Here is a 57,094-nt window from a genome sequence, read left to right on the forward strand (position 1 = left end):
CCGGCCGCCGGGTCCCAGTAACCGCGGAAGACCTGACCGCCGGCCAGCAGGATCTCCCCGTCGGCGGCGATCCGCACGCGCGTGCCCGGCAGCGGCCAGCCGACCGTGCCCAGGCGGGGTTTGAGCGGCGGGGTGACGGTCGCCGCGCCGGTCGTCTCGGTCAGGCCGTAGCCCTCGTACACGGCGATGCCCGCGCCCGCGAAGAACGCGGCGAGGTCGCGGCCCAGCGGTGAGCCGCCGCAGATGACATGCCGGACCCGCCCGCCGAGGGCGCCCCGCACCCGCCGGTAGACCAGCGGGTCGTACAGCGCCCGGGACGCCTTCAGGGCCGCACCGGGACCGGACCCGGTGCCGTGTCGGGCGGCCTCGACCGCCTCGGCGTAGCGGCGCGCGGTGCCGGCGGCACGCTCGAACGCGGCGCTCTTGCCGCCGCGTTCGGCGGTGGCGCGGGCGTTGTTGTACACCTTCTCCAGCATGTACGGGATGGCCAGCAGGAAGGTCGGCTTGAAGGCGGCCAGGTCGGCCAGCAGGTCCTCGGCCTTCAGGCTGGGCGCGTGCCCGAGCCGCACCCGGGCGCGGACGCAGGCGACGGCCACCATCCGGCCGAAGACGTGCGACAGCGGCAGGAACAGCAGCGTGGCCGGCTCGCCGCCGATCTTCTCCTTGAAGACGGGGTAGAGCAGTTCGACGGCGTTGTCGACCTCGGCGAGGAAGTTGCCGTGGGTGAGGGCGCAGCCCTTGGGGCGGCCGGTGGTGCCGGAGGTGTAGACGAGCGTGGCGAGCGTGTCCGGGCCCAGCACCCCACGCCGTACGGCCACTTCCTGGTCGGGCACGTGCGCGCCCACCTCCACCAGCCGCTGGACGTGTCCCTGATCGATGGCCCACAGATGGCGCAGGTCGGGCAGATGCCCGAGCTCCGGTCCGAGCGTGCCGGCCTGTGCGGCCGTCTCGGTGATCAGGGCGACCGTGCCGGAGTCCTGGAGGATCTGCCGGGCCTGGAAGGCGGAGGAGGTCGGGTAGACCGGCACGGTGACCAGTCCGGCGGCCCACGCGGCGAAGTCCAGCAGCGTCCACTCGTAGCAGGTGCGCGCCATCACGGCGAGCCGGTCGCCGGGCACGAGCCCCTCCGCGATCAGCCCCTTGGCCACGGCGAGCACCTGCCCGGCGAACGCGGCCGCCGTCACGTCCTGCCAAGTGCCGTCCGCCATACGGCGGCTGAGGACGCGGTGCCCGGGGTCGGCCCCGGCGTTCTCGAACGGCAGGTCGGCCAGCGAGCCGTGCGACACGGGCGGCACCAGCGGCGGTACGGCCGCCTCGCGCACCTCTCCGTCCAGCCGGCGCAGCTCGGGCCGCACGAGCACGGGGCCACCGTCCGGGTCGTACTCCAGGGACGACTCGGCCGTCGGCTCGGGCACGGAGGGGGACGAGTACGAGATCGGCATGTCGGCTCCTGAGGCCTGCAGCTGCGTCCTTGCGGTGCTGCATGAGGTACGCGGGTCCCGCACCGCGGCGTTCAGCGCAGGGGGTCACCAGCGGTCAGATGCGTGATCGTACGGCGCCCTCGTGGGGAGTCGGTGCGGGTTCCGGGGGGTTCCGGAGGTGGTCCGGGGCCGGGCCTGTGCAGCCCCGAGCCCTTGCGCGCCTTTGGTTTACCTACGGTAACCTTACTCCGCAGTAAGAAGGAAGAGCCGTGCACACCGAACGCGCCCGGGAGCAGCCGACCATGCCCGAGGTCACCCTCGCCGCACCACCCGCTCTGGCCCCTCTCCTCGTCCGCGGCGCGGTCCGCTCCCCCTTCAGGCGACCGCACCCCGACGCCGCATTCCCCCGCGACCGGCTCGTGCTGCCCGGGGTGTGCGTGGACGCCGCCCGCCTCGCCCGCTACGAGCGCGTGTGCGGGTTCCCGACGGGGGCGGAGGCGCTGCCGGTGACGTACCCGCATGTGCTGGCCTTTCCGCTGGCCATGCGGTTGATGAGCGCGCGGGCGTTTCCGTTGCCGTTGCTGGGGTTGGTGCACACGTCGATCTCTCTTGTCCGGCATCGGCCGCTGCCGGTGGGGGGCGAGTACGAACTCGCCGTGGAGGTCGCGGGGTTGGCGCCCCATCGCCGGGGGACGGAGGCGACGGTCGTCACCGAGGCGCGGTTGGGTGGGGCGGTCGTGTGGGAGTCGGCCAGTACGTATCTGGCGCGGCATGGTGAGGGTTCCCCTGCGGGGAGGGGCGCCGAGCCTGGTGATCCGCTGCCGGTTCGGGAGGAGTGGCGGCTGTCCTCGGACGTGGGGCGGAGGTATGCGGGGGTTTCCGGAGACCGGAACCCGATTCATCTGTCCTCGGTGACTGCCCGGTTGTTCGGGTTTCGGCGGACGGTTGCCCATGGCATGTGGACCGCCGCGAGGTGTCTTGCCGCGTTTGGGGAGGTTGAGCGGGTTCGGGTGGGGTTTCGCGCGCCTGTGTTGTTGCCAGGTGCGGTGGAGTTCGCTGTCGGCGAGGGGGCTTTCGAGCTGAGGTGCGGAGAGAGGGTGCACCTTACGGGGACCGTGGGAGTGTGATCGCCATGCGTTGCCGGGTGCGGGTGATTCGTGGTTGCTCGCGCAGTTCCCCGCGCCCCTAAAGACAGCTACCTCCAGCGGTGGCCTTCCATCAGCGTGCCCAGGCCCGACCAGGAGAAGTTCATCAGCGTCGAGGCCGCTTGTTGGGCGGTGACTCCCTCCGTGGCGTTGGCCCAGGTCGCCAAGGACTCGGCTGCGCCCACCAGGGCCTCTGCCAGGCCGGCGACCTCGTGGTCGGGGAGGTCGGGGTTGTGGTGGGCCTCGCGGGCGGCGACGGCGAGGAGCTGGGTGACGAAGGTGACGATCTCCTTGCGCAGCGCGGCGACCTCGGCGGCGAAGCGGTCGCCGTGGGTGCGGGCGTGCAGGTGGAGGACGGACCAGGCGTCCGGGTGCTGCGCGGTGTGGGTGAAGAAGGCCAGCAGGCCGTCCCAGAGGCGGCGGTCGGCGGGCTCCTCCAGACGCACGGCCGCGCGCACGGCCTCGGTGAGCGCGGCGGCCTCGCGGCGGATGACCGCGGAGAACAGGTCGTCCTTGGAGTTCAGGTACAGATACACCAATGGCTTGGACACACCCGCGAGTTCCGCGATGTCGTCCATCGAGGCGGCCATGTACCCGCGCTGCCCGAAGATCCGTACGGCGGCGTCCAGCATCTGCTGCTCACGGACGGCACGCGGCATCCGCTTGGTCTTCACAGCTCCCATGGGAGCAAGGGTAGTTAGGACGCGCTGCGCGTACGCGCGGCCTCGTCGACCGCGGCGTCCTCCTGGCTGCGGTTGGCCTCGAAGTTCGCCTTGGCCCGCTCGACCCGCTCGACGACCTGCGCCGAGGCCCGGTCCCGCTCGCCGCGCAGCACGACGAAGCTGATGGGCGCCGAGATCACCAGGGCGAGCAGCACGACCCACATGCCGTTCGAGCCGCCGAGGCCGCGCGGGACGATGCCGGAGTAGACGAGACCCCAGACGACCACCAAGCAGGCCACGAAGATCCCGAGGCGCATCAGCGTGTACCGGAGCATCTCAATCCACTCTTCCGAATCCAAAAGGGGGCACCGTCCAGTGAAGCACGCCGGGCCCCCGATCTTGTACGGGGGTCAGGCCCGGCTCAGCCGAGCGGCAGCAGCATGATCACGTCGTCGCGGTCGTCGCCCGGAGCCACGCGGATCGCGCCGGGGATGCGGCCGACCTCCTTGTAGCCGCAGGAGCCGTAGAACCGCTCCAGGCCGAGGCCGCCGCGGCAGGTGAGGCGGATCGCCTCGATGCCGTCCAGGCCGCGGGCCGCGTCCTCGGCGGCCGCCAGCAGGTCACGGCCGTAGCCCTTGCCCTGGTGGCGCGGGTGCACCATCACCGTGTACAGCCACAGCCAGTGCGTCATCAGCCGGTGGGTGTTGAAGCTGAGGAACGCGGTGGCGGCGACGCGGCCGTCCTCGTCGTGTCCGACCAGCAGCCGGACGCGCCCCTCCGCCATCGCCGCGAAGTGCTTCACCAGCTCCGGGCGTATCGTCTCCCGCTCCACCGGCGGCACGAAGCCGACGGCTCCGCCCGCGTTGGAGACATCGGTCCACAGGTCGAGGAGGCCGTCGCGCAGCTCGGGGGTGACGGCCGGGTCAAGAGTGAAAGTAAGGGCCACGCAGGCATCGTAGCCATTACGCCAGCGCGCGTGCCGCGGTTTCCAGATCGTGGACGAGCCCCTCGTACGCCGTCTTGCGGTCGTCCGCCCGCAGCACGGACGAGGGGTGCACGGTCGGTACGAGCCGCTCCTGGCGTCCGTGGATCTCCCGCTCCAGCACGGTGCCGCGCACCTCGGTGACCTTGAACGAGCTGCCCAGCAGCGCCTTGCCCGCGGTCGCGCCGAGCACCACGATCAGCTCCGGCTCGACGATCGCCAGCTCCGCGGCCAGCCAGGGGCCGCACGCCGTCATCTCGCGCAGGTTCGGAGACTTGTGGATACGCCGTTTCTTCGGCTCGGCCTGGGTGAACTTGAAGTGCTTGACCGCGTTGGTGACGTACGCCTCGCCCGGGTCGATGCCGGCCTCGGCGAGGGCACGGTCCAGCAGCTTCCCCGCGGGGCCTACGAAGGGCTTGCCCTGGCGGTCCTCCTGGTCGCCGGGCTGCTCTCCTACGAGCATGACGCGGGCGGTCGTCTTTCCCTCGCCGAAGACGGTTTGCGTCGCGTCGCGGTGGAGGGGGCAGCCTCGGCAACCGGCTGCGGCCTTGCGGAGGGCCCCGAGGGAGGCACCCTCAGGAACGAAGGGGGCTGCGGTGTAGGCGTCTTCGGGGGCGGTCACGCTCGCCGGGTACCCCCGGGGGAGGTTCCCAAGGGGCGCGGGGCTGTATCAATGTGCGGCTCCGCCGCGTGGGCGCGACCGGCCACAGACCACCCGCACCCGGAAGACGGTCTCAGAACCTCATCGACTGGGGCTCTTCCCGACGGCCGACGGCCGGGCCCTCGAACTCGCGGATGATCTCGTAGCGCGTGTTCCGCTCGACCGGGCGGAACCCGGCGTCACGGATCAGGTCCAGCAGATCGTCACGGGTCAGCTTGTTCGGCGTGCCGTAATTGTCGGCGTCGTGGGTGATCTTGTACTCGACGACCGAGCCGTCCATGTCGTCCGCGCCGTGCTGGAGGGCGAGCTGGGCGGTCTGGACGCCGTGCATCACCCAGAAGACCTTGACGTGCGGGACGTTGTCGAAGAGGAGCCGGGAGACCGCGAAGGTCTTCAGGGCCTCCGCCGGGGTCGCCATGGTGGTGCGCGCCTGGAGGCGGTTGCGGATCTTGCCGTCCTGCATGTCGACGAAGTCGTGCTGGTAGCGCAGCGGGATGAAGACCTGGAAGCCGCCGGTCTCGTCCTGCAGCTCGCGCAGCCGCAGCACGTGGTCGACGCGGTGGCGGGGCTCCTCGATGTGGCCGTAGAGCATCGTGGAGGGCGTCTTCAGGCCCTTCTCGTGCGCGAGGCGGTGGATGCGGGACCAGTCCTCCCAGTGGGTCCTGTGGTCCACGATGTGCTGCCGGACCTCCCAGTCGAAGATCTCGGCGCCGCCGCCGGTGAGGGACTCCAGGCCGGCGTCGATCAGCTCGTCGAGGATCTCGGAGGCGGAGAGTCCGGAGATCGTCTCGAAGTGGTGGATCTCGGTCGCCGTGAAGGCCTTCAGGGAGACGTTCGGGAGGGCGGCCTTCAGCTCGCGCAGCGAACGCGGGTAGTACCGCCAGGGCAGGCTGGGGTGCAGGCCGTTGACGATGTGCAGCTCGGTGAGGTTCTCCGACTCCATCGCCTTGGCGAGCTTGACGGCCTCCTCGATGCGCATCGTGTACGCGTCCTTCTCCCCCGGCTTGCGCTGGAAGGAGCAGTACGCGCAGGAGGCCGTGCACACGTTGGTCATGTTGAGGTGCCGGTTGACGTTGAAGTGCACCACGTCGCCGTTCTTGCGGGTGCGCACCTCGTGGGCGAGCCCGCCGAGCCAGGCCAGGTCGTCCGACTCGTACAGCGCGATGCCGTCCTCGCGAGTCAGCCGCTCACCGGAGCGGACCTTCTCTTCAAGCTCGCGCTTGAGCCCGACGTCCATGCGTTTTGCCCCTCTCTAAGACAGCTCGCCCAACCGTACTCCCCCACCCTTCGGGCGGGGGGACCCCCATACGGCGCTCCGCGCCTACACCTCTTCGGGAAGTTCCCCGACCCGGTTCTCCCACTTGGTGGAGAGCACGATGGTGGTACGGGTCCGGGAGACGCCCCGGGTGCCGCTGAGCCGCCGGATGATCTTCTCCAGGCCGTCCACGTCGTTGGCGCGCACCTTGAGCATGAAGGAGTCGTCACCGGCGATGAACCAGCAGTCCTCGATCTCGGTGAAGTCCTTCAGCCTGCGCGCCACGTCCTCGTGGTCGGCGGCGTCGGAGAGGGAGATGCCGATGAGGGCGGTGACGCCGAGGCCGAGGGAGGCGGAGTCCACCGTCGCCCGGTAGCCGGTGATCACCCCGGCCGCCTCCAGCCGGTTGATGCGGTCGGTGACGCTGGGTCCCGACAGGCCGACGAGGCGTCCCAGCTCCGCGTAGGAGGCCCGGCCGTTCTCCCTCAGGGCCTGGATGAGCTGCCTGTCCACCGCGTCCATGCGATCGAAGCCTTCCGAGATCAAGGGTGATGTGGTCTGAGTGTTCCGGGTGCCGGTCAGGAAGGGCGGGCCCCGCCGAGGTCGCCCTTCCACCGGCGGTAGAGGTCGTGCGCGACGCCCGCCGCGTCCAGGACGCGTCCGGCCACGAAGTCCACCAGGTCCTGGATGTGCGTGGCGCCGGCGTAGAAGGCGGGCGAGGCGGGGACGACACAGGCGCCCGCGTCGTCGAGCGCGACGAGGTGGCGCAGGGTCTGGCCGTTCAGCGGGGTCTCGCGTACGGCCACGACCAGGGTGCGGCGTTCCTTGAGGGTGACGCTCGCCGTGCGCTGGAGCAGGTCCTTGGACAGGCCGAGCGCGACACCGGCGACACAGGCCGTGGAGGCGGGCACGATCAGCATGCCCTTGGCCGGGTACGAGCCCGAGGAGGGTCCGGCGGCGAGGTCACCGGCGTTCCAGTACCGCACTCCGGTCAGGTCCACGTCGAAGCGGTCCGGCTTCCCGTCGGCCCCTCGGGCCAGCCATTCGCGCAGGTCGTCCTGCCAGTGGGCGTCCCGGAAGGAGATCCCGGTCTCGTCCAGCAGCGTGAGCCGCGAGGCCCTGCTGACCACGAGATCGACGCTCTCCCCGGCGTCCAGCAGCCCACGCAGCACAGCCGCCGCGTAGGGCGTCCCCGACGCCCCGGACACCCCCACGATCCAAGGCTTGCGCTGCGATTCTCCTGCGTTCACATATTGAGCGTACCGGTGGGACGAACGTGCCTCAGGACGGGTGGGGGGCCCTGGGGTCCACGGGAAGCTGTGCGGTGGGGATCTTCAGCCGGCCCAGCGGAGAGTCGACCACGACCTCCGGGCCGTACGCGATGAGGTCGCGGCCACGGTAGCCGTCGGGCCCGGGGTTCCACATCGTGACCAGCTGCCCCTTCAGCGGATCGAGGATGAGGTAGTCGGCGATGCCGCGCGCGGCGTAGCGGCGGGGCTTCAGCTCGTAGTCGCGCCGGATGCTCTCAGGGGAGACGACCTCGACGACGAGCTCGACGAGATCCGGCGGGTACGCGATCTCGTTGCGCCGGGCCTCGGCTGCGGGGAGAACCGCCAGGTCGGGGCAGAACTCGTTGTCGTGGTCGAAGGGCAGGACGACATCGCTGACGACCGCCCATCGCAGGCCCAGCTGCGGTTCGAGCGCGGTCCACACCCTGTGGACCGTGGTGCCGTGGTGCGGAGTGAGCGGGCACATCACAAGGCTCCCCGCGACGATCTCCGTGGATGGCCCGGGAAGGCGTCTTCGAACTCGCTCAGGCGTGCATGGACGCGGCCCACGCGGTCACGCTATTCAGACGGTCAGACCCCGCACCAGAAGATCCAGCAGCGCGCACCCGAACAGGGCAATGCCGATGAACCCGTTGACGCTGAAGAACGCCCTGTTCAGGCGGCTCAAGTCGTGCGGCCGGACGATCGTGTGCTCGTACACGAAGGCCCCCGCCACGATCAGCAGGCCCAGCCAGAAGAAGGCGCCCGCGTCCGTCAGCAGGGCGTACCAGGTGAAGAGGGCCGTCGTCACGGCGTGGCAGGCGCGGGCGCCCCAGATCGCCGCCGGGATGCCGAAGCGGGCCGGCACGGAGCCCACGCCTGTCTCGCGGTCGGACTCGACGTCCTGACAGGCGTAGATGAGGTCGAAGCCGCCGATCCAGATGCCGACGGCCAGGCCGAGGATCACCGCGTCCCAGGACCAGGAGCCCGTGATCGCCAGCCAGCCGCCGACCGGGCCCATCGCCTGGGCGAGACCCAGGATGGCCTGGGGGAAGTTCGTGAAACGCTTCCCGTAGGGGTAGACCACCATCGGGATCACGGCGACCGGCGCCAGGGCGAGGCACAGCGGGTTCAGCAGGGCCGCCGAGCCCAGGAAGACCACCACCGCGATCAGCGCGCCCGTCCAGGCGTGCTTCACGCTCATCGCGCCCGTGACCAGTTCGCGCTGCGCCGTCCTCGGGTTCCGTGCGTCGATCTCGCGGTCGATGATCCGGTTGACCGCCATGGCGAAGGTCCGCAGACCCACCATGCAGATCGTCACCAGCAGCAGCCGGCCCCAGTGGATGTTGCCGTCCAGCTCGAACATCGCCGTCAGCGCGGCGATGTACGCGAAGGGCAGCGCGAAGACCGAGTGCTCGATCATCACCAGGCGCAGAAAGGCCTTGGTGCGTCCTGGCTGCGGAAGGGCCGCGGATGCGCTGCTCACAGGCCGTACTCCTTCCAGCGGCGGTCCACCTTCGCCGCCGTATCCGGGTCGGACAGGACCATCTCCGGCCACCCCCCGTCGCGCGTGTAGCCCTCCTCCGGCCACTTCCGCGTCGCGTCGATGCCCGCCTTGCCGCCCCAGAACTGCTGGTAGGAGGCGTGGTCCAGATGGTCCACCGGACCCTCGACCACGGTCAGGTCACGGGAGTAGTCCGTGTTGCCGAGTGCTCGCCAGGCGACCTCGTGCAGATCGTGGACGTCGCAGTCGGCGTCCACGACGACGATCAGCTTGGTCAGGGACATCATGTGCGCGCCCCAGACCGCGTGCATCACCTTCTGCGCGTGTTTGGGGTACTTCTTGTCGATCGAGACGATCGCGCAGTTGTGGAAGCCGCCCGCCTCGGGCAGGTGGTAGTCCACGATGTCCGGGACGATGATCTTGAGCAGGGGCAGGAAGAAACGCTCCGTGGCCCGGCCCAGCGGGCCGTCCTCCGTCGGGGGACGGCCGACGACGATCGACTGGAGCAGCGGCCGCTTCCGCATCGTCACGCAGTCGATCGTCAGCGCCGGGAACGGCTCCTGCGGCGTGTAGAAGCCGGTGTGGTCCCCGAAGGGCCCCTCCGGCAGCATCTCGCCGGGCTCCAGCCAGCCCTCGAGGACGACCTCCGCCTGCGCGGGCACCTGGAGCGGGACCGTCTTGCAGTCGACCAACTCGATGCGCTTGCCGGCGACGAAGCCCGCGAAGAGGTACTCGTCGATGTCGCCGGGGAGCGGGGCCGTCGAGGCGTACGTCACCGCGGGCGGGCAGCCGAAGGCGATGGCGACGGGGAGGCGCTCACCGCGGCGGGCGGCGACCTGGTAGTGGTTGCGGCTGTCCTTGTGGATCTGCCAGTGCATGCCGATGGTGCGCTTGTCGTGGCGCTGGAGCCGGTACAGACCGAGGTTGCGGATGCCGGTGTCGGGGTCCTTGGTGTGGGTCAGCCCCAGGTTGAAGAAGGACCCGCCGTCCTGCGGCCAGGTGAACAGGGCCGGCAGCCGGTCCAGGTCGACCTCGTCGCCCTTGAGGACGACCTCCTGCACGGGGGCCTCTTTCACCTTGCGCGGCGGCACGTGCGTCATCGCGCCCAGCTTGCCGAAGGCCTCCCGCACACCGACGAACCCTTGCGGCAGCTCCGGCTTCAGCAGGCCGCCGATCTTGTCGCTGATGTCGTCGTACGACGTCAGGCCCAGGGCCTTCAGCAGGCGGCGGTCGGTGCCGAAGACGTTCATCGCGAGGGGCATCGAGGAGCCCTTCACGTTCTCGAAGAGCAGCGCGGGGCCGCCCGCCTTGTTGACCCGGTCGACGATCTCCCCGACCTCCAGGTGCGGGTCGACCTCCACCTTGATGCGCTTCAGGTCTCCCTCGCGCTCCAGTGCCCTGAGCAGGGAGCGAAGATCGTCGTAAGCCATGGGGTCAAGTATCCGGCACGCACTACGCTGGGGGCGTCACCGGGGTGCCGCGCCCCGGGGCCGTACTCGCAAGGGGACCGACGACATGCTCCGGGTGCTGATGTTCCTCGTGCCGCTGGCACTGAGCATCTACGCGTTCATCGACTGCATCAGCACGGACGAGAAGGACGTCCGGCACATGCCCAAGCCGCTGTGGGCGATCCTCGTGCTGCTGTTCCCGCTGGTGGGCTCGCTGTCGTGGATCATCGCGGGCAAGCGGCGCAGCCCGGCCGCCGACGGCTGGTCCGGGGTGCGCGGCGGCGGGCGCCCGCAGTGGGTGGCGCCCGACGACAACCCCGACTTCCTGAAATCCCTCGACGAGGACCCCGGGAAGAAGAAGGACGACGACCCCAAGGGCGAGTGAGATGGAGCTGCGGCTGCTGGTGGCCTTCGAGAAGGTCGCCACCGTGCTGAGCTTCACCCGCGCGGCGGCCGAGCTGGGCTACGCCCAGTCCAGTGTGACCGCGCAGGTCCGCTCCCTGGAGTCGACGCTCGGCACGGAGCTGTTCGACCGGCTCGGCGGGCACATCCGGCTGACGGAGGCGGGGATGCGGCTGCTGCCGTACGCCCGGCAGATCATCGAGCTGACCGAGGAGGCGCGGGCGGCCGTCGCCGGCGCGGAGGAGCCGTCGGGCACGCTCACCGTCGGCACGATGGAGTCGCTGACCAACCACCGTCTGCCGCCGCTGCTCGAGTACTTCCACCACCGCTACCCCAAGGTGCGGCTGGCCCTGCGGACGACGATCGGCGACGAGACCCGGCAGGCGCTGCGGCAGGGCACGTACGACGTGGGCTTCCTGATGGAGGAGGAGACCGAGCACCCGGGCCTGGAGAGTGTGGTGCTCACGGTGGAGCCGCTGGCGCTGGTGGCGGCGCCGGGGCATGTGCTGGAGGGCGTGCGGGTGACGCTCGCGGAACTGCGCATGGAGTCCCTGCTGGCGACCGAACCGGGGTGCGCCTACCGGGACCTGTTCGAGCGGGAGCTCGGAAAGTCCGTGTCGTTCATGGAGTTCGGCACGATCGAGGCGACCAAGCGCGCGGCGGCGGCCGGCCTCGGGGTCGCCCTGCTTCCCGAGATCACGGTCGCCGCCGAACTCGCCGCGCGGAGTCTGGTCCGGCTGGACTGGCAGCCGCCCTTCACGCTTCGGACGCAACTGGCGTGGCGGTCGGGGAAGCGGCTTCCTGCGCATGCGCGGCTGTTCGTGGAGCAGGCGCGGCGGCTCGTGGCCGAGCAAGGGTGACCTTCAGGCCGGCGGTCACGATCAGCGGGACGCCGAGGGCCTGGACGAGGCCGATGTGGTGGCCGTACACCGCCCAGTCGGCGACCATCGCGACGGCCGGGTAGACGAAGGCCAGCACGGCGATCTTCGAGGTGGGCAGCTGGGCGTAGGCGGCGTACATCAGGACGTACATCAGCCCGGTGTGGATGACGCCGAGCCCGACCAGCCAGCCCCAGTCGGCGCCGGTGCCGGCCATCGCGCCGAAGTCGGCGAAGGGCAGCAGCAGCGGGATGCCGACGAGGACCTGCACGAGGGCGACGAGGTGCGGGCGCACGCCGCTGATCCGCTTGGTGACGAGCGTGGACAGGCCGTAGAGCAGCGCGGCGAGGAGTGCCTGGCCGATGCCGAGCAGGTAGCCGCCGCCGCTGGTGAAGTCCCCCGGCGTGACCCCGGAGACGAGGATCAGCCCCGCGAAGGCGAGCCCTGTCCAGCCGACCTTGGCGGCGGTGAGGCGCTCGCGGAAGAGGAGGGCGCCGAGCAGGACCACGTAGAACGGCTGCGTGTGGTAGACCACCGTGGCCACGGAGATCGACGTGTTCTCGTACGACTGGAAGAGCAGGACCCAGTTGAGGACGATGAACACCCCGCCCAGCACGGCGAGTCCAAGAGTGCGGGGGGTGAAGCCGTGGTCGCGGAGCCAGCCGCGGGCGAGGACGTAGCCGCCGAGGGCGAGCGCGCCGAACAGGACCCTGAAGAACACGACGTCGAAGGGCGAGGCGCCCGACTCGACGACGAAGACGCCGAGGGTGCCGGAGAGCACCATGGCGGCGGTGAGCTGGGCCGTGCCCTTGGTCTGTGAGGTCATGTCCAGGACGCTACGAGCGGGCGTCGGTCCTGGTCCACGCGCTGCTGGGGCGTCCTTCCGATGGGGGCATCGGGCCCGTCGATGGGCGCTGGTCAGTCGAGGCCGGCCTGCTCCACGTGCTCGACCCTGATGTGCTCGTCGCCGAACGCGTCCTCGATGAGGGGCCGGGCGACCTCGGGGTCGTCGACGCCGACACTGACGTATCCGTGCTCGTCGACCCCGACCTCCCTCAGCTGGAAGGTGCCGTTCCAGCGGTTCATGTCCTCCCCGATCCGGTCGGCGAGGGCGTCCAGCTCGGCCCGGTTGGCGTCGGCGTCGTGGAGGCGGACGGTGACGCCCTTTTCCGCGAGGTCACAGACGGCGGCGTCGAAGGCGGCGGAGGGAATCCGCCACACGTCGGCGGCATCCCGGTCCTCGTCGACGGCGAGCCCGGTGAACACGTCGGCGTGCCGCCCGGCGGCCAGCTCGTCGATCCGCGCGATCGTGCGGTACAGCGGGGTGTCGTCGGTGCCCTCCTCGTCGACACCGGAGCCTGGCCGGCCGCCGGCACATGTCTCGGGTGCCGTGCTCACGACGTCGACGTCGGCGTGTCCCTTCTCACTCGCGTCGACGTACAGCGCGAGCCCCACGACCGCCGCGGCGGCCGCCGTCCCTGCTGCCAGGCTGCGATAGTCCATGAGCCCCTCCGTCCAGTGTCTCCGGGACTGTGACGCGGGACGGGGGCGAAACGTTGTGCCCCGCTCACTTCGGATCTGCGGCGACTGATCGGTAGATTCGGTCCGGCAGGATCTTCGCCGCCTCGTCCAGGGACATGTCCTCGATGCCGGAGAGCCAGCGGCGGGCCGTGGCGACGATGGGGCCGAGGACGAGGGACTCGACGAGGGGCTGCGGGAGGGGGGCGAGTTCGCCGGTGTCGATGTGGTGCTGGATCCAGACGGCGAAGGCCGAGATACGGGCCTCCTGGTTGTCGCGCAGTTCCTGGCCGCGGGCCATGCCCTGCTGGTCGGCGCGCGAGGAGTGCAGGAGCAGGGAGGCGGTGCGGTGCTCCTGGATGAAGGCCAGATAGGTCCGGGTGACGGCACGGATGCCGGAGCGGGCGGTGCGGGTGTGCGCGAGAGCCCCGGCCAGCTCGGCCAGCAGCCGGCCCAGCCAGCGCTGGGTGAGCGCGTTGATCAGCCCGTCGATGCTGCCGAAGTGGTGGTACAGGCTGCCGAGGCTGACGCCGCTCGCCTTGGTGATCGCGCTGACGGTGAGGCCCTGCTCGCCGGACTCGGCGTAGACACGCAGCGCCGCGTCCAGGAGCAGTTCGACCGTGGCCTCACCGCGTTGTTGCTTGGGGCTCATGCAGTGCAGCGTAGATCACGGCCTGTTTCTGAAGTGAATTTCTAGAAAAGGTCTCCAACATTGGGCCGCTGTGATCCAGACTGGCCCGTATGTCTCAGAACCCTCAACAGCCGCGGCCCGGCGGGTGCTTGGCCGTCCTCGCGGTCATCGGCGCCATTGTGCTCGGCGTCGGGCTGTTCAGTCAGGCGAACGACGACGACAGCGGCAACTCGGCGGACTCGTCGGTCACTTCATCGCCGTACGACACCTACGAGCCGTACGACCCGTCGACCGAGACGCCGGACCCGTACACGAGTGATCCGTACGAGACCGAGGATCCGTACGAGACCGACGATCCTTACGAGACCGACGATCCTTACGAGACCGACGATCCCTACGACAGCGGTGACTACGGCTCCGAGCCCACCGAGTCCGAGGAGCCCGACCCCTACACCGCCGGCACGTGTCTCAACGGTCAGCTGCCCGACTCCACCACCGCGCAGGAGGTCAGCGTCGACGAGGTCGACTGCTCGGCGTCCGACGCGCACTACCAGGTGATCGAGACGATCCCCTTCACCTCCGACATGAGCCGCTGCCAGAGCAACCCGCGCACCGAGTACGCCTACAACTACCGCTACACGCTCAACGGCACGACCATCAACGAGTACGTGTACTGCCTGATCGGCCTGGGGGCCTACGCACGATGACCCACGACCTGACGGGCAGCGGGGCCGAGCCGCTCCAGGACGACGACCCGCGGCGCATCGGACCGGTCCCGCTGCTCGGGCGGCTCGGCTCGGGCGGTATGGGCCGGGTGTACCTGGGCGTCCACGAGGGGCGCTACGCGGCGGTGAAGCAGCTGCTGCCGTCCGTGGTCGGCGAGGACAAGGACTTCGTCCGCCGCTTCGGACACGAACTCGACAATCTCGCCCGGCTGCCCGAGGGCACCACCGCGCCGCTGCTGGCCGGTGACCGCGAGGCGCGCCCGCCGTGGTTCGCCACGGCGTACGTGCCCGGGCTGACCCTCCACGAATGCGTCCAGTCCTACGGTGGTCCGCTGCCGGCCGGTGCGCTGTGGCTGCTGCTGCACGAGGCCGCGTCCGCGCTGGCGCGGGTGCACGAGCGGGACATGGTCCACCGGGACCTCAAGCCGTCCAACGCCATGCTCACCCTCGACGGGGTCACCCTCATCGACTTCGGGGTGGCGCGGGCGGCCGAGCAGAGCCAGCTGACCCGGACCGGGATGGTCGTCGGCACACCGGCCTACATGTCACCGGAACAGGCCTCTGGCGCACGGGGGTTGACCGGGGCGGTGGACGTCTTCGCGCTCGCCTCCGTCGTCGCCTTCGCCGCGAGCGGGCGTCCGCCCTTCGGCGAGGAGTCCGGGCACGCGGTGCTGTACCGGATCGTGCACGAGGCCCCCGATCTGGCTCCGGTGCGGGCCGTCGATCCCGAGCTGGCCGAGGTCGTCGCGTCCTGCCTGGACAAGGACCCGGAGGGCCGGCCGACCGCCGCCGAGCTGGTGGAACTGGCCGCACCGCATGTGCCGTCCGGCGGAGCGTCCGGGGTGTGGCCCGCGCCGGTCGTGGAGGTGCTGGCTCAGAGGGCGGCGTTCGCGGGGAGGGTGCCGGAAACCCCGGACATCGAGGAAGTCGGGGGGACGAAGGCCGCCGAGGAGGCCGCGCCACCTCGCGAACGGCGCCGTCGTACCCGCATCTTCCTCGCCGTCGTCCCCGTGGTGGTGACCGCGGGCGCGACCGTCGCCGTGCAGTTGCTGCCGTACGCCTTCTCCCCGGACCGCGACAACGGCGGTGCCGCGCGCGGCGCCGACCCGGCCGTCACGGCGTCCGCGTCAGGCGGGTCCGGCTCCCCTTCGCCCTCCGGGTCCGCGTCGGACCGCGCCCGGCCGGGCAAGCGGGCGTCCGCGTCGCCGAGCGGCAAGGAGCGGCCGCGCGGGGGCGACAAGGGCGGGACGGGTGCGGGGGGCACCTCGGTCGACGGCGGCTCGGGTGCGGGGACGGGCACGGGTACGGGCACAGGTACGGGTACGAGTACCGGCTCGGGCGGCATCGGCGACAGCACGACCGGCTCCACTGGCTCCACGGGATCGACGGGCTCCACGGGCTCCACGGGCTCGACCGGGGGAAGCTCCGGCTCGGGCACCCCCACCCGGGCCCCCAGCACCCAGGCCCCACCACCCTCCACCTCCGGCACCCACCGCTACCGCAACGGTGACACCGGCGTGTGCCTGAGCCAGACCTACGGCGCGGCGAGCATCGGGGGCTGCTCCGGCTCGGCCACCTACTGGACGGTCCAGACCGTCTCGGGTGGCTTCCGGCTGGTCAACCAGCAGTCCGGGGGCTGCCTCTCGGCCAACATGCTGGGCCAGGCCGTCTTCGTGAACACCTGCGCGGACACGGCCCCCCAGATCTGGCGCAACGGCTCCGGCTCCACACTGATCAGCACCTTCAACAGCGGCTGCCTCGACCTGGGGATGGGCCAGACGGACGTGGTCGCCTCGACCTGCCGGGGGGAGGCGTCGCAGAGCTGGTCGGCACAGTGAGGCCCCGCGTCAGGAGGGGTTCACCCGCAGCAGGAGCTTGCCGGTGCTGGTGCGGGCGCCCATGAGGCGGTGGGCCTCGGCGGCGTCGGTGAGGTCGAACTCGGCGGTGACGGGGAGGGTGACCGTCCCGTCGAGGGCCCTGGTGAAGGCCTGTTCGGCGAGGGCGCGCAGGCGTGACGGGGCGGTGGCGGCGAGGGTGAGGATGGAGAAGCCGGAGACGGTGGCGCCGAGGGGGTTGAGGTCGGCGCGGGTGACGTTCCAGGGTGCTCCGCCGCCGGCGTTGCCGAAGTTGATCAGGCGGCCGAAGGGGGCCAGGGAGGCGAGAGAGGCGCGGAAGGTCTCGCCGCCCACCGCGTCCAGGACCAGGTCGGCTCCTCGGTCGCCGGTCGCGGCGCGGACCGCCTTCTCCAGGCCGCCGTCGCGCTCGAAGTCGCCGACCAGGACGTCGTCGTAGCCGTGGGCCAGGGCGTGGGCGGCCTTCGCCTCCGACGACACCGCGCCCAGGACGCGGCCCGCACCCGCCGCCTTGGCCAGCTGGCCCGCGACCGTGCCGACCCCGCCCGCCGCGCTGTGCACCAGGACCGTCTCGCCCGGCTGGAGCCGGCCCACGTGGTGGATCAGGGCGTACGCCGTCGGCAGGACGGTCGGCAGCGCCGCCGCCGTGCGCAGGTCGAGGCCGTCGGGCACCGGGAAGACGGCCGCGGCCTGCACGACGGCCACCTCGGCGTAGGCGCCGCCCTCGGTCAGGGCCGTCACCTCCTGGCCGACGGCCAGGCCCGTCACGCCCGGCCCGAGGGCGCGGACCCGTCCCGAGACCTCCAGGCCGGGGACGTACGGCAGGCTCTCGACGCGGTAGCCCTCGGCGCGGGCCAGCACGTCGGCGAAGTTCACCCCGGCGTAGGCGACGTCGACGGCGACCTCGCCGGGGCCGGGCTCGGGGATCTCCCGCTCGGCCGTGACGAGGACCTCGGGACCGCCGGTCTCGTGGAACTCCACCGTACGCATGACAGACCACACCCCTTCGAGGTGTTCAACGAAAAGCGAACACTCGAGACTGTATGGTTTTCATCGAACACTCCGCAAGACGACCGCCGCGCACGATGTCGGAGGGGCAGGGCATGGCACAGCAGAGTCACCGGGCCGCACCGGAACACACCCATCCCGACGACGTCCCCGTCCTCACCGCCCTCGCGGCCCTGGCCGACCCCGTACGGCTCACCCTCGTCCGGGAACTCGCCTCGTCGGCCGAGTGGTCCCGCGCCTGCGGCAGCTTCGACGTACCCGTCGGCAAGGCGGCCCTGAGCCACCACTTCACGGTCCTGCGCGGCGCGGGCCTGGTCGAGCAGCGCGACGAGGGGCCCCGCCGGGTCAACCGCCTCCGCCGCACGGAGTTCGACGCCCGCTTCCCCGGGCTCCTGGACCTGGTCCTGCGCGAGGACTAGCCCTCCGAGAACCTGCGGATACCAGTCCACCCTCCCCCACAGCCTCCCCAACACCCCACCCCCGCCCAGGACTTCGTCGCACTTCTTTGCAAACGCGTGTTGCGGAACCCGCGCCCCCGCTTCCCGTGCGGATCCGCGGCGAACGAGAGGTCCACCGGCAGGGGTCGGCGCGGACTGCGGGGCCACGTCGAGGTTGTGTGCACACCCGGCGGATGTGGAGGAATGGCAGAGACGGCACACGCAGGAGACCCGGCACACGCGGTACCTCCGCGGCTTCATGGACTACGTCACGCTGGAGCGCCAGGGCTGAGCACGCCCTGACAAAACGCCAATTACCGACGTCCGCCACCCACTTTGCCGAATCTTGACCTCACAATGCGGCAACTTGGAATTGACTTGGCGATCACTCACGTCGTTACGTACTCGTCGCAAGTGTGAATACATCGTGAGTGAGCTATGACAGGTATATCGGCCCGATTGCGCGGCCGCAGCAGAGCAGTTGGCACGCTGCTCGGAGTGACACTGGCCGTCGGCCTGGTCCCCGGGACCGGCGTCGCCATGGCCCGGACGACGACCACCCCCGCCACCGACACGGTGAAGGCCGCTGACGGAACGCCCGCGGCCACCGAGGCGCAGGCGCTGGCGAAGGCCAGGAAGACCGGCGACAAGGTGGAGGTGCTCGCCCTGCGGGGTGAGACCACCGAGGTGTTCGCCACCCCGGACGGCGACCTGGAGGCCCGGGAGTACCTGCGGCCGACATGGACGCGGGACGGCGGCGCGTGGAAGCGGGTCGACACCGAACTCGCCCCCGCCACGGGCGGCATGGTCGCGCCCCGGGCCACCACCGTCGATCTGGCGTTCTCCGGTGGCGGGTCGGCCGACCCGCTGGTGCGCATGGAGCGTGCCGGGAAGACGATGAGCCTGTCGTGGCCCACCGCGCTGCCCGAGCCGGAGCTGTCGGGCGCGATGGCCACCTACCCGGAGGTCCTGCCGGGCGTCGACCTGCGCCTGACCGCGCAGGAGGACGGCTTCACCCAGCTGCTCGTGGTCAAGTCGGCCGAGGCCGCGAAGAATCCGAAGCTGGCGGAGCTGCGCCTGAAGCTGAAGGCGGACGGCCTGGCGGTGAAGGAGAACGCCAAGGGCGGGCTCCGCGCTGTCGCCGACGGCACCGACGGCACCGTCTTCGAGGCGCCCAAGCCGGTCATGTGGGACTCCAGCCCCGGCAGGTCCGGCACCGCCCCCAAGGCCGCCGCCGCCACGAAGGCCCGCGCCCTCGCCGGTCCCCCGGCCGACGAGCCCGGCGCCGCCGACTCCGGCCGGGTCGCCCCGGTCGGCGTGGACCTGCCCGCCGGTGACAAGGAGCTGGTCCTCACCCCGGACCCGGCCGTCCTGAAGGGCGCCGACACCCAGTACCCGGTGTTCATCGACCCGCAGTGGTACTCGCCGCGCGCCTCCGCGTGGACCATGGCCTCCAAGTACTGGGCCGGTTCCCCGCAGTGGAAGTTCAACGGCGACTCGGACGCGGGCCTGGGCTACTGCGGCTGGTCGTACTGCCAGCCGTACGACACCAAGCGGCTCTTCTACCGCATCCCGACCTCGGCGTTCGCGGGCAAGACGATCCTGTCCGCCGAGTTCGTGGTCCGCAACACCTGGTCGGCCTCCTGCTCGGACCGCACGGTCGAGCTGTGGGACACCGACCCCATCACGGACCAGACGACCTGGAACTCGCAGAGCGCGTCCGGGTTCTGGAACAAGCAGCTCGCCTCCGACTCGTTCGCGTACGGCTACTCGGGCTGCTCCGCGGCCGACGCCGAGTTCAACGTGAAGTCCGCGGTGCAGGCGGCCGCCACCGCCAAGGACCCGTCGATGACGTTCGGTCTGCGCGCGGCCAGCGAGACGGACGCGTACGCCTGGAAGCGGTTCTCCGACAAGGCGTTCCTGCGGGTGAAGTACAACCGCCCGCCGCCGCAGGTGAAGATGTCGCAGCTCACCATGCAGTACGGCGGCACCTGCAAGAAGTACACGGGCCCGGCCCGGGTGCGCACGCTCGGCACGGTGTCCGCCAACAACATCACCGACCCCGACGGCGACGACGTGGCCGTGCAGTTCCAGGCCAAGTGGGACTCGGGCGACGGCAAGGGCCTCATCGCCCGCTGGACGCCGGGGCTGACCAAGTACAAGGACTCCGGTTCCAGCTTCACCGTCAGCCTGCCGACCTCGATCACGCCGAACAAGCAGGTCCACTGGTACGTGCGGGTGCGCGACACCGACAGCCAGGGCGACGGCAACTACTCGCCGTGGTCGTACGCCGGTGACGCGACGGGCTGCTACTTCGTCTACGACACCTCGTGGCCGAAGGCCCCCTCCGTGACCTCGGGCGAGTACCCCGAGTCCGACACGGAGGACCCCGCGGACCCGTGGTACGACGGCGTCGGCAAGTACGGGTCGTTCACGATCGACTCCGCCGAGACCGACGTGGTCAAGTACTACTACGGCTTCAACGCCGACCCCAGCTCCAAGAACACGCTGCTGACCAGCGGCGGCGCGGCGCAGATCGCCAAGGTGCTCCCCGACGAGCCCGGTCTGAAGTTCGTGACCGCGCAGGCCTTCGACGCGGCCGGCAACGGCAGCGAGATCCGCACCTACCAGTTCCGGGTGAAGTCCGGTCAGCCCGAGCGCACCCAATGGGACCTCGACGAGGCCGCGGGCGCGACCAAGGCGACCGCCACCGCCAAGGACCGCCCGGCCACGCTGTACGGCGGCCCGACGCCGGGTGCGGCGGGTGCCAAGGGCACGGCCGTGCACTTCGACGGCGTGGACGACTACGCCCGTACGGACATCCCGACGATCGCCACGGACGGCTCGTTCTCGGTGTCGGCGTGGGCGAAGCTGACCCAGGCGCCGAGCACGGCGGCGATCATCGCGGCCCAGCCCGGCAACCACTCCCCCGGCTTCGAGCTGTACTACTCCAAGGTCTACGACCGGTGGGCGTTCAACCAGTACACGTCCGACTCCGCCTCCGCGACCCCGGTGCGGGTGATGCCCGCCTCCGCGGGCGGCGCCACCGTCGGCAAGTGGACGCACCTGGTGGGCACGTACAGCTCGGGCAGCGACGAGCTGAAGCTGTACGTCGACGGCACCCTGGTCGGCACGACCACCTACGCCACCCCCTGGGACGCGCGGCGCGGTCTGCAGATCGGCGCCGGCTCCTACAGCGGTCAGCCCGGTTCGTTCTTCCCGGGTGACATCGACGAGGTGCAGATCTTCGACAAGCCGCTGTCGCAGACCGAGGTGACGCAGCTGGGCACCAAGGCGTCGCTGGTTGTCGGGCGTCCGGCCCGGATGGCGTTCGCGATGGACGAGCAGCCCGGCGTGACCGAACTCCTCGGCAGGCCCGAGGTGCTCGACGCCTCGTACGTGGGCGGCGCGACCGCGGGCGTCGAGGGCGTGGCCGGCAAGGCGTTGTCCCTGGACGGCACGAACGACTACGCCACCACCAACCGGCCGCTGCTGAACAACCAGCGCAGCTTCGCGGTGTCGGCGTGGGCCAAGCTGCCGTCGACCAAGCCCAGCCACGCCGGGGTCATCGCCACGCAGGTCGGCACGCACCGGCCGGGCTTCGAGCTGTACTACTCCAGCGGCTACGACCGCTGGGTGTTCAACCAGTACTCGGAGGACTCCACGACCGGCACGCCGATCCGCGCCATGCAGGCCGAGGGCAAGACCGCCGCGGCCGGTGAGTGGGCGCATCTGGTCGGCGTACAGGACACGGTGGCCGACAAGCTGCTGCTGTACGTCAACGGCTCGCTGGCGGGCTCCACGGAGATGACCGCCAACTGGTACGCGGGCGGCGCGGTGCAGATCGGCGCGAGCCAGTTCGACGGCGCCGCGGCCTCGTTCTTCACCGGGCAGATCGACGACGTGCGGTTCTTCGACCGCGCGGTGTCGGGCGACGAGGTGTACCAGCTGTTCAAGCAGCGTCCGCTGGTCAAGAGCCGCTGGCAGTTCGAGTCGACCGCCGGGACCGCTCCGGTCACCACCCCGGACGCGGTGAGCACCACCAACCCGCTCACCCTGAACGGCGGCGCGGTGAAGTCGGACTTCGGGTTCATCGACTTCGGCGCGATGGAGCTGAACGGCACCACCGCCTACGCGTCGGCCGCGAAGCTGCCGGTGGACACCTCGGGCAGCTTCACGCTGACCGCGTGGGCGCAGGCGTCGACGATGCCGTCCGGGCCGGTGACCCTGGCGAGCGCGGAGGGGGCCACCCGCTCCGCGTTCACCGTGAAGTTCGTGCCTGACGCCGCCAACCCCGAGGGCAGCCCCGGCCGCTGGCAGCTGGCGGTCGCCGACTCCGACGCCACCGACGCGACGGTGGTGCAGGCCGACAACGGCGAGTTCTACGACGCGCGTCAGTGGAACCATCTCGCCCTGGTCTACGACGGCTTCGCCAAGCAGGCCCGGCTGTACGTGAACGGCGGGCTCGCCGAGATCGCGTGCACCGACGCCGACGGTGACGGCGAGGCCGACGTGGCCGGCTGCGAGGACGTGGTGCCGTGGGCGGAGAACACGCTCGCGTTCAAGGCCACCTCCCTGCAGATCGGCCGGTCCGGCACCGGCACGAAGGCCGGCTCGTACTTCCCGGGCCTGGTCGACGACGTGTGGACCTTCCAGGGCGCGCTCACGGACGCGCAGATCGAGAAGCTGTCGGTCAGCTGGTTCGACGTACCCACCAAGGTTCCCGGCGACTGACGTGTTGAAAAGGGCGCCCGGGTCCTGTCATCAGGTCCCGGGCGCCCCCTTGACGAGGAAACGAGCAATCACATGTATGGCAGAGCGCGCTCCTGGCGCGTAGCCGCCCTGGGGCGCAGAGTCGCCCTGGGGACATCGGCGGTCATGGTCGCCACGCTGCTCCAGGCGACGGCGTTCGCGCCGGCCGCCGAGGCGCAGGACACCGGCAAGGGACGGCCGGGGGTGTCCGAACCGGACAAGCCGGTCACCGGCACGTCGGGCAACAAAATCGAGCCGCGCAAGGTCCAGAAGGGCCCGCGCACCCCGAAGGACAAGCCGAAGGCCGACTGGCCCGAGGCGGGTTCGGCTCTGGTCACGCTGAAGGAGCCGGCCGCGAAGCCCGGTGCCCCGGTCGCCGCCACGGGCCTCCCGGTCGAGCTGAACACCCTCGCCAAGAAGGTGCGGTCGGCGACCGGCGGCACCATCGAGACGAAGGTCGTCGGCCACGCGGCCGCCGCGAAGGCCGGCCTCGACGGGGTGCTGTTCACCCTGCGGGCCAAGGACAAGGCGTCCTCCGGCACGGTCGGCGCCACCCTGGACTACGCCGACTTCGCCGAGGCGTACGGCGGCGCCTACGCCTCCCGGCTCACCCTGGTCGAGCTGCCCGCGTGTGCGCTGACCACGCCGAAGAAGAAGGCGTGCCGCACCACCACGCCGGTGGTCACGGACAACGACACCGAGGCGCAGACCCTCACCGCCCGCTCGGTCATGGTGAGCAGCGGCTCGCCGACCATGCTGGCCGCGGTCGCGTCCGACTCCGGCAAGACCGGCGACTACAAGGCGACCCCGCTGTCGCCGTCCTCCACCTGGAGCACCGACCTCAACACCGGTGACTTCAACTGGTCCTACGACATCCCGGTGCCCGAGGTGCCCGGCGACTTCGCCCCGCACGTGGGCCTGTCGTACTCCTCGGGGCAGATCGACGGACGGACCGGCAACACCAACAACCAGTCCTCCTGGGTCGGTGACGGCTTCGAGCTGTCGCCCGGCTTCATCGAGCGCCGCTACAAGCCGTGCGCCGACGACGGGCAGACGGCCGCCGACGGCGTGAACAAGCCCGGCGATCTGTGCTGGGGCTACGACAACGCCTACATCACCTTCAACGGCAAGGGCGGCGAGCTGGTTCCCACCGCCACCGCCGACGAGTTCCGCTTCCAGAAGGACGACGGCTCCCGCGTCACCCGCCTCAGGTCCACGGGCCGCGGCAACGGCGACAACGACGGCGAGTACTGGCGGGTGACCGACCCGCAGGGCAACCGCTTCTACTTCGGCTACAACCGGCTGCCCGGCTGGGTCGACGGCAAGGAGACCACCGACTCGACGTGGAACGTCCCCGTCTTCGGCGACGACTCCGGCGAGCCCTGCAACGCCTCCGCGTTCGCCGACTCCTGGTGCCAGCAGGCCTGGCGCTGGAACCTCGACTACGCCGTCGACACCCATGGCAACGCCATGGCGTACTACTACACCAAGGAGGACAATTCCTACGGCCGCAACCTCAAGGCCGCGGACGACACCCCCTACACGCGCGGCGGCTACCTGGACCGCATCGAGTACGGCCTGAAGTCGTCCTCGATGTACGGCACTCCGGCACTGGCGAAGGTCGACTTCACCAGCTCCGAGCGGTGCATCCCCGACGCGAACACCACCTGCTCGTCGATCTCCACGGACTCGTACTACTGGTACGACACCCCGTGGGACATGAACTGCACGGCGGGCACCGACTGCGACCAGGGCCGGCTCGCGCCGACCTTCTGGACCCGCAAGCGGCTGACCGGCATCAGCGCGCAGGTGTACAACGCGGGCGCCTACAGCAAGGTCGACTCCTGGGCGCTGACCCACCGCTGGGGCCAGGCCGACGTCGACTACCAGCTGCTGCTCGACTCGATCCAGCGCACCGGCCACACCGGCACCACCGCGATCACCCTGCCGAAGACCACGCTGGCGTACACCCAGCTGGAGAACCGGCTCGACAAGACCGGCGACGGCTACGCCCCGTTCGTCAAGGCGCGCCTGTCCACGGTCGCCGACGAGCACGGCGGCCAGATCGACGTCAACTACTCGACGTCGGCCTGCGACGCGGCCGCGCTGCCGACGCCGGAGACCAACACCACCCGCTGTTTCCCGCAGTTGCTGGGCGGCTCGGACACCGAGGCCCCTGAGCAGCACTGGTTCACCAAGTACGTCGTCACCTCGGTGACCGCCACCGACCGCACCGGCGGCGCGCCGGACAACGTGACCGCGTACGAGTACCTGGACGGCGCGGCCTGGCACTACGACGACGATGACGGTCTGACCAAGGAGAAGAACAAGACCTGGTCGCAGTGGCGCGGTTACGGCCACGTCCGTGTGAAGACGGGCGGCCAGGGCGGCGACGCGTATCTGAAGACGCAAGCCGACAGCTGGTTCCTGCGCGGCATGAACGGCGACCGGCTGAACAAGGACGGCGGCACCAAGTCCGTCAGCGTCACCCTGGACACCGGTGAGGGGGCCGCGATCACCGACCACGAGTCGGCGGCCGGCTTCACCTACAAGACCGCCCAGTACTCCGGTCCGGGCGGCAAGGTCCTGCAGAAGACCGTCGAGCGGCCCTGGTACCACCAGACCGCCAAGAAGACGCGGTCCTGGGGCACGGTGACCGCCAACTACACCGGTACGGACGAGTCGCGGACGTGGACGTCGCTGGACGACGGGGCGGGCGCCCAGTGGCGCACCACCCTGGTCGACACCACGTACGACACGGTCGCGGGCCGGGTCACCCAGGTCGACGACCAGGGCGACACGTCCGTCACCACCGACGACGTCTGCACCCGTACGACGTACGCCACGAACACCACCGACAACATCCTCACCCTGCCCTCGCGGGTGGAGACCGTCGCGGTGAAGTGCGCGACCACGCCGGACCGCAAGGCGCAGGTCGTCTCCGACGTGCGCAGCGCCTACGACGGCCTCGCGTACGGCGCGGCGCCCACCAAGGGCGACGAGACCGCCACGGCGACGCTGACCAAGCACGACGGCACGACCGGCACCTACACGGAGACCGGCACCACGTTCGACGGCTACGGCCGCTCGACGGCCGTCACCGACCTGACGGCGAACGTCACCGCCACCGAGTCGACCGCCCCGGTGCGCACCGCGCGCACGGACGGCCTGACCAACACCACCGCGTACACGCCGGCCACCGGCTTCCCGACGACGGTCGTCACCACCACTCCGCCCGCCAAGGCCGGGGACTCGACCACCGTCCAGACGACCACCACCACCCTGGACCCGCTGCGCGGCCTGCCCACGCAGCAGAAGGACACCAACGGCAAGCTGAAGAACTTCACGTACGACGCGCTCGGCCGTGCCGACAAGGTGTGGCTGGCCGACCGGCAGACCACCCAGCTCCCGTCGTACGACTTCGACTACTTCATCGACGAGGGCAAGCCGATCGCGGTCCGCACCCTCACGCTGAACAACAGCGGCGGCCAGGTCGCCGCGTACACCCTGTACGACGGTCTGCTGCGCGCCCGCCAGACGCAGGACGTCGGCCCCGACGGCGGCCGGCTGCTGTCCGACACGTTCTACGACGAACGCGGCCTGATATCCCGGGAGTTCGCCTCCTACTACACGACCGGCGCGCCGAACCGGGAGCTGTTCGAGCCCGTCGACGCGCTGAGCGTGGAGACGCAGATCTGGCACACCTACGACGGTCTGAACCGGGAGATCACGCAGAAGAAGGTCGCCGGCAACGGTGACGGCGGCGCCGACCTCGGCACCACCACGACCTCGTACAACGGCGACCGCACCACGGTGATCCCGCCGGTGGGCGGCACCGCGACGACGTCGCTGACCGACGCCCGCGGCCGGATCGTCGAGCTGCGCCAGCACACCTCGCGCAGCGCGACCGCCCCCTACGACGCGACGAAGTACCAGTACACGGCGTCGGGCAAGCTGTCGCAGGTCACGGACCCGGCGGGCAACAACTGGTTCTACGAGTACGACCTGCTCGGCAACCAGACCAGGTCCACCGACCCCGACCGCGGCCTCACGATCAGCACCTACGACGACCGCGGCCAGCTGCTCACCACCGAGGACGCCGAGCACCGGGTCCTCTACCACGTCTACGACCAGCTCGGCCGGGCGACCGAACTGCGCGACACCAGCGCCACGGGCACCCTGCGCGCGTCCTGGACGTACGACACGCTCGCCGGGGCGAAGGGCTATCTGGCCTCCTCGACCCGGTATGTGAACGGCGCCCAGTACGTCAGCCGGATCACCATGTACGACCAGCAGTACCGGCCGCTGCGTACCTCGGTGACGATCCCGGCCACCGAGGGTGCCCTGGCCGGCACCTACCAGGCGGGCACCAGCTACCAGCCGTCCGGTCTGGTCGCGGGTGTGTCGTACTCGGCGGCGGGCGCGCTGCCCGGCGGTTCGTACAGCTACACGTACGACTCCGCCCTGCGGCCGGTGTCGATCCTGGGCGACGGCTTCCAGGCCGACACGACGTACTCCAACACGGGCAAGCCGCTGCAGTACGCCTTCGCCTCCACGGCGACGGGTGCGAAGAAGACCTGGGTCACCAACACCTACGAGTGGGGCACCCAGCGCCTGGCCACCTCCCGGGTGGACCGCCAGGACATCGCGGGCGTCGACCGGGCCAACACCTTCGGCTACGACCAGGCGGGCAACGTCCTGTCGATGTCCGACGTCTCGCGCGCCGGCACCGACAACCAGTGCTTCGCCTACGACTACCTGCGCCGTCTGACCGAGGCGTGGACCGAGGGCGACACCAGCTGCTCGGCCGCCCCCGCGCAGTCGGTGGTCGGTGGCGTGGCGCCGTACTGGAACTCGTACAGCTACGACAAGACCGGCAACCGCAAGACGGAGACGCTGCACGCGTCCGGTGGTGACACCACCCGGTCGTACGTCTACCCGCCGGCCGGCGGCCCGCAGCCGCACACCCTCACGGAGGTCAACGAGACGAAGCCGTCCGGAACGTCGAAGACCAGCTACCTCTACGACGCCACCGGCAACACCACCGACCGCACGATCAGCGGCACCACCCAGAAGCTGGTGTGGGACGCCGAGGGCCACGTCGTCAAGGTCACCCAGCCCGTCGCGGGCAAGCCGGACGAGGTCACCGACTACGTCTACGACACCGAGGGCAACCGGCTGATCGCCCGCGGCCCGGCCGAGACCACGCTGTACGTCGGGAACACCGAGGTCGTCCTGCCCAAGGGCGCGACGACGGCCAAGGCCACCCGGTACATCGACCTCGGCAGCGGCAACCAGGCCGTGCAGTCCAACGACGGCTCGATCACCGTCACGGTCGCCGACCACGTCGGCACCGGCCAGCTCTCGGTGAAGACCGCCGACCTGTCGCTGTCGCAGCGGCGCACGCTGCCCTTCGGCGGCACCCGCGGCACGGTCACCGGCACCTGGACCGGCACCAAGGGCTTCGTCGGCGGCACCGACGACACGAAGACGACCGGTCTGACCCACCTCGGGGCGCGTGAGTACGACGCCTCCACGGGCCGGTTCATCTCGGTCGACCCGGTGATGGACGCCTACGACCCGCAGCAGATCAACGGGTACGCCTACAGCAACAACAGCCCTGTCACCTTCTCCGACCCCGACGGGCTGAAGTACTACCCCGTCTCCGGTCCGTGTGTCCCCGTGCCGACCTCGGGCTGCAAGTGGAAGGACGACGGCCCCGGCATCGCCACGAGCAGCAAGGGCTACTACGACAACGACAAGGGCAACACCACCGGGAACAACGGCAACGACGGCAAGGTCCAGGTCAAGGTCACCGTCGAGAACCAGCTGCCGGCGGCCTGCACCGGCCGGGACAACTTCCTCAACGCCATCCGGTGCACCACCGACGCGCCCTGGTACGACGCGCAGGAGGGCCGCGAGGTCATCAAGGTCCTGCTGCTGCCGGACACCCAGGCGTGGAAGGAGTGCCTGACCGAGGGCAAGTGGAAGAGCTGCGCCTGGGCGTCGACCGACCTGCCCTGGCTCAAGGCCGCCAAGATCCTCAAGATCAACAAGCTGAAGAAGGTCAAGGACCTCAAGGACGCCAAGAAGCTCCCGGGCTGCAACTGCTTCCTGGCCGGCACCGACGTCCTCATGGCCGACGGCGGCACCAAGGACATCGAGGACATCGTCCTCGGCGACAAGGTGCTCGCCACCGACCCGGAGACCGGCAGGACCAGCGCCCGTGAGGTCACCGCGACGATCGTCACCGACTCGGACAAGCACTTCACCGAGCTGACGATCGCCACGGGCCACGGCGAGGAGCACCTCACCGCGACCTACGAGCACCCGTTCTGGTCCGTCTCGGAGCACGGCTGGATCGCGGCCGGCGACCTGAAGCCGGGCATGACCCTGCGCACCGACGACGGCCGCACGGTCGAGGTCACCGGCGCCCGCCAGTACACGGACCACGTACGCACGTACAACCTCACCGTCGAGGGCGTGCACACGTACTACGCGCTGGCCGGCGGCACACCGATCCTGGTGCACAACTCGGACGGCGTGTGCGGGGTGTGGCGCGGCGAGTTCGACAAGCTGCCCAAGGGCAAGCAGGGCCACGTCCGTCTGATGCAGACGACCAAGGAACTGCGGACCGCCTTCGAGAAGTGGACGTCCGGGGCCGAGAAGCTCCCGGCGCGCGGGCCGAAGATCCCGGAGGTCTACAAGCTGGAGGACGGCACCGTGATCCAGTGGCGGCTCTCGTCCAAGTCCGGCGGAGAGACAATCGACATCACTCCGCCCAAGGGCAAGCCGATGAAGGTGCACCTCCCGGAGGAATGAGATCCGAGGAATGACGAGCTGATGAAGGAAGAAGAGATCTACCGCGAGCTCCTCGAAGAGGGGCTGGACGACTGGATCATGGTCGACCAGGTGCTGTACCTGGCGGGTGAGCTCGCCGAACAGTCCGGGGAGCCGCCCCGGGAGGTCACCGAGCGGGTCCTGACGCACCTGGTGCGCGGGGGCCTGATGAACGTCGGAGACCTCGGGGAGACCGGCTTCGAGGCCTGGCCCGGCGACGCGGACAGCGTGGTCCGCCGGGTCCTGGAGTCCCTCGACGCGGTGGACTGGCACCCCGCCGGCGGCGGCTGCTGGCTCGCCAACACCCCGGCCGGCGACCGTGAGGCCTCCGGCGGCACGCGGTAGCTCCGGCTGACACAGGGGCCCCTGCCAGGATTTCCTGGTGGGGGCCCTTGCCGTTTCCTGTCCGCTCGTCGTGGAGGAGAGCTACGTGATGAAGACCCTGGACCGGGCGACCGCCCGCACCTGGCTCGGTACCGCCCTCGAAGAGGCCCGCGCCGGGCTGGCCGAGGGCGGCATCCCGATCGGGGCCGCGCTCTACGGCCCCGACGGCACAGTGCTGGGGCGCGGCCACAACCGCCGGGTCCAGGACGACGACCCGTCCCTGCACGCGGAGACCGCGGCCTTCCGGGCGGCCGGCCGGCAGCGGTCGTATCGCGGGACGACGATGGTGACGACCCTCTCCCCCTGCTGGTACTGCTCGGGGCTGGTGCGCCAGTTCGGCATCTCCCGCGTGGTGGTCGGCGAGGCGGAGACCTTCCAGGGCGGGCACGACTGGCTGGCCTCGCACGGCGTGGAGATCGTGCTGCTGGACGACACCGAGTGCGCCGGGCTCATGCGCGACTTCATCGCCCGGCATCCCGCGCTGTGGAACGAGGACATCGGGGAGGACTAGCCCGGGACTAACCCTCGAGTGACTCGATCAGGCGTTCGAAGCGGTCGCGCCAGCCCCGCTCCGTCTCTCCCTCGCCCTGGAACTCGTGGGTGAAGCGCAGTGCGCTTCCCGTCTCGCCGTCGCGCTCCAGATGGAAGCGCATACGGCCGCCGGCCTCGACGGTGTACTCGGCGACCCGGTCCACGTCCCATGCGGTGACCCGCCCCGAGCCCAGGCCGCGCAGACCGACCGCGCCGCCGAGCCGGGGTTCGAGGGTGTCCACCGGGGCCAGCCAGCCCGCGAGGCCCTCCGGGGTGGACAGCGCGGGCCAGACCGACTCCATGGGCCGGGGAAGCCGCACCAGGAAATGCAGGATGTGCGTGTTCCCGTGGGTCTGGCTGGTGCCCTGCTCTATGGCTCCGGTCTTTCCGGTCATGCCTCCAGCGTGACTCAGAAGCCCACGGAGTGCAGCGCGCCCAGGCCGACGTCGGCGTAGGAGTGCTTGCCGGAGACGAAGATGTTGACGCCGTAGTAGTTGAACAGCCAGCAGCCGAAGGCGATCAGGGCGAGCCAGGCGGCCTTGCGGCCCTTCCAGCCGGCCGTGGCGCGGGCGTGGAGGTAGCCGGCGTAGGCGACCCAGGTGATGAAGGACCAGGTCTCCTTGGGGTCCCAGCCCCAGTAGCGGCCCCAGGCGTCACCGGCCCAGATGGCGCCCGCGATGATCGTGAAGGTCCACAGGGGGAAGACCGCCGCGTTGACACGGTAGGAGAACTTGTCCAGGGAGGCCGCGGAGGGCAGCCGGTCCAGGACGGAGTTCGCGAAGCTGCCGGGCCTGCCGCCGCCGGCCAGCTTGTTCTCGTACGCGTCCTTGAACAGGTACAGGATCGTGGTGACCGCGCCGACGTAGAACACCGCGCCGCAGAAGATCGCCGTCGAGACGTGGATGTACAGCCAGTACGAGTCGAGGGCGGGAACCAGCTGGTCGCTCGCGGTGTACAGGACCTTGACGGCGATGCCGAGGTCGAGGAGGACCGAGGTGATCAGGAACAGGCCGATCCAGCGGACGTTCTTCTTCAGCGCCAGCAGCCCGAGGTACACCCCGACGGCCACCGTGGAGAAGGTGATGTTGAACTCGTACATGTTGCCCCACGGCGCGCGCTGCACCGACAGAGCGCGGGCGAGCACCCCGCCGAACGCCAGCAGGAAGCCGAGCACCGTGAGGGAGACGGCGATACGGCCGTAGAGGTCGCCCTGCTCGTCACCGCCGTGCGCCCCCGGACCGTCGGGCACGTCACGGGTGCCGGACGCGGCCCGGACGGTCACCTTGGGCCGCTCCAGGACCGCGGTGCCGCCCGCCTTGTTCACCGTCACCGCCGGTGCGGACGGCTTCTGCGCGGTGAGCGCGGCCGCGGTGCGGCCGACCTTGCTGCGGCTGCCGAAGGTCCATTCGGCGATGTACGCGAGGAAGGCCAGGGTGTAGACGGCCATCGCGGAGTAGATCAGCGTGTTGCTGAGGTTCGCGAGGTTCTCGTTGGTCGCGGCGGCCAGATCGCTCGCGGCGGCGAAGTTCACGGCTTGTCAGCCCCTTCGGCAGGTGCGGCTTCGTTCTCGGGGTCGGGGGCGCCGGGCGCCTTCCGGTACAGGGCCTCGGCGAGGTCGCCGAGTTCCTCGGGCAGTTTCGCGGACTCGCTGCGGCCGAGGCCGGCCATCTCGACGACCGTCACTCCGTCGTCGCCGGTGGTGGCCCGCACCCAGACGCGGCGGCGCTGGATGAACAGGGAGCCCGCGAGGCCCGCGATCGCGGCGAGGGCGCCGACCAGCGCCCAGCCGCCGCCCGGCTCCTGCACGATCTGGAAGCCGGCCCATTCCCGGGTCTCCTTCTCGTACGTGATGGAGCCGTAGCCGCCGGGGAGCGTCAGGGTGTCGCCGGGGCGCAGCTGCTTCTTCAGCAGGTCGCCCTTGGCGTCCTTGAACTCCTCCATGTGCGTCTTGTCCAGCTGGTACACGTTCTTCGGGATGCCGGAGTTCACGCCGAGGTCGCCGTGGTAGGCGTTGACGGCCATCATCGGGCTGATCAGCGCGGGGAACGCGGAGACCATCTGGCCCTCGCTGTACGTCGGCAGGAACCAGACCTGGAAGCCGAGCTGGTCGCTCTTGCCCTGGGGGTCCTTGTAGCCGTCCATGACCCGGACGACGCCGGAGGAGGTGACGTTGGCGTCCTGCGGGAGCAGCGGGACCGCGTCCTGGAAGACGATGTTCCCCTTGCCGTCGCGGACCGTGATGACGGGCGCGTAGCCGTGGCTGACGAGGTAGGCCTTGGCGTCGCCGATGTGCAGCGGCTCGTTGACCTCGACGGTGGTCTTCTTCTCCTTGCCGTCGGCGCCCTCGCTGTAGGTGAGGTCGGCCTCGTAGGTGCGGGGGGTGCCCTTGTTGGGGCCGCTGAGCTCGTAGGTGCCGGTGAAGCGGTCCAGCTTGAAGCTGAAGGGTTCGAGGTCGTCGTTCTGGAAGAGGCTGCCGGACTTGAAGTCGTCGTACTGCGAGAGCGTGTTGGAGAAGCCGTCGCCCTCGACGATCAGCTTGTTGCCCTCGGACTTGAACAACTGGCCCCAGGCGAAGGCGACCAGCATCACGATCAGCGCGATGTGGAAGGCGAGGTTGCCGGCCTCGCGCAGATAGCCCTTCTCGGCGGCGACCGCGTCCCCGACGGCATGGGCGCGGTAGCGGCGCCCCTTCAGCAGGCCGAGCGCGGCCTCGCGGACCTCGTCGGGCGTGGCCTCCGTGCGCCAGGTGGTGTGCGCGGGCAGCCGGGTCAGCCGCTTCGGCGCGGCCGGCGGGCGGCCGCGGAGCTGGCCGACGAACTGCCAGGTGCGCGGGACGATACAGCCGATGAGGGAGACGAACAGCAGGATGTAGATCGCGGAGAACCACACCGAGCTGTAGACGTGGAAGAGGCCGAGCTTGTCGTAGACCGGCGCGAGGGTGGTGTGCCGCTGCCGGAAGTCCTCGACCTGGGTGATGTCGACGCCGCTCTGCGGGATGAGCGAGCCGGGGATCGCGGCGAGCGAGAGCAGCAGGAGCAGCAGCAGCGCGACCCGCATGGAGGTCAGCTGCCGCCAGAACCAGCGCAGCCAGCCGATCACCCCGAGGGCGGGCAGGCCGGTCGCGGCCTCCTCCTGGGGTGCGGTGGACAGCTGGGAGCCGGCGGCATCGAGGTCCTGGTCCTCACGGGTGCCGGGTGTCGTCTTGCTCATGGATCAGATCCCCACAGTGAAGCCGTCGGACCAGGTCTGCATCTCGCGCACCAGACTGTCCCACGCGCCGGTCAGCAGCAGCACACCGGTCAGGATCATCATCGTGCCGCCGATGCGCATGACCCACACATAGTGGCGCTTGACCCAGCCGAAGGCGCCGAGCGCCTTGCGGAAGGCGACCGCGGCGAGCACGAACGGGATGCCGAGGCCGAGGCAGTAGGCGACGGTCAGTATCGCGCCGCGCCCGGCGCTGGCCTGCTCCATGGCGAGGGTCTGCACGGAGGCGAGGGTCGGGCCGATGCAGGGCGTCCAGCCGATGCCGAACAGGGCGCCGAGCAGCGGCGCGCCGAGCAGGCCGGTCGTGGGGCGCTTGTGGAAGCGGAACTCGCGCTGGGTGAGCCAGGGCATCAGGCCCATGAAGAACACGCCCATGAGGATCATGAGCACGCCCAGCACCTTGGAGAGCATGGCCTGGTGTTCGCGCAGGGTGTAGCCGAAGAAGCCGAACAATGCCCCGCCGGAGACGAACACGACGGTGAAGCCGAGCACGAACAGCGAGGCGCCCGCGACCATCCGCCCGCGCCGGGCCTCGGCCAGGTCGGTGCCGCTGACGCCGGTGACGTAGGAGAGGTAGCCGGGGACGAGCGGCAGGACGCAGGGGGAGAAGAAGGAGACGAGGCCGCCGAGGACCGCGAGCGGCAGCGCGAGCAGCAGCGCGCCGTGCATCACGGTGTCGTTCGGGTCGGTGGCCGCGGCCAGGGTGGACAGCGCGGTCACGTCACTTCTCCGCGAGGACCGGCTTGATCATGCCGCGCAGCTTGTCCTCGCTGAGCGGCTGCAGCGCACGCGCCGCGATCTTTCCCTCGCGGTCGATGACCAGCGTGGAGGGCACGAGCTGCGGGTTGAGCGTGCCCTTCTTGAAGCGGAGCATCAGCTTGCCGGTCGGGTCGTACAGGCTCGGGTAGGTGATGCCCCACTCCTTCTCGAAGGCGAGGGCGGGGACCGTGCTGGTGTCGCGGGTGTTGATGCCGACGAACTCGACGCCCTGGCCCTTGACGTCCCGGTAGACCTTCTCGAAGTTCTTCGCCTCGACGCGGCAGGGGCCGCACCAGGAGCCCCACACATTGACCACGAGGACCTTGCCCTTGTAGTCGGCGGTGCTCAGCGGCTTGCCCTCCAGCGTCTCGCCGTCGAGCTCGGGCGCGGCGGCCCGCTCGCCCTTCGCCGCGGTGGCGATGCCGTCGTCACCGGTGACGAAGTTGGTGCTGCCGCCCCCGCCGGACGTCCCGCCGGAGGTGCAGGCGGACAGTGCCAGCGCGGTGACGACGGCACCGGCGGCGAGCAGGGTGGTACGGCTGGCGGCACTCATGTGAAAAGTTTCGCATGTCCGTTCCGGGGATCTTGCGCACCCCCCTCGCGGGCGCAAAGCCGCATTTCACAGCCGCTTCCAGCCCCCGGCGGGCGCCTGTCCGACCCCCAGGGTGCGCAAGCGGTCGAGGACCTCCGGCCGCTGCACGTCCAGCCAGTCGGCGAACTGCCGGAAGGACACGAGGCGTACGTCCTTCTGGCCGGCCATGTGCTTCAGCGCCTCCTCGACGGCGTCCATGTAGATGCCGCCGTTCCACTGCTCGAAGTGGTTGCCGATGAAGAAGGGTGCCCGGTTTGTCTCGTACGCCCGCTTGAAGCCGGATATGTAGGCCTGCGCGGCCTGTTCACGCCAGGCCGGGTAGTTGTAGGCGGGCGCGTTGGTGGAGTTCAGCGACTGGTTGGCGAGCATGTTGTAGTCCATCGACAGGACCTCGAAGCCACGCCCGGGGAACGGCACCTGCTGGAGCGGAAGGTCCCATATGCCCTGCTTCTTCGTCGGCCAGACCTGGAGGCCGCCCGGCGAGGAGGCGTCGTAGCGCCAGCCCAGCTCGCGGGCGACGGGCAGCAGGTTGTCCTGGCCGAGCAGACAGGGCGTACGGCCGCCGACGAGCTCCTTGTCGTAGTCGAAGGGCAGCGACGGCAGGTCGGACCAGCCGGTGTTCGTGCGCCACTCCTTCACGAACGACTTCGCCTGGTCGATCTCGCTGCGCCACTGCTGGGGCGTCCAGTGGGCGACGGAGCCGTGGCCGTCGCCGCAGAAGTGGCCGTTGAAGTGGGTGCCGATCTCGTGCCCTTCGAGCCAGGCCCGGCGTACGCCGTCGAGCGTCATCCTGATGTGCTCGTCGGTGAGGTAGCCGATGTCGGAGGCGCCGCGCTGGTTGTTCGGGGGGTCGTAGAGCCGCTTCTTCGACTCGGGCAGCAGATACAGCCCGGAGAGGAAGAAGGTCATGGACGCGCCGTGCTCCTTGGCGAGGTCCAGGAAGCGCGGGAAGAGGCCGTTGCCGACCTCGCCCGCGCCGTCCCAGGAGAAGACGACGAACTGCGGCGGGGTCTCGCCCGGCTCCAGCGGGACGGGCCGCTCCGGCTGGTGGGGCTGCCTGCCGGTGAAGGACGTCGAACCGTCGCCGATGGGGCGGACGGTGGGGGTCGGGCTGCCGGTCGGCCGGTGCTGCACGGAACCGGGACCGGGTGCGGCCCCGTCCGAGGAGTTGTGGGTGCCGCAGCCGGCGAGTGAGGCGGCCGCGGCGGCGCCCGCACCGAGTCCGAGCGCTCCCCTGCGGGTGAGAGTGCGCATGGCGCCCCCCGTTCGTCGTTCTTCTGAGGTGGTCACTCACTCAGAGGGCACGACGAACGCGGGGGTTCCGATGCTATTTCCCGGTTTTGTAACGATCAGCCCCTTAGGCCCCGAAGGCTTTGTCCTTCCCCTTCACCGGCTTGGCGCCGGCGCGGAGGTGGGCGGGGACCAGGTCGATGGCCGGCTCGCTGTAGCCGACGGAGACGATCCGGTCGCCGTCGTAGGTGAAGGACGTCAGCGAGGCGAGCGTGCACTGCCGCTTGCGGGGGTCGTGCCACAGGCGCCGCTTCTCGACGAAGGAGCGCACGATCCAGATCGGCAGCTGGTGGCTGACCAGCACGGCCTCGTGCCCGCGCGCGGCGTCCTTGGCGGCGTCCAGCGCGCCCATCATGCGCACCACCTGGTCGACGTAGGGCTCGCCCCAGGACGGCTTGAACGGGTTGACCAGGTGCTTCCAGTTGGCCGGCTTCTTCAGGGCGCCGTCGCCGACGCCGAAGGTCTTGCCCTGGAAGACGTTGTCCGCCTCGATCAGCCGGGCGTCCGTTGCGATGTCCAGGCCGTGCGCCTTGGCGATCGGCGTCGCGGTCTGCTGCGCCCGCTCCAGCGGGGAGGAGCAGACGTACGTGATGTCGCGGGAGGCCAGATGGTCGGCGACCCGCTCGGCCATCTTCCGGCCCAGCTCGGAGAGGTGGTAGCCGGGCAGACGGCCGTAGAGGATGCCGTCGGGGTTGGCGACCTCGCCGTGCCGCATCACATGGACGACGGTGATGTCCTTCTCGCTGCTCACGCGGTGGCCTCCGCCGCGGCTCGGGCCGCCGCCGGGAGGGCGTCGGCGATTCGCTGGATCGCGCGCTCGTCGTGCGCGGTGGACACGAACCAGGACTCGAAGGACGACGGCGGCAGATACACGCCCTGCGCCAGCATCGAGTGGAAGAACGCGTTGAAGCGGAAGGACTCCTGGCGGCGGGCGTCCTCGTAGTCGCGCACCTCGCGGTCGGTGAAGAACACCGAGAACATGTTGGAGGCGGTCTGCAGCCGGTGGGCCACGCCCTCCTTGGTCAGCGCCTCGGTCACGAGCGCCTGGATCTGCTTCGACACGCCGTTCAGGGTGTCGTAGGCCGCGTCGTCGAGGAGCCGCAGCTGGGCGAGGCCGGCGGCGGTGGCGACCGGGTTCCCGGAGAGGGTGCCGGCCTGGTAGACGGGCCCGGCGGGGGCGAGGTGGGCCATGACGTCGGCGCGCCCGCCGAAGGCCGCGGCCGGGAAGCCGCCGCCCATGACCTTGCCGAAGGTGATCAGGTCGGGGACGACACCCTCGACGCCGTACCAGCCGGCGCGGCTGGTGCGGAAGCCCGTCATGACCTCGTCGGAGATGAACAGCGCGCCGTTCTTCTCGCACGCGTCCTTCAGGCCCTGGTTGAAGCCGGGCAGCGGCGGGACGACGCCCATGTTGCCGGGCGAGGCCTCCGTGATCACACAGGCGATCTCGCCGGGGTGCCGGTGGAAGGCCTCCTGCACGGCCTGAAGGTCGTTGTACGGCAGCACGATCGTGTCGCCGGCCTGGGCACCGGTGACGCCGGGGGTGTCGGGCAGCGCGAAGGTGGCGAGGCCACTGCCGGCCGCGGCGAGGAGCGAGTCGACGTGCCCGTGGTAACACCCGGCGAACTTGATCACCTTGGACCGCTGGGTGAACCCGCGGGCGAGGCGGATCGCCGACATGGTCGCCTCGGTGCCGCTGGAGACGAGCCGCACCTGGTCGACCGGCTCGACCCGCGCGACGATCTCCTCGGCGAGCGCGACCTCGCCCTCACCGGGCGTACCGAAGGAGGTGCCGCGCGCGACGGCCTCCTGCACGGCGGCGATGACCTCGGGGTGCGCGTGGCCGAGGATCATCGGGCCCCAGGAGCACACCAGGTCGACGTACTCGCGCCCGTCCGCGTCGGTCATGTACGGCCCGGTGCCGGACACCATGAACCGGGGCGTGCCGCCCACGGCACGGAAGGCCCGCACCGGGGAGTTCACACCGCCCGGCGTGACGGCCGCCGCACGGTCGAACAGCGCCTGCGAGACGGGTGCTTCGTATGGATATGGCAGTTCGCTCATGACCTGCGACTTCTCCGACTTCTCGGACTCCGGTGGGCAGTGACGTGTTCAGGGTATGGCGCGGGCGGGGTTGATCACTCCTCCACCGCCGGGGAATGCATCTGCGAAACTGAGAGCTGACACACACACGTCATTCGGACGATCGTTGTCAGGGGCTGCAAAGATCCTGCGGACAGGAGTTCCCACCGCACGTTTCGGCGGGCAACCGTGGGGGAGGTCACTGACACGATGATCGGGTTGCGCGGCGGGGGCCACGCGTCCTAGAAAAGCAGTCGGGTGGAGATATGCATCGCGGTGGCGGACTGGGCGAGGGGACTGACGATCTGGGTCCTCGACGTGCCCGGCGGGGAAGGCACCGGCGCGACGCGGAGGAAACGACCGAGGCACGACAGGCCCAGGGCGGGCACAGGGAGCCCGAGCGGATCGACCAGCGCGTCGAAGGGCTCCGGGCGGGGAGCAGGAATGGTGGTCGGGTGGGGGTGACGTACAAGTACTTCGGCGCGCCGGACGGCGCGACCGCGGCCCGCGTCCCGATCTCGATGCGCCCCGAGGAACTCGGCGGCGACGAGCTCGGCATGAACGGCATGTTCACCAAGATCAAGCCCGAGACGATGGCCGCGATGGTCCTGACCGGCATCGAGGGCGTCCCCCTGCACAAGGTCCCCCCGCTCGAACTCGTCGTCCTCCACCCCGACTACGCCGTCGTCAAGCTCCCCATGACCGTCGTCGACCCCCTGCGCGACATCGGCGAGGAGGCCGTCGGCGCGGCGGCCTTCATCTGGTCGACGGTCCCGGACCGCGGCGGCCCGCGGGACGCGTTCAACGTGTACCAGCTGCTGCACGAGTGGCAGGACTTCTCCAAGCGGCTGCACGAGGCGGGGCATCAGCCGTACTGCCTGGTCTGGCCCTGAGCCGTCGGCCCGCCCTCCCGCTGCGAACGGAGCGCGGGCGCTCCTCCACAGGAAAGAAGTGCATGAAGCTCCTGATCCTCGGCGCGACCGGTCCCACCGGCCGCCATGTCGTCGATGCGGCCCTGCGGTCCGGCGACCAGGTCACCGCCCTGGTCCGCAACCCGGCGGGACTGGGTGAGCTGGCCGATCGGGTGACCGTGCTGACCGGGGACGCGACCTCCCGCTCCGACGTCTCAAGCGCTCTGGCCGGGCAGGACGCCCTCGTCTCCGCCCTCGGCCGGGGCAGGTCCGTGGTCGCCGACGGGTTGTTCACCCGCGCCTCGGCGGCCGCGCTCACCGCCGCCGAGGAGACCGCCGTGTCGCGTCTGGTGTGGCTGTCGTCCTTCGGTGTCGGTCACACCTTCCCGTGGTCGAGCCTGACGCAGAAGCTGATGTACGCCACGCTGCTGCGCTCCCTGTACGCCGACAAGGAGATCGCCGACGACGACATCCGCTCCAGCGGCCTGGACTGGACGCTGGTCTACCCGACCCGGCTGACCAACGGCCCGGCGCTGGGCCGGTACCACGCGGACGACCGGCTGCCGATGAAGGGCAGCCCGACGATCAGCCGCGCGGACGTCGCCGCCTTCATGCACCGGGCGGCCCACGACAGCGAGTGGGTGCACCGTACGGCGGTCATCTCCGACTAAGGACCGCCCGCCGGGCCTTCCCATCCGATCTCGCCGTCGTGCCAGTGGCCGGTGGGCGTCAGGCCGGCGGCACGAGCGACGGCCGCGGAGGCGTGGTGCTCCGGGTGGATGTGGGCGCGGACCACCCGCACGCCTCGCTCCGGCAGCCAGGCGACCAGGCCTCGGGCGGCCTCCGTCGCCACACCGCGTCCCTGCCAGGGCGTACCGACCACCCAGGCGACCTCGGCGACGGGCCCGCGCTCGGAGTCGGAGACCGTCGCCTGCACCGTCCCGGCCAGGCGTCCCTCCTCCCGGAGCCGGATCACCCAGTTCCACCACGTCACCGACGGATCGGGCGAGCCGGCCACCAGGCGCTCGTAGCGGGCGTGCAGCGCCTCGGCCGAGTGCGGGGCGCCTCCGATGAAGGCGTGCAGCGCCGGGTCGGAGAGCACCTCGGCCATCTCCCGCGCGTGCTCGACCGCGAGCGGTACGAGGCTCAGTCGGGCGGTCTCGATCGGCGCGATCCTCAAGAAGTCCACGCCGCCGATTCCATCAGGTCATCTCCCCCCCCCCCGGGGCCAGGCGGGTTGGAGGGCGTGGCGCCAGGCATCGGGGCGTGGCCCCGCTGTCATGGCGCCTCGTCCTCGGGGCCGGAGCACCTCCCGCTCCGCTCGCCGCCCCGCCCGCCTCACACGATCCGGCGGACCCCGTACCCTGCCGCGCGGTCGGCTGCGCGGAGAGTCTCGGTGACGCCGTTGCCGTCGCCGTCGGTGGCCGCCGGGGCGATGTCCACGTAGGCGTCGGGCAGATGGCGGGCCAGTGCGTCGGCCATGCCCCGGGTGCAGGTCCGGGCGCCGACGATCAGGAAACGGCTGTGGCTGCGGGCCAGTTCGGCCGCGGCCACCGCGAGGTTGCGGTCGTCCAGGTACACCAGGTGCGCATGGGCGAGCCAGGGCGCGAGGGCGCGGGCGGCACGGGCGGTGCCGGTGCCGTACTCGCCCACCGAGACCAGACAGACGGTGTCCTCGTCGCCGTGGCCCGGTGACTCCCAGGCCACGGGCCGGGTCAGCGCGCCCGGCACGAGGTCGGGGCGTGGCCAGTAGGGGCGCGGCACGGTGCCCACTCTGATGTGGATGGGCCGGTCCGTGGCGGCCGCGGCCCGGACGACCGCCCGGGTCTCCGCGTCCCCGCAGGGCGCGGCCAGTGTCACCCCCTCCAGGCGCCGCAACACCTGATAGTCCTCCAGAAAACCGGCGTACGGCGTGACCACGCTCGCGCCGGCCTCGAGCAGCCGGGCACGCAGTCCCAGGTTGCCCGCGGGACCGAGGCCGCGGGGCCCCGGGCCGGTGCAGACGAACGGGCGGAACCCGGCCGCGACCATGCCCGAGACGACGTCCACCATCGCGGAGGCGACGCCGGCCAGGCCGAAGAAGCGGTCGGGGTGACGCAGCTCGAAGGGGTGGTCGGTGCGCCCCGGTGAGGCGTCCAGGCACACGACCCGGCCGTCGTGCCGGGCGAGTGCGGTGAGTTCGTTGCGGTAGGCCTCGTAGCCGGACAGGCTCATCGCCTCACCCTGGTGCCCCGCGCGGTCCACACCCCGGGACGGGGTGCCCGACGCGTCGCCGCGGTGGCTCCGAACGGATTCATGACCTCGACTCCACTCCCTCCAGCGGAAAGTCACAGTGGTTTCACAGCCTTCACCTCTTGGGCAGCCGGTTGGCCTCCTCTACGCTCCGTTCGCATGCTCTGCCCGTCCGCGGCCACCGCTGTGGCCCAACTCGCAGCCGAGGGTGTTGCCGTGTGGCTGGCGGACAGCCCCGGCGCCCCGGCCGCCGTCGCCACGCTGCGACGGCTCGTCACCGGTGCCCCGGACTCTTTCCAGGGGCTGGTCAGCGCGGCCGTGTCGGTGGCGGAGGTCCGCTCCCTGTGCGACGCGCTGCTGCCCGCGCACCTGTCCTGCGACGGGCGCGCCGGTCTGGTCTCCGCGGCGCTGGACCCGGACGCCGCGCTCGCGGTCGGCCGGCCCAACCTGCTGGTGCGGATCGTGCCGGACACCGAGGGCCTCGCCGCCATCGCCGAGGCGCTCGGCCGGGGCCTTCGGGTGGACGCGGCTCCGGTGACCACGCCCGAGGCCTACGGCAGGGTCCTGGAGGCCTGCTTCGCCGGGCTGGAGCAGGCGCTGGCGCGCGGGCTGCCGCTGCCGTCCGGTACCGCCGTGACGTCGGTCCCGGTGGGGGCGATCGACGCGGCGGTCAATGCCCGCCTGGACGGGCGCCATGCCGGCGGCAGCCGGGTGCAGGCCTCGCTCGCGCTGGCCCGGGTGCTGTTCCGGATGCGTGAGGAACGCCTGGACGACGGCTGGTGGCGGGTGCTCAGGGCGGGTGGCGCCCAGCCGCCGAAGCTGCTGTGGACGATGTCCACGCCCCGCCATCTGACCGCGCTCGTCGGCTGGAACACCGCGCACACCGTGCCGGCCGAGCTGGCCGAACGGCGTCTGACGGTCGCCGGGTTGCGCGGCGACACCCTGCTGAACGAGCACGTCCGCGGCCACTCGGAGCTGGCCGCCCTGCGCCGGCAGGGCATCCGCCTGGACCAGTTGCACCTCGGTCCCGGCTTCCGCGACCAGACCCTGACCGCGGTGCCCGGCAGTTGAGGCGGCCGCACGGCACTCGCGGTGCCCGCACGGTCCTGGCTCCGTACGCCGCGACCCGGCCGGTCTCAACGCCGTACGCCGTCCTCCGTCGGCGGACGCGCCGGGGCCCGCCCGACGTCGGGCGCCCCTTCGGTCCGCAGCAGTATGTCCGTGTCGTCCCTCTCCCCCACTCGGCGCATGAACGCCCGCTTCCCTTCGTCGCCACCCCTGCGCACCGCTCTCCCCGCCGCCTTGTCGAACGGCCCTGCGCACCGAGGCTGCCCGCCCGGCGGCGGCGGGGGAAGGTGTTTAGGCAACAGCATTCGGACGCCGGGTGGTGCTTGCGCCACCCGACTGCCTCCCACCTGCGGTGATGCCACGTCAAAAAGGGGCGGAGCGAAGGGTTCCGGCCAATGTTGACGGTGACCGCGGGAGCACTCTAGGTTCACAAAGGCCCGGTGCGGATTCCCCCTGTCCGCCAGGGCCTGGCTGGGGGTGACACACGGTGCCGGACGAGGACCGTCTCGTACGCGACGGGCTGCTCGGACTTCTGGAGATCCTGGCCATGGAGGCGCAGCCGGCACGGACGGGCCGCCCGGGCGCCGCCCCGGCACCGCTGCGTGGCGAAGAGGCCGAGGGAGAGCCCGGCGAAGAGGCCGACGCCGAGCCGTACAAGGAGCCCGCGGAGGGGCTGGCGCGCGATGTGCAGGGGCTGTTCGCCCGGCGCCGGCAGCGCGAGGCGGGTCTGGCCGCGCTGATGGAGACCACCCGCGAACTGACCCTGCCCTACGACGTGGACGAGTTCCTGCGGGTGGTGGCCCGGCGCGCCCGGCTGCTGCTGAACTGCGACACGTCCTGGGTCAATCTGACCTCCCCGGCCGGCGGCCGGTCGTTCGTGGTGACCACCGACGGCCGTACCACCGCCCTGACCGTCGGCTTCTCGGTGCCGCCGGCCGCGGGCGCGGGCCCCACGGCGGCCGCCCGCTCGGCGCCGTTCTGGACCCCGGACTATCTCGCCGACAAGCGGTTCCCGCACGCCCCCGCGCTCGACGACACCATCCGCGAGGACGGCCTGCACGCCCTGCTGGCGGTGCCGCTGAAGCAGGGCGGCACCGTGCTGGGCACGCTGTACGTCGCCGATCGCGCGGTACGTCACTTCACGCCGGACGAGATCACCCTGATGTCGGCCCTCGGTGACCTGGCCGCCCTCGCGATCGAGAAGGCGCGGCTGCAGGAGCTGGCGGGCGAGGCGCCCACCAGGTCGCGGGGCCGTGGGTCACGGGCCGGCGGGCCGCGCGTCGCGGAGGGCGCGGCGCAGCCGGGGCCCGAGGAGCTGCACACCCGGCTGATCGACATGGTGCTGCGCGGCTGCGACATCACGGAGCTGGCGGCGAGCGCGGCGGCCGAGCTGGACGGCGCGCTGCTGGTGCGCGACGCGGCCGGGCGCACCCTCGCGGTGACGGACGGCTTCCCGCCGGTCGAGGACGGCGAACTGTACCGGCGGATGTTGCAGGCGCAGGAGACGCGCCGCGCGGTCCGCAGCGACGGCGGGCTGTGGGTGTGTCCGGCGGTCGCGGGCGAGGAGGTCGTCGGCACGCTGATCCTCGCTCCGGGCACCGGCCTCGAGTTATGCGCGCCGCGACTGCTGGAGGCGGTCGCACAGTCCACGGCCGTCCTGCTGCGGCTGCGCTCCACCGCGTCGGACGCCGAGGGCAACGGGCGCGACGAACTGCTGGCCGAGCTGCTGCGCGACCCGCCGCGCTCGCTGGAGCAGGTGCAGCGCCGGGCCCGCCGGCTGGGCGTCGATCTGGACCAGCCGCATGTGGTGCTGGCCGTGCGGCCGGAGGGCGGGCCACCGGGCCGGGCCCTGGTGTGGGCGTCCTCCTACGCGCATCGACACGCCGGTCTGAAGACCACCGACGGCGGCTGTCTGGTGCTGGCGCTGCCGGGCAGCGACCCTTCGGCGGCGGGCCGGGACGCCTCCGACGCGCTGCGCACGGCCCTCGGTCATCCGGTGACGGTCGGGTCGGCCGGGCCGGTGACCGAGCCCGGGGCCGTGCACCGCGCGTATGCCGAGGCCCGGCGGTGTCTGGACGCGCTGACCGCGCTGGGCGGGGCCGGCGGCAGCGCCTCGCCGCAGGATCTCGGCTTTCTGGGCCTGGTGCTGGCGGACAACCCGGACACCGCGGCGTTCATCACGGACACCATCGGCCCGGTCCTCGACTACGACGCCCGGCAGGACACCGAGCTGGCGAGGACCCTGGAGGCGTACTTCGCCTCGGGCGGCTCGCCCCGGCGGGCCGCGGAGAGCCTGCATGTGCACCCGAACACCGTCTCGCGCCGGCTGGAGCGCATCACCGAGCTGCTCGGCCCGCACTGGCAGGAGCCGGGCCGGTCGCTGGAAGTGCAGCTGGCACTGCGGCTGCGGCGGACGCGGCACACCGTGCGCGGAGGACGGCTGTCGATGACGGCCATCGACGAGCACCGCCGCTGACCGCGGCGGAACGGATCACAGCCCGATGTCGTCTATGAGGGAGGACTTGGCGAGGAGGTAGGCGAGTTGTGCTCTGCTGCGGCTGTTGAGCGCCTCGGACGCCTTCTTGATGTGGGCCGAGACGGTCCGGGTGCTGATGCCGAGGCGCTTGGAGATGGCGGAGTCGGTGTACCCCTCGATCATGAGGCGCAGGACGGCCCGACGGGTCTCGTCGGTCATCAGCGGGGGCCGGATCTGCTCCTGGGTGATGCTCACCGGCTCGGCACGCTCCCAGGCGTGGTTGAAGACGCCGACCAGGTAGGCCACGATCGCGCGGTGCTCGATGGCGAGGGCGGTGGTGTTCACGTCGAGCACGGGGTCGGGGATGAAGGCCACGGCACGGTCGAAGATGATCAGCCGGTCGAACAGCTCGTCCAGGGTGCGCACTTCGGCTCCGGCGGCCGTGACCTTCTCGATGTAGGCGAGGGTGGGGCCATGCGTGCGCACGGTGTGCTGGTAGAGCGTGCGCTGCTTGATGCCCTGCTTGAGCCGGGCGAGGTCGTCCGGCAGAGCGCGGGCCAAGGTCTCGGGCGGCCGGGCGCCGCCGGGCTTGGCCGTGAGCACCTCGTACTCCAGGCCGTCGTGGGCGCGTTGCAGCGCGGCTTCGATGACATCCGGCCCCCGCAGCAGCCGTACGGCCGTGCCCGCGCCGCGGCCCTCCTTGTGGTAGACGTCCTCGGCGACGGCGAGCGAGTCGCGGATGGCGGCGATGGTGTGCTGCTGGACGAGCACCGCGCGCTCGATGGGCCGGCGCAGTTCACTGCTGGCCAGGTCCGGTGGCACGGCGTCCAGGAGGGTCGGGTCTTCGGCCAAGGGGCGCAGTAGCCCCAACTCGATGAGGCAATCGGGTACTTCACCACGTAACGGGCCATGAACCAAGGCCTGCCGGTAGCGCTCCAAACCTTCGTCGCACAGCCGTACGACGTTAGGTTGCGGATGTATGTCCGGATTTCTGCACATATGGCCCCCCTTCCGGTTTCTACATTGCGCAATGTCGATGCTACCCAAGCCCCTGCCCGCCCCCCTCGGCAAGGCATGATTCTCGAGGCGAGAGCAAAGCACGATTTCGGTCAACGGGAGAGGTAAATGAAGCAGAAACGAGCCGTCGTTAGCTGCATTACCGGCGGTCTTTCTCTGACCTTGGCGCTGATGGGTGCGACCGTGATTCCGGAGTTCGCTCCGAAGCACAGCACCGATACCACCGTCGCCCAGACGATTACTTCCGAGGAGATCCCGATGGGTCCGGAGGACGACGTCAAGTGGCCGTAAGGCCAAAGGGACGCACTGACTCAACACGATGGGGGCGTGATGGGCACGCAGTCTGAAATCGTCGGCATCCTTCTCGCCGGCGGTCGCGGCGAACGGGCGAAACCGATCACTCTTGAGTCCGCCGACTACATCAGGAGCAAGGCTCTGATTCCGCTGGTCGGCCGACGGCTGGTCGAGTGGGTGCTGGAGTCCTGCCGGGAGCAGGGGATCCGCCGCTTCTACGTGGTGACCCACGGCCTGGAGAACCGCAACCAGATCAAGCTGCTGCTCGGGCACGGCGAACGCTACGGCGTCCGCATCACGTACTCGCGTTCCCGTTTCGACCGCTACAACGTCGGCTCCGCCGGCGCGACGCTCCACAATCTGGAGCAGTGGGACCTCCAGGGGAGGGCACTGGTCCTGCCGGTCGACTCGCTCTTCGACTTCGACCTCGCGTCCATGGCCCGCACCCACGAGGAACAGGGCGCCGTGGTGACGGTCGCCTCGGTCGCCCGCACCGCCGCCGACATCGCCCGCAAGTACGGAGTGATGCGCACCGACGAGTCCGGGCTGGTGCGCGGCTTCGTGGAGAAGCCGGCCGAGGGCGAGCTGCGCGAGCTGTTCCCGCAGACCGCACAGGACCCGGCGGCCACCTTGCCGACCAATGCCGGCATGTACCTCGTCGACTGTGCCCGCCTGCGGCTGCTGGCCCGTGAGCCCGAGCTGTTCCGGCGCTCCCACCAGCGCCTCGACGTGGGTGGCGATCTGCTCCCGCACCTGGTCGAGCAGGGGCACCCCGTGGCCACCCACACCATCGGCAGGCTCGGCGACATGGGCAACGTGCCCGACTACCTGGACACCGTACGGCTCGTGCTCAACGGCGCGTACGAGCAGATGAATCGTTTGACCGACCGCCCCGAGGACGGTTCCGGACGGCTGTGGATCCATGAGAGCAGCCTGCGGACCAAGGACGACGCCACCGGCACCACCCTCGCCCAGAAGATCGAGGAAGGCTCGGTGGTCATCGGCCCCGGCGTCCGGATCGGCGAGGACGTGGAGATCGGCCGGGGTGTGCGCCTGGAGCACGCGGACATCGGCGACGGAGCCGAGGTCCGCGAGGGCAGCACCGTGGTGCGCTCCACCGTCGGCGAGTCCGCGGTCGTCGGCCGCTACGCCGACATATCCGACAGCTACGTCGGCCCGATGGCGGAGGTGTGCTCCGAGCGCGCCCGGCCCATCCGGCTGGAGAGGTACTCGGCCATCGGCGACGGCGCCGTGCTCTGGCCGGGATCGCGACTCTGCGGGGTGACTGTGTACCCGCGGCTGAGGGTGCCCGCGCTGACGGGACTGCCCGCAAGGACCGAACTCAGGAGCGCCGAGGACATCCTGCGCTGGGTGTGAGGCGTCGACCAGGGAGGGGACCCATGCAGAACCCCATCGCCGTCGTGGGCGGGGCGGGCCGGCTCGGCACGCGCATCACCCGGCGGCTCACCGAACAGGGCCATCGCGTACGAGTGGTGAGCAGAAGGCCGCAGAGCGGCCGACTGCCACTCGGAGTGGAACTGCACCGGGCCGACGTCCGGTACGCCGACACGCTCGCTCCGGCGCTACGGGGATGCGCCGGAGTGGTGTTCACCGTCGAACCCGGCACGGCCGACTCGGGCCCCGACAGCCCCGAGACCACGATGTACGACGGTGTGCGCAATGTGCTCGCCGCGGCCACCGCACAGGGTGAACGCCCGCACTTCGTGCTGGTCAGCCAGATCTTCGTGACCCGGCGAGAACACCCGATGAACTCCTACGGCCGGCTGCTCGACTGGCGGCTGCGCGGCGAGGACGCCGTGCGCGCCAGCGGGCTGCCGTACACGGTGATACGCCCGAGCTGGCTGACCGACGACCCCTTCGCCGGCTGCGGCGTCCGTCTGGAACAGGACGACCGGGGCGACGGCTGGGTCTCCCGGGGCGCCGTGGCGGAGGCCTGTGTGCAGGCTCTGCGGGTGCCGGAGGCGGTGGGCAAGACGTTCGAGCTCTACAACGAGCCCGGCGACGCCCCGGCCGACTGGTCGCCGCTGTACCGCAGGCTCACCCCGGACCGGCTGCTGGCCTGGTCCGGCCGGGCCGGCTGAACCGCGCACCCCACGGTCACCGCCCGCCGGGAACCCCCCTCCCGCCGGGCCTCCTGAAGGATCCGGGGCCGGGACGAGCCGGCCACGCAGCGCTGCCGCGCCGCCGTCCCGCCCCGGGTCCCGTCGCCGCCGCCCGCACCGGGCCCGGTCCACGTCCCCCGCACAGGGGGACGCGCAACCGCGTGCCCGAAAACCCGACATCTGGACAGGCAATTCCACGCACCCGGAGTGAGCGACCGCTTTTCCGGGCCTGACGACCCACGGCCCAAAACCGGCCGGATGCCCTTGTTCCACTGCGGCGGCGAGCAAACAGCACCACTTGCAGAGAGGGCCCCATCATGTCCGTAGAACATCGGCAGAACTTGCCGGAGGGAATGCCGGAGGACGTATTCTCGGCCATCCTCTCCCGGGCTCTGGAGTCGATTCCGCGCAGCGATCAACGGCGTTGGGCAGAGCTTTATGTCCGGGGTCTGCTCACGGTCGATGGCAAAAAGACGATGCGCGCGCTCGCCAACGGTGCCGGAAACAGCGTGGAGCAAAGCCTCTACCAATTCATCACCAAGTCCACCTGGCAGTGCGGGCCGGTGCGGCGTGCGGTGGCGCAGCTGCTGAGCGAGCGGCTGACCCCGCGGGCCTGGGTGGTCCACCCGCTGGTCATCACGAAGATCGGTGAGCACTCGGTCGGCGTGGAGCGGCAGTGGGTCGCGCACATCGGCCGGATCGTCAACTGCCAGCAGGCGGCCGGGGTGTGGCTGGTGTCGGAGCAGGGCAGCTGCCCGGTGGACTGGCGGCTGGCGCTGCCGGAGTGCTGGACCGAGCACCCCGAGCGCCGCCGGCGCGCCTCGATCCCGTCGCATGTGGACTCCTCGCCGCCCGAGCAGTGCGGGATCGGCGCGGTCGACCGGATGGCCTCCGAGTGGAACCTGCCCGGCCGGCCGGTGGTGATGGACCTGCGCGACGGCGACCCGTACGCCGCGTGCGCCGAACTGAACGCCCGTCACATCCCCTTCGTCGTGCGGATCGACCCGGCCTCACGGTTCGCCCTCCTGGAGCCGCTGCAGCAGCCGGCGCTCGCCGACCGCGCACAGGCGACCGACGTGCTGACCGCCGCGCTCAGCCGCAACTGCATGCCCGTCGAGTGGTACGACCACGTCACGGACACCGTCCGGGCGACGTCGGTCGGCACCATGCGGGTGCGGTTACGGCGCCGCCGTGCGGTACCGGCCCAGCTCAACGAGCGGCAGGAGCTCGTCCTGCTCGGTGCCTGGACCTCGCGCAACCGGCGGGCGCCGGCCGAGTACTGGCTGTCCAACCTCTCGCGTACCCAGCTCGGCACGATCTATCGCACGGCGATGCTGGCGAGACGGGTCGAGCGGGATCTCTCCGAGGTGACCGACGGGCTCGGTGCGCGGGACTTCGAGGGGCGGTCGTTCCGGGGCTGGCATCACCACATGACGATGGTGAGCGTGGCTCATGCGGCTGCTGCGCTGGCCTCTGCGTCTGCGTCTGCCGCGCCTGCGGGTGTCCGTCCTGCTCGGGTGGGTGTGGCATGAGTGCGCCCACCGATTCGGGGGGTTCTGCCCGTTGGCGGCCTCCGGTTCGTCGTGGCTTGTCGCGCCCACGCGGCGATAGCCGCATATCGGACACAGCCCCGCGCCCCTTAGGGCATCACCTGCTGCTCGGTCGTAAGAGGGGCTGGCATCTCATCGACGGGCAGGGGTGCCTCAGCCCCGGTTTCAAGGACAAGGACGACTCCTCCGACGCTCCCTCCACCCGGGCAGGTGCCGTATGAACACGCCCCTGATCACCACCGATGCTCCGCGGCTCGCCGCGGAGTTGCGGGAGTTGCTGCCGGGCTGGCTGGCCGGGCGGCGCTGGTTCGCCGGGAAGGGCGAGAGCGCTCCGGTCGTCGAGCCGGTGCTGGCCGATCTGGTCCAGGCCGGTGACCCGGCGCTGCTGCAGCTGATCGTGCGGGCCGGGCAGCCCGGGCACGAGGAGTGGTACCAGTTGCTGGTCGGCGTCCGCGAGCAGGGGCCCGAACCGCCCGCGGAGGCCGTCATCGGACGGGCGAGCGGATCGGGGCTGCTCTTCTACGAGGCCACCGGTGACCCGGAGTTGATGTCCGGGCTGCTCGCGCATCTGGCCGCCGAGGACGCCGACGGGACCGTGGAGTGCCACCGGGTGGCCGACGCGGACATCCCGGCCGGGCTGACCCCGCATGTGATGACCGCCGAGCAGTCGAACACCTCCATCGCCTTCGGGGACAAGCTGATGCTGAAGGTGCTGCGGCGCCTGCAGCCCGGCCCGCACCCCGAGCTGGAGATGCTCACCGCGCTGCGGCGCGCGGGGGACGTGCCGAGCGCGCATCCGCTGGCGTGGATGCAGACCTCGGACGCGTTCGCGGCGGGCCGCACCACGCTGGCGATCCTCCAGCAGTTCGTGCCCTCGCAGGGCGACGGCTGGGCGCTGGCCACCCGGGAGGCGGCCGAGTGCATCACCGGCGAGTGCGCCTCGGTGGCCCCCTTCGGCGGGTTCGCCGAGGAGGCGCACGCGCTGGGCCGGGCGACCGCCCAGGTGCACACCGCCCTCGCCCAGCAGCTCGACAGCCGGCACCTGGCGGCCGACGAGATCGGCGCACTGGCCGCCGAGCTGACCCGCAGGCTCGACGAGGCCGTCGACGCGGTGCCTCAACTCGTGCCGTTCGCCAAGCAGTTGCGCGACATCCACCGCGATCTGCACGGCATCGCCGCCCGCGGCCACCCCCTCCTCGTGCAGCGCGTCCACGGCGACCTCCACCTCGGCCAGGTGCTGCGCGCCAAGGACGGCTGGGTGCTGATCGACTTCGAGGGCGAGCCGGGCCACCCGCTGGAGGAGCGCCGCCGCCTCCAGCCCGCCGTACGCGATGTGGCGGCGATGCTGCGCTCCTTCGACTACGCCGCCCACCACGCCCTCACCGAGGTGCTCGGCGCCCCGCCCGGGGCGCAGGCGCAGACGGGTCTCAAGGGCAGCAAGCTGGCCCGCCGCGCCTCGGCCTGGGCGGTGCACAACCGGCGGGCGTTCAGCGCCGGTTACGCACAGGCCGGCGGGGTGGACCCGCGCTGCGCGCCCGTGCTGCTGCGGGCCTTCGAGGCCGACAAGGCGGTGTACGAGGCGGTGTACGAGGCCCGTAACCGACCCGAATGGCTGGCGATCCCGCTGGCCGCGGTACGGCGTCTCGCCCAGGGCCGGCCCGAGGCCGTCTGAAAGCTCTTCAGGTCAGGAAGTCGTCCGAAGTTCATTGCCGGGCGCGTGTCGTATTGACACGCTTTTGCGAGTCCGGACCGGTGTGGAACAGGAGAAATTCAATGATCCACCAGTTCATTCTGGCGGCGCCCAAGCCGGGTATGACCGCGCAGGAATTCCAGGATTACTGGGTGAATGTGCACGCGGTGCAGTACGCATCGAAAATCCCGCAGATCCGGAAGTACATGGTCGACACCGTCGTCGACTTCGAGGGCAACCTCGGCACGCCGGCTCTGCCGCACCAGGGCATCGCGGAGATCTGGCTCAACCCCGAGGAGCAGGTCGCGTCGCTGCAGACCGACGAGTTCCTCAACGGCGCCCGCCTGGACGAGCCCAACTGGGCCGCGTTCTGGCTGACGATCGTGGTCGACACCAACGCCCACGAGATCGTCCCCGGCCCCGCGCTCGCCAAGGGCCAGGAGTGGGTCAAGCTGACGCTGCTGCAGAAGCGCCGCCCCGGCCTGGAGCTGGAGGCGTACCGCAAGCAGAGCCTCGGCGGCTACGCCGACGTGGTCAAGGAGACCCCGGGCCTGCGCCGCTATCTGCACGCCCACACCGTCGACGGTGCCTACACCTTCGGCGAGGCGTCCTTCGACTCGGTCGAGCAGCTGTGGTTCGACGACGTCGACGCGCTGCGGGAGGCCGTCGCCTCGCCGTACTTCACCGAGAAGGTCAAGGCGGCCCGGGACGAGATCGTCGACCCGAAGTACGTCTTCTCCCTCGCCGTCAAGGAGAACTGGATCATCGGCCCCGAGGCCCGCTGACGGCCCGCCGACGGTCCCCCGAACCACCCCACCACGAATCCAAGGAGCTGTCGTGGCCAGGAGGAATGCCAAGAAGATCCTCGTGATCCTGTCGGAGTACGGGTACTGGGGCGAGGAGCTCATCGGGCCCCTGTCCCACTTCGACCAGCGCGGTTACGAGGTCGTCTTCGCCACCCCGACCGGCAAGCGCGCGCACGCGCTGCCGCCGTCCATGGACCCCGAGTTCATCGACCCGCCGCTGGGCCGCTCGGTGACCTCCGAGAAGGTCGCCAAGATCACCAAGGAGATCGACGACTCGGACCGTCTCGACGACCCGATCGACATCTCCAGCTGGGTGCCCGAGCGCCCGTACACCTCCGACGACGACTACCTGCGCAAGCTGGAGGCGTACCACCGCGCGGTGGACGTCGTGGCGCAGGAGATCGAGGACTACGACGCGATCCTGATCGTCGGCGGCTCCGGCCCGATCGTCGACCTCGCCAACAACGAGCGCGTCCACCAGCTGATCCTCGCCTTCCTGCGGGCCGGCAAGCCGGTCGCCGCCGAGTGCTACGGCGTGACCTGCCTGGCGTTCGCCCGTGACTGGGAGGACCGCAAGTCGATCATCTGGGGCAAGCACGTCACGGGCCACTGCAAGGAGTACGACTACAAGGACGGCACCGGGTTCCTCGGTACCGACTTCCAGATGGGCCCGCCGCCGTACCCGCTGGAGTACATCCTGCGGGACGCCACCGGACCCGAGGGCCGTTACCACGGCAACTTCGGCAAGGAGACCTCGGTGATCGTGGACTTCCCGTTCATCACGGGCCGTTCCACTCCGGACTCGTATCTCACGGGCGAGAAGATCGTCGAGGTTCTCGAAGACGGGCTGACCCGCTTCGGCTGGTAATTCCAGAACTCGGCGCAGCACACAGCGCAGTCTCAGCGAGAGAAGGAAGACATGGCCAGGCAGGGCAATGCGGCGATCATCGAGCAATTCATCGCCGACGGAATCCCGTTCATGTTCGGCAATCCAGGAACGGTCGAGCAGGGTTTTCTGGACGCGCTGGAGAACTATGACGAACTCCAGTACATCCTGACGCTCCAGGAAACGGTCGCCGCCGGCATCGCGGACGGCTATGCCCGCGCCACGGGCCGCCCCGCCCTGCTCCAGCTGCACAGCGGTGTCGGTCTCGGCAACGCGATCGGCATGCTGTACCAGTCCAAGCGCGGCCACACCCCGCTCGTGGTGATCGCCGGCGAGTCCGGTGTGAAGTACGAGTCGATGGACGCGCAGATGGCGGCCGACCTGGTCGCCATGGCCCGCCCGGTGACCAAGTACGCGACCCGGGTCACCGACCCGAACTCCGTGCTGCGGACGCTGCGCCGGGCGTACAAGATGGCGATGACCGCGCCGCGCGGCCCGGTCTTCGTCGCGCTTCCGATGGACGTCCTCGACGCGGTCAACACCGAGCAGGTCGTGCCGAGCACGGTCCTGCGCACCGAGGCCCTTCCGGTGCCCTCGCTGGTGGAGCAGGCCGCGTCGCTGCTCGCCGGCGCCGAGAAGCCGCTCGTCCTGGTGGGCGACGGCGTCTCGGTGTCCGGCGGGCAGGCCGAACTGACCCGGGTGGCCGAGCAGTTGGGCGCCGACATCTGGGGCGTGGACTACTCCGAGGTCAACCTCGACGCCCGGCATCCGCTCTACCGCGGGCAGCTGGGCCACATGTTCGGCGAGGTCTCCACCTCGCACGTGAAGGACGCCGACGCGGTGCTGATCGTGGGCACCTATGTCTTCCCGGAGGTGTTCCCGAACCTGGGGAACCCGTTCCGTGAGGACGCGCGGATCGTCCACATCGATCTCGACGGCTACGAGATCGCCAAGAACCACCCGGTGAGCCTCGGCCTGGTCGCCGACCCCAGGGCCACCCTGGAGGCGCTCGCCGAGCAGCTGGAGACGAAGCTGTCCGCCGCCGACCGTTCGCGTGCGGCCGCGCGTCTCACCGAGCGGCGGGCGCAGCAGGCGCTGCTGCCGGCCGACGACGGCTCGCTGCTGAACACCTTCCTGCGCGAGCTGGCCGGTGCGGTGCCCGAGGACGTGATGGTCTTCGACGAGGCGCTGACCGCGGCGGGCCCGCTCAACGCCCATCTGCCCGGACGGCTGCCCGGCCACTGGTTCTCCACCCGCGGCGGCTCGCTCGGCGTCGGCATCCCGGGCGCGCTCGGCATCAAGCTGGCCCACCCGGACAAGACGGTGATCGGCTTCACCGGCGACGGCGGCTCGATGTACACCTTCCAGGCGCTGTACACGGCCGTCCGCCATGAGATCGGCGCCAAGTTCGTGATCTGCAACAACCGCAGCTACAAGCTGCTCGACCTGAACATCGAGCAGTACTGGCGGGAGCGGGGCGTCCAGCCGCACCAGTTCCCGACGCCGTTCGACCTGTCCCACCCCGATCTGCACTTCGCCGAGATCGCACGCGGCTTCGGCGTCGACGGGGTGCGGGTGGACACCAAGGACCAGGTGGCGGACGCGGTGAAGCGGATGCTCGCCGACGACCGCCCGTTCCTGGTCGACCTGCGCACCACCGAGGGAGCCTGAGCCATGGCCGGACCCATCCCGTCCCGCGACGGAGTGCTCTCCGGTCGCCGGATCGCGATCCTGACCGAGAGCGACTTCTACGAGCCCGAGATCGCCTACTACCAGCGCCGGTTCGCCGAGGAGGGCGCCCGCGTCGACCTGATCACCCGGCTGTGGGGGAACAAGTCGATCACCTTCTCGGGCCATGAGTACCGGGCGCCGCTGGTCGTCGACAAGAGCCTGGAGGACATCGACGACCGGGCGCTGCTCGAGTACAGCGCGCTGATCGTGCCCTCCGGCATGGTCGCCGACCGGCTGCGCTACACCGAGGACATCGAGAAGCTGCCGCCCGCGACGGACCTGCTGCGCCGGGCGTTCGCCCGGTCCGGGGTCGTCAAGGGGATCATCTGCCACGGCATGTGGCTGGCCGCCTCGATCCCCTACGTGGTGCGCGGCCGCAAGGTCGTCTGCCACAACAACCTCATCGGCGACGTGCGCAACATGGGCGCCAACTACGTGGACCAGGACGTCGTCGTGGACGGCGATCTGGTGACCGGACGTACCGGCGACCACTGCCATCTCTTCGCCAGGACCATCATCGACGAACTCGTGCTGCGAGGTGCGTGAGACATGACCAGCAACCCCGGCACCGTGAACTTCACCTTCTCCGACACCATCGCCGGCCGCGTCACCGCGTTCGACCGCGACGCCGCGGTGGTGACCGTCGCCACGGCCGACGGCCGGAGCTTCGACGTCTCCCTGGACGGCGCCCCCAGCGCGGAGCTGCTGCACAACCTGGGAGAGCCCTACCAGGACGCCTCGGGTCACATCTACGACCTGCTGACCCCGGGCCGTTTCCTCCAGGCGTACGGCATCTTCTACCCGCAGGGCGGAGGACTGCGGTTCGAGGCCAAGCGTCTGGTGTTCGTCGGCCGTGACACGGACGACTACCGCTACGAGGAGCCCGGCTGGTGGGTGCGGCAGATCCGCGAGATCGCCGCGTTCTACCGCAAGGCCCAGTTCGGCGACGGCCCGGTCGACTTCAAGAACTACCGCACGGAGATCCGGCTCAGCGGCGACAAGACCGCCAGCCACATCCAGGAGACCGACACGATCTCCCGGCTGGTGTACGGCATGGCGTCGGCGTTCCTGCTGACCGGTGACGACCAGTACCTGGAGGTCGCCGAGCGCGGCACCGAGTACCTGCGCGAGCACATGCGGTTCGTGGACCAGGACGAGAACGTCGTGTACTGGTACCACGGCCTGAAGGTCGACGGCGACACCGAGACCAAGCTGTTCACCTCGGAGTTCTCCGACGACTACGACGCGCTGCCCGCCTACGAGCAGATCTACGCGCTGGCCGGCCCGATCCAGACCTACCGGGTCACCGGCGACCCGCGGATCAAGTCCGACGCGGACGCCACGATCCGCCTGTTCGACCGGTTCTACCTGGACCCCGAGCACGGCGGGTACTTCAGCCACATCGACCCGATCCTGCTCAGCCCCGAGCACGAGTCGCTGGGCCCGAACCGCTCGCGCAAGAACTGGAACTCCGTCGGCGACCACGCCCCGGCGTACCTGATCAACCTGTACCTGGCGACCGGCGAGAAGTCCTACGCCGACATGCTGGAGTACACCTTCGACACCATCACGCAGCGCTTCCCGGACCTGGAGCACAGCCCGTTCGTCCAGGAGCGCTTCCACAAGGACTGGTCGGCGGACACCGAGCACGGCTGGCAGCAGAACCGCGCGGTCGTCGGCCACAACCTGAAGATCGCCTGGAACCTGATGCGCATGCACTCGCTGCGCCCCAAGGACGAATACCTCAAGCTCGCCACGAGCCTGGGCGAGACCATGCCGCCCATCGGCAGCGACCGGCAGCGCGGCGGCTGGTACGACGTCGTCGAGCGGGTCCTGGCCGACGGTGAGGAAAGGTTCCGCTTCGCCTGGCACGACCGCAAGGCCTGGTGGCAGCAGGAGCAGGCGATCCTCGCCTACCTCATCCTGCACGGCCTCACCGGCCGGGAGGACTTCCGCTCCGAGGCCCGTGACGCGGAGTCCTTCTACAACGCGTTCTTCCTCGACCACGACGAGGG

At 70.6% G+C, this 57,094-nt stretch carries 50 protein-coding genes and 1 pseudogene (2 of these 51 only partly in view); 24 read left to right on the plus strand and 27 right to left on the minus strand.

What is annotated here, in order from left to right; genetic code table 11:
• Window positions 1-1,442, minus strand: partial view of an AMP-dependent synthetase/ligase gene (locus tag RKD23_RS16100; RefSeq protein WP_424854290.1) — the 5' portion only. The gene continues 517 nt to the left of window position 1, outside the view; 1,442 of the gene's 1,959 nt are visible here — the first part of the coding sequence; the start codon lies at window positions 1,440-1,442; its stop codon lies beyond the left edge, outside the window.
• Between the two features lie 281 nt (window positions 1,443-1,723).
• Between RKD23_RS16100 and RKD23_RS16105 the strand changes: the two genes are divergently transcribed.
• Entirely contained in the window at window positions 1,724-2,548 is an 825-nt protein-coding gene (locus RKD23_RS16105) for a MaoC family dehydratase (RefSeq protein WP_424858252.1), read from the plus strand.
• 68 nt (window positions 2,549-2,616) lie between these two features.
• Here the strand turns inward: RKD23_RS16105 and RKD23_RS16110 are convergent, their stop codons facing one another.
• From RKD23_RS16110 to RKD23_RS16155, 10 genes are all read right to left on the minus strand, one after another.
• Window positions 2,617-3,249 carry a TetR/AcrR family transcriptional regulator gene (locus RKD23_RS16110; RefSeq protein ID WP_424854291.1) on the minus strand — a complete coding sequence of 211 codons (633 nt, stop codon included), beginning with the start codon at window positions 3,247-3,249 and terminating at the stop codon, window positions 2,617-2,619.
• Window positions 3,250-3,263: 14 nt separating this feature from the next.
• Window positions 3,264-3,563 carry a DUF4229 domain-containing protein gene (locus tag RKD23_RS16115; RefSeq protein WP_424854292.1) on the minus strand — a complete coding sequence of 100 codons (300 nt, stop codon included), beginning with the start codon at window positions 3,561-3,563 and terminating at the stop codon, window positions 3,264-3,266.
• Between the two features lie 86 nt (window positions 3,564-3,649).
• Window positions 3,650-4,174, minus strand: a complete 525-nt coding sequence (locus RKD23_RS16120; protein WP_424854293.1) for an N-acetyltransferase family protein — start codon at window positions 4,172-4,174, stop codon at window positions 3,650-3,652.
• A 16-nt stretch (window positions 4,175-4,190) separates the two neighbouring features.
• Complete coding sequence (locus tag RKD23_RS16125; RefSeq protein WP_424854294.1) at window positions 4,191-4,832, minus strand: UdgX family uracil-DNA binding protein; 642 nt, start codon at window positions 4,830-4,832, stop codon at window positions 4,191-4,193.
• A gap of 112 nt (window positions 4,833-4,944) precedes the next feature.
• Window positions 4,945-6,108, minus strand: coding sequence for an aminofutalosine synthase MqnE (gene mqnE, locus RKD23_RS16130; protein ID WP_404043968.1), 1,164 nt, complete (start codon window positions 6,106-6,108; stop codon window positions 4,945-4,947).
• A gap of 84 nt (window positions 6,109-6,192) precedes the next feature.
• A complete protein-coding gene (locus RKD23_RS16135) occupies window positions 6,193-6,648 on the minus strand; it encodes an Lrp/AsnC family transcriptional regulator (protein ID WP_404043970.1) in 456 nt (151 codons plus the stop codon).
• A gap of 56 nt (window positions 6,649-6,704) precedes the next feature.
• Entirely contained in the window at window positions 6,705-7,376 is a 672-nt protein-coding gene (locus RKD23_RS16140) for a UbiX family flavin prenyltransferase (protein WP_404043972.1), read from the minus strand.
• Between the two features lie 31 nt (window positions 7,377-7,407).
• Window positions 7,408-7,881 (minus strand): Uma2 family endonuclease, encoded by a 474-nt coding sequence (locus RKD23_RS16145; protein WP_424854295.1) that lies wholly within the window; start codon window positions 7,879-7,881, stop codon window positions 7,408-7,410.
• 96 nt (window positions 7,882-7,977) lie between these two features.
• A complete protein-coding gene (mqnP, locus tag RKD23_RS16150) occupies window positions 7,978-8,880 on the minus strand; it encodes a menaquinone biosynthesis prenyltransferase MqnP (protein WP_424854296.1) in 903 nt (300 codons plus the stop codon).
• Window positions 8,877-10,328: a menaquinone biosynthesis decarboxylase gene (locus RKD23_RS16155; RefSeq protein WP_424854297.1), complete on the minus strand. Its 1,452-nt coding sequence runs from the start codon at window positions 10,326-10,328 to the stop codon at window positions 8,877-8,879. The genes mqnP and RKD23_RS16155 overlap by 4 nt, the downstream gene beginning before the upstream one ends.
• 85 nt (window positions 10,329-10,413) lie before the next feature.
• Here RKD23_RS16155 and RKD23_RS16160 point away from each other — a divergent pair, with 85 nt between their 5' ends.
• Complete coding sequence (locus tag RKD23_RS16160) at window positions 10,414-10,731, plus strand: PLD nuclease N-terminal domain-containing protein (RefSeq protein ID WP_404043978.1); 318 nt, start codon at window positions 10,414-10,416, stop codon at window positions 10,729-10,731.
• Between the two features lies 1 nt (window position 10,732).
• Window positions 10,733-11,608, plus strand: a complete 876-nt coding sequence (locus RKD23_RS16165) for a LysR family transcriptional regulator (RefSeq protein WP_424854298.1) — start codon at window positions 10,733-10,735, stop codon at window positions 11,606-11,608.
• Here the strand turns inward: RKD23_RS16165 and RKD23_RS16170 are convergent.
• The 3 genes from RKD23_RS16170 to RKD23_RS16180 all read right to left on the minus strand — a co-directional run bounded on the left by RKD23_RS16170 (window position 11,505) and on the right by RKD23_RS16180 (window position 13,796).
• Window positions 11,505-12,452: a DMT family transporter gene (locus tag RKD23_RS16170; protein ID WP_424854299.1), complete on the minus strand. Its 948-nt coding sequence runs from the start codon at window positions 12,450-12,452 to the stop codon at window positions 11,505-11,507. The genes RKD23_RS16165 and RKD23_RS16170 overlap by 104 nt on opposite strands.
• Before the next feature lie 92 nt (window positions 12,453-12,544).
• On the minus strand, window positions 12,545-13,129 hold the full coding sequence (locus RKD23_RS16175; RefSeq protein ID WP_424854300.1) for a hypothetical protein: 585 nt from the start codon (window positions 13,127-13,129) through the stop codon (window positions 12,545-12,547).
• A 64-nt stretch (window positions 13,130-13,193) separates the two neighbouring features.
• Window positions 13,194-13,796, minus strand: a complete 603-nt coding sequence (locus tag RKD23_RS16180) for a TetR/AcrR family transcriptional regulator (protein WP_424854301.1) — start codon at window positions 13,794-13,796, stop codon at window positions 13,194-13,196.
• A gap of 89 nt (window positions 13,797-13,885) precedes the next feature.
• Here RKD23_RS16180 and RKD23_RS16185 point away from each other — a divergent pair, with 89 nt between their 5' ends.
• Together RKD23_RS16185 and RKD23_RS16190 are read left to right on the plus strand one after the other, a co-directional pair.
• Complete coding sequence (locus RKD23_RS16185) at window positions 13,886-14,482, plus strand: LppU/SCO3897 family protein (protein ID WP_424854302.1); 597 nt, start codon at window positions 13,886-13,888, stop codon at window positions 14,480-14,482.
• Window positions 14,479-16,338 (plus strand): protein kinase domain-containing protein, encoded by a 1,860-nt coding sequence (locus RKD23_RS16190; protein ID WP_424854303.1) that lies wholly within the window; start codon window positions 14,479-14,481, stop codon window positions 16,336-16,338. Before RKD23_RS16185 ends, RKD23_RS16190 begins: the two co-directional genes overlap by 4 nt.
• A gap of 9 nt (window positions 16,339-16,347) precedes the next feature.
• Here RKD23_RS16190 and RKD23_RS16195 read toward each other — a convergent pair whose 3' ends face one another.
• Entirely contained in the window at window positions 16,348-17,343 is a 996-nt protein-coding gene (locus tag RKD23_RS16195; RefSeq protein ID WP_424854304.1) for a quinone oxidoreductase family protein, read from the minus strand.
• A 113-nt stretch (window positions 17,344-17,456) separates the two neighbouring features.
• Between RKD23_RS16195 and RKD23_RS16200 the strand changes: the two genes are divergently transcribed.
• Window positions 17,457-17,780 carry an ArsR/SmtB family transcription factor gene (locus RKD23_RS16200; RefSeq protein WP_424854305.1) on the plus strand — a complete coding sequence of 108 codons (324 nt, stop codon included), beginning with the start codon at window positions 17,457-17,459 and terminating at the stop codon, window positions 17,778-17,780.
• 9 nt (window positions 17,781-17,789) lie between these two features.
• Here RKD23_RS16200 and RKD23_RS16205 read toward each other — a convergent pair.
• Window positions 17,790-17,903 (minus strand): annotated as a pseudogene (locus RKD23_RS16205) (transcriptional regulator); the annotation flags it as partial.
• A gap of 333 nt (window positions 17,904-18,236) precedes the next feature.
• On the opposite strand from RKD23_RS16205, the gene RKD23_RS16210 reads away from it, so the two are divergent.
• The 4 genes from RKD23_RS16210 to RKD23_RS16225 all read left to right on the plus strand — a co-directional run bounded on the left by RKD23_RS16210 (window position 18,237) and on the right by RKD23_RS16225 (window position 30,285).
• Entirely contained in the window at window positions 18,237-22,532 is a 4,296-nt protein-coding gene (locus tag RKD23_RS16210; RefSeq protein ID WP_424854306.1) for a LamG-like jellyroll fold domain-containing protein, read from the plus strand.
• Window positions 22,533-22,676: 144 nt separating this feature from the next.
• The gene (locus tag RKD23_RS16215; RefSeq protein WP_424858253.1) at window positions 22,677-29,372 is read left to right on the plus strand and encodes a polymorphic toxin-type HINT domain-containing protein; all 6,696 of its coding nucleotides are present in this window, start codon (window positions 22,677-22,679) and stop codon (window positions 29,370-29,372) included.
• A 21-nt stretch (window positions 29,373-29,393) separates the two neighbouring features.
• Window positions 29,394-29,735 (plus strand): hypothetical protein, encoded by a 342-nt coding sequence (locus RKD23_RS16220; protein WP_424854307.1) that lies wholly within the window; start codon window positions 29,394-29,396, stop codon window positions 29,733-29,735.
• An 88-nt stretch (window positions 29,736-29,823) separates the two neighbouring features.
• Entirely contained in the window at window positions 29,824-30,285 is a 462-nt protein-coding gene (locus RKD23_RS16225; RefSeq protein WP_424854308.1) for a nucleoside deaminase, read from the plus strand.
• Between the two features lie 7 nt (window positions 30,286-30,292).
• Here the strand turns inward: RKD23_RS16225 and RKD23_RS16230 are convergent, their stop codons facing one another.
• The 8 genes from RKD23_RS16230 to hemL form a co-directional block, all read right to left on the minus strand.
• A complete protein-coding gene (locus tag RKD23_RS16230; RefSeq protein WP_424854309.1) occupies window positions 30,293-30,700 on the minus strand; it encodes an SRPBCC domain-containing protein in 408 nt (135 codons plus the stop codon).
• Window positions 30,701-30,714: 14 nt separating this feature from the next.
• On the minus strand, window positions 30,715-31,752 hold the full coding sequence (ccsB, locus tag RKD23_RS16235; protein ID WP_424858254.1) for a c-type cytochrome biogenesis protein CcsB: 1,038 nt from the start codon (window positions 31,750-31,752) through the stop codon (window positions 30,715-30,717).
• An 80-nt stretch (window positions 31,753-31,832) separates the two neighbouring features.
• Window positions 31,833-33,515: a cytochrome c biogenesis protein ResB gene (resB, locus tag RKD23_RS16240; protein WP_424854310.1), complete on the minus strand. Its 1,683-nt coding sequence runs from the start codon at window positions 33,513-33,515 to the stop codon at window positions 31,833-31,835.
• A 3-nt stretch (window positions 33,516-33,518) separates the two neighbouring features.
• Window positions 33,519-34,292, minus strand: coding sequence for a cytochrome c biogenesis CcdA family protein (locus RKD23_RS16245; RefSeq protein WP_424854311.1), 774 nt, complete (start codon window positions 34,290-34,292; stop codon window positions 33,519-33,521).
• A 1-nt stretch (window position 34,293) separates the two neighbouring features.
• The gene (locus RKD23_RS16250) at window positions 34,294-34,884 is read right to left on the minus strand and encodes a TlpA family protein disulfide reductase (RefSeq protein ID WP_424854312.1); all 591 of its coding nucleotides are present in this window, start codon (window positions 34,882-34,884) and stop codon (window positions 34,294-34,296) included.
• 66 nt (window positions 34,885-34,950) lie between these two features.
• Entirely contained in the window at window positions 34,951-36,177 is a 1,227-nt protein-coding gene (locus RKD23_RS16255) for a hypothetical protein (protein ID WP_424854313.1), read from the minus strand.
• Window positions 36,178-36,280: 103 nt separating this feature from the next.
• A complete protein-coding gene (locus RKD23_RS16260) occupies window positions 36,281-36,928 on the minus strand; it encodes a histidine phosphatase family protein (protein ID WP_424858255.1) in 648 nt (215 codons plus the stop codon).
• 32 nt (window positions 36,929-36,960) lie between these two features.
• Window positions 36,961-38,277 (minus strand): glutamate-1-semialdehyde 2,1-aminomutase, encoded by a 1,317-nt coding sequence (gene hemL / locus RKD23_RS16265; RefSeq protein ID WP_424854314.1) that lies wholly within the window; start codon window positions 38,275-38,277, stop codon window positions 36,961-36,963.
• Window positions 38,278-38,561: 284 nt separating this feature from the next.
• Here hemL and RKD23_RS16270 point away from each other — a divergent pair, with 284 nt between their 5' ends.
• Window positions 38,562-39,188, plus strand: a complete 627-nt coding sequence (locus RKD23_RS16270) for a hypothetical protein (protein ID WP_404044021.1) — start codon at window positions 38,562-38,564, stop codon at window positions 39,186-39,188.
• A 62-nt stretch (window positions 39,189-39,250) separates the two neighbouring features.
• A complete protein-coding gene (locus tag RKD23_RS16275) occupies window positions 39,251-39,877 on the plus strand; it encodes an NAD(P)-dependent oxidoreductase (RefSeq protein ID WP_424854315.1) in 627 nt (208 codons plus the stop codon).
• On the opposite strand, the gene RKD23_RS16280 is transcribed toward RKD23_RS16275, so the two are convergent.
• Entirely contained in the window at window positions 39,874-40,395 is a 522-nt protein-coding gene (locus tag RKD23_RS16280) for a GNAT family N-acetyltransferase (RefSeq protein ID WP_424854316.1), read from the minus strand. The genes RKD23_RS16275 and RKD23_RS16280 overlap by 4 nt on opposite strands.
• Before the next feature lie 149 nt (window positions 40,396-40,544).
• On the minus strand, window positions 40,545-41,420 hold the full coding sequence (locus RKD23_RS16285) for a transketolase (protein WP_424854317.1): 876 nt from the start codon (window positions 41,418-41,420) through the stop codon (window positions 40,545-40,547).
• Window positions 41,421-41,597: 177 nt separating this feature from the next.
• On the opposite strand from RKD23_RS16285, the gene RKD23_RS16290 reads away from it, so the two are divergent.
• The gene (locus RKD23_RS16290; RefSeq protein ID WP_424854318.1) at window positions 41,598-42,509 is read left to right on the plus strand and encodes a hypothetical protein; all 912 of its coding nucleotides are present in this window, start codon (window positions 41,598-41,600) and stop codon (window positions 42,507-42,509) included.
• Between the two features lie 484 nt (window positions 42,510-42,993).
• Window positions 42,994-44,982 carry a helix-turn-helix domain-containing protein gene (locus tag RKD23_RS16295; RefSeq protein ID WP_424854319.1) on the plus strand — a complete coding sequence of 663 codons (1,989 nt, stop codon included), beginning with the start codon at window positions 42,994-42,996 and terminating at the stop codon, window positions 44,980-44,982.
• 15 nt (window positions 44,983-44,997) lie between these two features.
• Here the strand turns inward: RKD23_RS16295 and RKD23_RS16300 are convergent, their stop codons facing one another.
• Window positions 44,998-45,834, minus strand: a complete 837-nt coding sequence (locus RKD23_RS16300) for a LuxR C-terminal-related transcriptional regulator (RefSeq protein ID WP_424854320.1) — start codon at window positions 45,832-45,834, stop codon at window positions 44,998-45,000.
• A gap of 273 nt (window positions 45,835-46,107) precedes the next feature.
• Between RKD23_RS16300 and RKD23_RS16305 the strand changes: the two genes are divergently transcribed.
• The 10 genes from RKD23_RS16305 to RKD23_RS16350 all read left to right on the plus strand — a co-directional run.
• A complete protein-coding gene (locus RKD23_RS16305; protein WP_424854321.1) occupies window positions 46,108-46,290 on the plus strand; it encodes a hypothetical protein in 183 nt (60 codons plus the stop codon).
• Window positions 46,291-46,329: 39 nt separating this feature from the next.
• Window positions 46,330-47,670 carry a sugar phosphate nucleotidyltransferase gene (locus tag RKD23_RS16310; RefSeq protein WP_424854322.1) on the plus strand — a complete coding sequence of 447 codons (1,341 nt, stop codon included), beginning with the start codon at window positions 46,330-46,332 and terminating at the stop codon, window positions 47,668-47,670.
• Between the two features lie 23 nt (window positions 47,671-47,693).
• The gene (locus RKD23_RS16315; RefSeq protein WP_399649323.1) at window positions 47,694-48,395 is read left to right on the plus strand and encodes an SDR family oxidoreductase; all 702 of its coding nucleotides are present in this window, start codon (window positions 47,694-47,696) and stop codon (window positions 48,393-48,395) included.
• A gap of 338 nt (window positions 48,396-48,733) precedes the next feature.
• Window positions 48,734-49,948, plus strand: coding sequence for an IS701 family transposase (locus RKD23_RS16320; protein ID WP_424854323.1), 1,215 nt, complete (start codon window positions 48,734-48,736; stop codon window positions 49,946-49,948).
• Between the two features lie 235 nt (window positions 49,949-50,183).
• Window positions 50,184-51,638 carry a maltokinase N-terminal cap-like domain-containing protein gene (locus RKD23_RS16325; RefSeq protein WP_424854324.1) on the plus strand — a complete coding sequence of 485 codons (1,455 nt, stop codon included), beginning with the start codon at window positions 50,184-50,186 and terminating at the stop codon, window positions 51,636-51,638.
• A gap of 101 nt (window positions 51,639-51,739) precedes the next feature.
• A complete protein-coding gene (locus RKD23_RS16330; RefSeq protein WP_404044041.1) occupies window positions 51,740-52,441 on the plus strand; it encodes an EthD domain-containing protein in 702 nt (233 codons plus the stop codon).
• A gap of 52 nt (window positions 52,442-52,493) precedes the next feature.
• Window positions 52,494-53,330, plus strand: a complete 837-nt coding sequence (locus tag RKD23_RS16335) for a type 1 glutamine amidotransferase domain-containing protein (RefSeq protein WP_404044043.1) — start codon at window positions 52,494-52,496, stop codon at window positions 53,328-53,330.
• A gap of 51 nt (window positions 53,331-53,381) precedes the next feature.
• Window positions 53,382-55,019 (plus strand): thiamine pyrophosphate-binding protein, encoded by a 1,638-nt coding sequence (locus RKD23_RS16340; protein ID WP_404044044.1) that lies wholly within the window; start codon window positions 53,382-53,384, stop codon window positions 55,017-55,019.
• 3 nt (window positions 55,020-55,022) lie between these two features.
• Entirely contained in the window at window positions 55,023-55,625 is a 603-nt protein-coding gene (locus tag RKD23_RS16345; RefSeq protein WP_404044046.1) for a DJ-1/PfpI family protein, read from the plus strand.
• A gap of 3 nt (window positions 55,626-55,628) precedes the next feature.
• Window positions 55,629-57,094 carry the 5' portion of an AGE family epimerase/isomerase gene (locus tag RKD23_RS16350; protein WP_424854325.1) on the plus strand. 373 nt of this gene lie beyond the right edge of the window, so only the first 1,466 of its 1,839 coding nucleotides appear in the window; its start codon is at window positions 55,629-55,631; its stop codon lies beyond the right edge, outside the window.

It is taken from the genome of Streptomyces sp. SAI-170 (assembly GCF_049739565.1).
Lineage (GTDB): Bacteria > Actinomycetota > Actinomycetes > Streptomycetales > Streptomycetaceae > Streptomyces.

What these genes read in the sequence shown, in the direction of transcription:
- RKD23_RS16105 (WP_424858252.1), top strand. Translation starts at nt 1,724, where the DNA reads ATGCCCGAGGTCACCCTCGCCGCACCACCCGCTCTGGCCCCTCTCCTC.
- RKD23_RS16110 (WP_424854291.1), bottom strand. Translation starts at nt 3,249, where the DNA reads ATGGGAGCTGTGAAGACCAAGCGGATGCCGCGTGCCGTCCGTGAGCAG.
- RKD23_RS16115 (WP_424854292.1), bottom strand. Translation starts at nt 3,563, where the DNA reads ATGCTCCGGTACACGCTGATGCGCCTCGGGATCTTCGTGGCCTGCTTG.
- mqnE (WP_404043968.1), bottom strand. Translation starts at nt 6,108, where the DNA reads ATGGACGTCGGGCTCAAGCGCGAGCTTGAAGAGAAGGTCCGCTCCGGT.
- RKD23_RS16135 (WP_404043970.1), bottom strand. Translation starts at nt 6,648, where the DNA reads ATGGACGCGGTGGACAGGCAGCTCATCCAGGCCCTGAGGGAGAACGGC.
- RKD23_RS16145 (WP_424854295.1), bottom strand. Translation starts at nt 7,881, where the DNA reads ATGTGCCCGCTCACTCCGCACCACGGCACCACGGTCCACAGGGTGTGG.
- RKD23_RS16155 (WP_424854297.1), bottom strand. Translation starts at nt 10,328, where the DNA reads ATGGCTTACGACGATCTTCGCTCCCTGCTCAGGGCACTGGAGCGCGAG.
- RKD23_RS16160 (WP_404043978.1), top strand. Translation starts at nt 10,414, where the DNA reads ATGCTCCGGGTGCTGATGTTCCTCGTGCCGCTGGCACTGAGCATCTAC.
- RKD23_RS16165 (WP_424854298.1), top strand. Translation starts at nt 10,733, where the DNA reads ATGGAGCTGCGGCTGCTGGTGGCCTTCGAGAAGGTCGCCACCGTGCTG.
- RKD23_RS16170 (WP_424854299.1), bottom strand. Translation starts at nt 12,452, where the DNA reads ATGACCTCACAGACCAAGGGCACGGCCCAGCTCACCGCCGCCATGGTG.
- RKD23_RS16175 (WP_424854300.1), bottom strand. Translation starts at nt 13,129, where the DNA reads ATGGACTATCGCAGCCTGGCAGCAGGGACGGCGGCCGCCGCGGCGGTC.
- RKD23_RS16180 (WP_424854301.1), bottom strand. Translation starts at nt 13,796, where the DNA reads ATGAGCCCCAAGCAACAACGCGGTGAGGCCACGGTCGAACTGCTCCTG.
- RKD23_RS16185 (WP_424854302.1), top strand. Translation starts at nt 13,886, where the DNA reads ATGTCTCAGAACCCTCAACAGCCGCGGCCCGGCGGGTGCTTGGCCGTC.
- RKD23_RS16190 (WP_424854303.1), top strand. Translation starts at nt 14,479, where the DNA reads ATGACCCACGACCTGACGGGCAGCGGGGCCGAGCCGCTCCAGGACGAC.
- RKD23_RS16195 (WP_424854304.1), bottom strand. Translation starts at nt 17,343, where the DNA reads ATGCGTACGGTGGAGTTCCACGAGACCGGCGGTCCCGAGGTCCTCGTC.
- RKD23_RS16200 (WP_424854305.1), top strand. Translation starts at nt 17,457, where the DNA reads ATGGCACAGCAGAGTCACCGGGCCGCACCGGAACACACCCATCCCGAC.
- RKD23_RS16210 (WP_424854306.1), top strand. Translation starts at nt 18,237, where the DNA reads ATGACAGGTATATCGGCCCGATTGCGCGGCCGCAGCAGAGCAGTTGGC.
- RKD23_RS16215 (WP_424858253.1), top strand. Translation starts at nt 22,677, where the DNA reads ATGGTCGCCACGCTGCTCCAGGCGACGGCGTTCGCGCCGGCCGCCGAG.
- RKD23_RS16220 (WP_424854307.1), top strand. Translation starts at nt 29,394, where the DNA reads ATGAAGGAAGAAGAGATCTACCGCGAGCTCCTCGAAGAGGGGCTGGAC.
- RKD23_RS16225 (WP_424854308.1), top strand. Translation starts at nt 29,824, where the DNA reads ATGAAGACCCTGGACCGGGCGACCGCCCGCACCTGGCTCGGTACCGCC.
- RKD23_RS16230 (WP_424854309.1), bottom strand. Translation starts at nt 30,700, where the DNA reads ATGACCGGAAAGACCGGAGCCATAGAGCAGGGCACCAGCCAGACCCAC.
- ccsB (WP_424858254.1), bottom strand. Translation starts at nt 31,752, where the DNA reads ATGGCCGTCTACACCCTGGCCTTCCTCGCGTACATCGCCGAATGGACC.
- resB (WP_424854310.1), bottom strand. Translation starts at nt 33,515, where the DNA reads ATGAGCAAGACGACACCCGGCACCCGTGAGGACCAGGACCTCGATGCC.
- RKD23_RS16250 (WP_424854312.1), bottom strand. Translation starts at nt 34,884, where the DNA reads ATGAGTGCCGCCAGCCGTACCACCCTGCTCGCCGCCGGTGCCGTCGTC.
- RKD23_RS16255 (WP_424854313.1), bottom strand. Translation starts at nt 36,177, where the DNA reads ATGCGCACTCTCACCCGCAGGGGAGCGCTCGGACTCGGTGCGGGCGCC.
- RKD23_RS16260 (WP_424858255.1), bottom strand. Translation starts at nt 36,928, where the DNA reads ATGCGGCACGGCGAGGTCGCCAACCCCGACGGCATCCTCTACGGCCGT.
- hemL (WP_424854314.1), bottom strand. Translation starts at nt 38,277, where the DNA reads ATGAGCGAACTGCCATATCCATACGAAGCACCCGTCTCGCAGGCGCTG.
- RKD23_RS16270 (WP_404044021.1), top strand. Translation starts at nt 38,562, where the DNA reads ATGCATCGCGGTGGCGGACTGGGCGAGGGGACTGACGATCTGGGTCCT.
- RKD23_RS16275 (WP_424854315.1), top strand. Translation starts at nt 39,251, where the DNA reads ATGAAGCTCCTGATCCTCGGCGCGACCGGTCCCACCGGCCGCCATGTC.
- RKD23_RS16285 (WP_424854317.1), bottom strand. Translation starts at nt 41,420, where the DNA reads ATGAGCCTGTCCGGCTACGAGGCCTACCGCAACGAACTCACCGCACTC.
- RKD23_RS16290 (WP_424854318.1), top strand. Translation starts at nt 41,598, where the DNA reads ATGCTCTGCCCGTCCGCGGCCACCGCTGTGGCCCAACTCGCAGCCGAG.
- RKD23_RS16305 (WP_424854321.1), top strand. Translation starts at nt 46,108, where the DNA reads ATGAAGCAGAAACGAGCCGTCGTTAGCTGCATTACCGGCGGTCTTTCT.
- RKD23_RS16310 (WP_424854322.1), top strand. Translation starts at nt 46,330, where the DNA reads ATGGGCACGCAGTCTGAAATCGTCGGCATCCTTCTCGCCGGCGGTCGC.
- RKD23_RS16315 (WP_399649323.1), top strand. Translation starts at nt 47,694, where the DNA reads ATGCAGAACCCCATCGCCGTCGTGGGCGGGGCGGGCCGGCTCGGCACG.
- RKD23_RS16320 (WP_424854323.1), top strand. Translation starts at nt 48,734, where the DNA reads ATGTCCGTAGAACATCGGCAGAACTTGCCGGAGGGAATGCCGGAGGAC.
- RKD23_RS16325 (WP_424854324.1), top strand. Translation starts at nt 50,184, where the DNA reads ATGAACACGCCCCTGATCACCACCGATGCTCCGCGGCTCGCCGCGGAG.
- RKD23_RS16330 (WP_404044041.1), top strand. Translation starts at nt 51,740, where the DNA reads ATGATCCACCAGTTCATTCTGGCGGCGCCCAAGCCGGGTATGACCGCG.
- RKD23_RS16340 (WP_404044044.1), top strand. Translation starts at nt 53,382, where the DNA reads ATGGCCAGGCAGGGCAATGCGGCGATCATCGAGCAATTCATCGCCGAC.
- RKD23_RS16345 (WP_404044046.1), top strand. Translation starts at nt 55,023, where the DNA reads ATGGCCGGACCCATCCCGTCCCGCGACGGAGTGCTCTCCGGTCGCCGG.